This window comes from Sinorhizobium sp. P24N7, assembly GCF_042436655.1.
GTDB classification, from domain to species: domain Bacteria; phylum Pseudomonadota; class Alphaproteobacteria; order Rhizobiales; family Rhizobiaceae; genus Sinorhizobium; species Sinorhizobium meliloti_A.
Genome location: NZ_JBHMIW010000003.1, coordinates 168,796 through 225,237 on the forward strand (window position 1 = coordinate 168,796; position 56,442 = coordinate 225,237).

Genomic DNA, 56,442 nt, shown 5'->3' on the forward strand with positions numbered 1-56,442 from the left:
CCTCGAGAGACAGGAGGAGCTGGCTCTGATCGAGAGCCTCGAGGTCGGCAAGCCGATCGCGCAGGCGCGCGGCGAAATCGGTTTCTGCGCAGATCTCTGGTCCTATGCCGCCGGCCAGGCCCGAGCGCTGGAAGGACAGACCCACAACAATATCGGCGACGATCGTTTGGGCCTTGTCCTGCGCGAGCCGGTCGGGGTCGTCGGCATCATCACGCCTTGGAACTTCCCCTTCATCATCGCGTCGGAACGCGTGCCATGGGCGATCGGCAGCGGCTGCACGGTCGTGCTGAAGCCCTCCGAGTTCACTTCGGGCACGTCGATCCGTATGGCGGAGCTGGCGCGCGAAGCCGGCATTCCCGATGGAGTGTTCAACGTCGTCACCGGTTATGGCGACCCCGCCGGCCAGGTGCTGGCCGAAGACCCGAGCGTCGACATGGTCGCCTTTACCGGCTCTGTCCGCGTCGGCACGAAGCTCGGCGAGATCGCGGCGCGCAGCGTCAAACGCGTGGGGCTGGAGCTTGGCGGCAAGGGGCCGCAGATCGTCTTCGCCGATGCGGATCTCGACGCGGCGGCAGACGGCGTCGCCTATGGCGTCTACCACAATGCCGGCCAGTGCTGCATTTCCGGCAGCCGGCTTCTGGTGCAGGAGGGCATCCGCGACGCGCTGGTGGAGCGCCTGCTCGACATCTCGCGCAAGGTGACTTTCGGCGATCCGCTGAACGAACGCACCAGGATCGGCGCAATGATCTCGGAGACGCATGCCGAAAAGGTGCATTCCTATGTGACGGCCGGCATCGCATCGGGCGCGGAACTGCTGCTCGGCGGCGAAAGGACCGGCAGGGAGGCCGGCCTTTACTACGCACCGACGGTCTTCGCCGACGTCACGCCCGACATGTCGATCGCACGCGAGGAGATCTTTGGTCCCGTGCTTTCAACGCTGACCTTCAAGACCGCGGACGAAGCCGTAGCGCTGGCGAACGCCACCGAGTTCGGTCTTTCGGCCAGCGTCTGGTCGACCAATCTCGAAACCGCGCTGCAGAGCATCCGCCGCATCCGCGCCGGTCGATGCTGGATCAACAGCGTGATCGACGGCACGCCGGAGCTGCCGATCGGCGGCTACAAGAAGAGCGGCCTGGGCCGCGAACTCGGCCGATACGGCTTTGACGAATATTCCCAGTTCAAGGGCGTCCACGTGACGCTCGGGCGCCCCGCGCCCTGGTTCACATAATCGGCCGCAGTCGGGGTCGGGAGGAGGAATATCTCGGCTGGCGTGATCTTTGGTCGGAGCCCGCCAGCCGAGACTTGGGTCTTGCGACCCGCATGCACATCCAAAGGGAGGACACGCAATGAAACTGACCAGGCTCAGAACCGCGGCGCTGGCTGCGGGCCTTGCCACCTTGTTGACGTCGAGCGCGCTCGCCGCAGACGTCAAGGCAACGATGATCATCTATCTCGATCCGAGTGTGCAGTTCTTTAATCCGGTGGTGAAGGGAGCGCAAGACGCCGCCGCCCAATTCGGCGTCGACCTCGACGTGCAGTATGCCAACAACGATCCGGTGCGCCAGAACGACCTGATCGAAAGCGCGACGGCCAGCGGCGTCGATGGCATCGCCGTCGCGATCTCCAGTTCGGATGCTTTCGACGAGAGCATCTGCGCGGCAGTCAAGGCCGGTATCATCGTCATCGGCTTCAACAACGATGATCTCGACGGCGCCAAGGGCAACTGTCGCCAGGCCTATGTCGGCATGAACGAGCTTGCCTCCGGCTATGAGCTCGGCAACCGCATGATCAAGGAATTCGGCCTCAAGTCCGGCGACGTCGTCTTCAACCCGCGCGAAATTCCGGAAGCGAGCTTTGCAGTCGCCCGTGGCGGCGGCATCGAGAAGGCGATGACCGAAAACGGCATCAAGGTGGAGACGGTTCGAGCCGGTCTCGACCCCGCCGAAGCGCAGAACATCATTGCGCAATTCCTCATTGCCAACCCGAACGTGAAGGCGCTGTTCGGCACCGGCTCGGTCACCTCGACCGTCGGCGCGGGCGCCATCAAGGACGCCGGCGTAGACATTCCCTTCGGCGGTTTCGATCTTGCGGTCGAGATCGTAAATGCGGTGGAATCCGGCGCGATGTACGCGACCATGGACCAGCAGCCCTATCTGCAGGGCTACTACCCGATCGCCCAGATCGCGCTTGCCAAAAAATACGGGCTGACACCGACCGATATCGACACGGGCCAGGGCGCCTTCCTCGACAAGTCGCGCATCGGTTCGGTCAAGCCGCTGATCGGCAGCTACCGCTAACCGCGTTCCGAGGGAGCCCGCCGGCGCGGCCGGCCGGTTCCCCCTTCCCCAACGATCGGGTGCCAGACTGTGACTCCTGTCCTAGCCGAAAGTGCCGCGCGACGCTCGCGGACCCAGAGACAATCCATCCTCAAGCAGATCATGGGCATGCCGGCGGGAGCGATCTTTCTCGTCTTCATGACCCTGCAGATCGTCTGCATCGCCGGCGCGCTCCTCTATCCGGACGAGTTCCGCTACCTCTCACCGCAGAACCTGACGATCCTGATGAAGGCAATCCCCGTGCTTGGATGCCTCGCGCTTGGAGCCGGCGTACTGATGATCGCCGGTGACTTCGACCTTTCCATCGGCTCAGTCTACACGTTCACGGCCGTGCTGATGGCCTCGCTCGTCAATGCGGGGCTGAGCGCCTTCGTCGCAGCACCTATCGGTATTCTGACTGGCCTGCTGATCGGTTCCCTCAACGGCCATATCACCCTGCGCTTTGGTCTGCCGTCCTTCATCGTCACACTCGGCGGGCTCCTCTTCTGGCGCGGCGCGGTGCTGCTCTACAACGGTGCCGTCCAGGTGCGTTTCGATCCGGAGCCGGTCTTCACCAGCCTCTTTTCCGGCACCCTGTTCGGCGTCAACGCCGCCTTCATCTGGATCGTCCTCTTCGTCATAGGCTTTCACCTGCTGCTACACCGCCACCGCTTCGGCAACCACGTTTTCGCGACCGGTGGCAATCGCGCTGCGGCCGAGGCGATCGGCATCAACACCAGCCGCGTCAAACTGATTGCCTTTGCGATTGCGGGCGGCATGGCTGCGGTGGCGGGCATTCTTGCCACGGCCCGCGTCGGCAGCGTGCAGCCTGGGCAGGGTGCGGGTCTGGAACTTCAGGCCATCGCCGCCTGCGTCATCGGCGGCCTGTCGCTGCGCGGAGGGCGCGGATCGATCATCGGCATCTTTCTCGGCGTGCTGCTCATCCACACGATTACCGACGTCCTGCTTCTCCTGCGGGCACCGGGCTTCTACCTCGACATGTTCATCGCCACGCTGATCGTGCTGGCTGCAATCTTCAACCATCTCATCGAGCGGCGAGGTCTTGCGTGATGTCGACCCCCAATCTTCTCGAACTGCACAACATTTCGAAGAGCTTCGGTGCGCTGACCGCGCTTCGCAATCTGAGCTTCCATATCGGCGAGGGGGAAGTCGTCGGCCTTTTGGGTGACAACGGCGCCGGCAAGTCGACGACCGTCAATCTCATCTCCGGCATCCACAAGCCGACGGACGGCTATCTCAGCGTCGACGGCAAGAAGACGACCTTTTCCTGCCGCTCGGATTCCGCCGATGCCGGCATCGAAACGATCTATCAGCACACCGCGCTGGTCGATTCGCTCTCGATTACCCGCAATATCTTCATGGGTCGTGAGCTGACGGATCGCTTCGGCTTCCTCCGGCAGCGCGAGATGCGCGACATCGCCATGGAAGTCTTGCAAAACGCCGTGCACATCTCCGGCATCGATTCCCCGGATACGCTCGTCGGCAACCTCTCCGGCGGGCAGAAACAGGCGGTCGCAATCGCCCGCGCCGTCTATTTCAAGAAGCGCGTGCTGCTCCTCGACGAGCCGACCTCGGCGCTCTCCGTACGCGAGACGGAAGCGTTGCTAAACCAGGTGCTGAAGCTCAAGGCGGAGAATGTCTCGAGCGTGCTGGTGACCCACAATCTCTACCACGCCTATCAGGTCTGCGACAGGTTCGTGATCATGAGCCATGGCACGAAGGTCTTCGACGTGCAGAAAGCCGATACGACGATCAGCCAGCTGACCGAATATGTCGTGCTCACCTGATGCCGATTGCTCGAAAGCAAGAGGCAGATGCCGTGAAAGTCCAACCAGGGTCAAATGCCATTCCCCTTTCCGTCCTGTCGGTTTGGGCGTAGGACCTTTGGCGCTTTGGTCTCGGACCAATGTCCCATCGTCGTAAACGGACGACATGCTAGATTCCGCACTCGGTTTGGTGCCTGCTAGACTGAGGTCCTGTGATTTCCACGGCGGACCCTGCCTCGCGAGGCTGTGCAACCACCCGCTGCCTGGGAAATTGGGACATGGACGACCGCGATATGAAAAACAAAGACGAGGAAAATTCTGCTTCCGACCTCTTGGAAATCGCGGCACAGCTCGCCGCGCTGGCCGAGGACATCAGGACCTTGGCTGCAATGCCGATCGAGCAGAATTCAACATTGATCCAACCCGGCGATGGGCCTGAAGCAACCTCGGAATGACCGTCATTGCCGCCGAGGTAATGCGGCTCTGGTTGCTCTGCCTGCAATGATCGAGAAACCACCGCTTCGATGCACTGATGGAACCATTTTTCAGCAGCAGCCATTGCGCATTAACCTCGTCGATGGATACAGGGCGCAACAATGGACGTACAGAAGGCTGGAATGGCTCGACTGCTGTTGGCGGTACCTGATGTGCGCGACAGTGCTTGGATGATTCACGACCTCACTTTTTTGAAGCTGTGCGAAGTTTACGAGCACGCCTGCCTGCGCCGCGACGTTCTGCGATGTGCGGCATCAAAAGACGACGCCGCCCTGCTCAAATCCGAAGAGGAATGCACGAGCCTCGAGGCGGCCGCCATCGCTTACATTCGCGAGCGCCAAAAGTTCTCCGGCCTCGGGCCCCACTGAGGCAGCATCACAATCATCTAGAAAGCCGCGCTGCGAAAGATCGCCGTCACGAGCCCGCTTTCGCTCCCTCCAGGGTCGGCGGGCTCTGAACTGTGATTTTCCTCCAGGGAGACAAAATCACGGTATGATGACGGATCCCGATCTCAACTGCTGGGATCGTCGAAGCTTCCGCATTGCCTGTCGAGTCTATTTTCCGTCCAACCACTCCTGCAGTTCCGCTTCCGCCCGCTCCAGCGCGCTGTAGTTCAGGAGTTTGCGCAGGAAGGCGATCGTGATGGCGCGGGCACGCAGATTGAAGCGGCCGTCGTCATTGTCGTCGCTCGCGGCCTGGTAGACGTCGAGCTTGTCGTAAAGCTGCTGCAGGCGATTCTGTACGCTGCGCAGCGACAGGCCGCGGCGCCTGGCAATGGCCCTGTCGGTAAGGCCGAGTGCGATATCGACGAGGATCTCGTATTCGGAATCGGTGAAGCCGTTCGTCTGGCCAAGGCTTTTCTGCTGAAGACCCCGCACCTCCCGGTCGATGACGCATTGGCTCTCGACGAAGATCGAGCGCAGTGCAAGCTTCAGCCGTTCGTCGGACGCGGATTTCAGGACGTAGCCATAGGCAGCTCCATCCGGAACGATGCGCGAGACACCGCGTACATACGCCTCGTCCGAATAGTTCGACCAGAAAAGGATGCGGGTCTCCGGCCGCTCCTTCCAGATCGTGCGCGCCGCCTCGATGCCGTTGCGGCTCGCCATCTGCAGATCCATGACGATATGCGCCGACTTGTGATCGCGAGCGAGCTTCTCGCCGACAGTTCCATTTTCCGCCTCGATCACAGTGTCGCATTCCGGCAGGGCTGCATTGACCGCCTCATGCAGGTAGGAGCGATGCAGCGGGTCGTCCTCGACGATCAGAACCTTCATTCCGCCCTCTCCTCGATTGAGCCCGCGTCGTGCGGCGTTAGCGGCAGCACCACGCGGACCACGGTGCCGCGATTATTGTGGCCCGGACCGATCGTGAAACGCGCGGAAATCAGTCGCGCCCGGGTCTTCATGTTGTCGATTCCCTCGCCGATCCGTCCCCGCGTTTTGGCAAGTCCGGTTCCATCGTCCGAAATCTCGATCGACAACCGGTCGTCGCCCGCGTCGAGCCGCACCTTGACGGCAAGCGGAGCAGCGTGGCGCACCGCATTGTTGATCGCCTCCTGAGCGATGCGGAACAACGCGACGACGACGGTCGGCTCCAGCCGTTCCAGCGCACCATTCGTCTCGTCGGCAAGGCCCCATTCGATGATGGAGCCCGCGTCCCGAGTCGAGCGGTCCAGGTGGTGCTCGATCGCCTGGCTAAGTCCGAAGAGCTGCAGAACGGAGGGCTTTGCCTGCTCGATGATCTGCCGCAGGTCCTGCATGCAATGCTGCAGGGAGCGGGAGACGGGCTCCAGTGCCTCCGGCGCCACCTCGCCGTTGCGCGACAGCCGATCGATCCTGCGGGCGAGACGCGTCAGGTCGGCGAGCGTCTGGTCGTGCAGGTCCATGCCGATGCGCTGACGCTCCTGCTCCAATGCTTCGGTGAGTTTCAGCGCACCCAGCCGCAGGCCCTCCTCGCGAGCACGGGCTTCCGCTTCCACGATCGCCGACCGTTGCGCTTGCTCGGCCGCCCGCAGCGCGAAGAAATAGGGCGTAAGCAGGTCTGCGATAATGCGGGCCCGCTCGACGTCCTCTATCGTGTAGACACCCGCTTCCTGCGAGGAACATGAAAGCGCCGCGATAATCGCGCCCTGCACCTTCATCGGTACATGCAGGCGGCTCCTCAGCGACTGTTCGACGATCGGCCGCTTGAACGCGCCTTCGAAATGGAAGCGCGGGTCGATCATTGCGTCGTCGGCCAGCAGGAAGTCCACGTCGCCCCATAGAAGGGAGCGGATCGGACTGTTGACGACAGGTGCGCCGGCAAGGTCGCCCCAGGCGGTCTCGATGCCCGTCTCATAGGCGGTGTGATAGTTGCCGTCCTCGAGGAGCACGCAGACGTCGAGATGGTCGTGCGGGATGATGTGCGCGACCTCCGCCGCGACCGAGCGAATGGCCGAGCGAAAGTCGAGCTGGCCCGCAAGCAACCGGGAAATTCCGAGATAATGATCGAACATGGCTGCGGGTGCAGGATGCAGCATGGTGGTTTCCTCCAGAAGCGGCAGGCTCCTCAACCTGCCGCAGTCGCTTCGTCAGTAAGCGCCCGCGGGAGCGCCGCCGTCTTGCGTAAACCCGCAGCTTGTTTCGCAAAACCCGCAAACATCTTGCCGCCTTGCGCCTGTACAGGCCCGTCGATCTCCCGCATCCTGCCCCTTACTGAGAGGAGGAAGCTCAGTGCAAGAACAATCTCACTCGACCCCGATTGGCCGGGCGGGTGAAGCGATCGCCTGCCAGGCGATCATGAGGGAGAGAGACATGACCATCCGTAAGATGCTTCTGGCATCCGCCGCGATCGCTTGCGCCGCGATGCCCGCTTCCGCATTTGCCGAGACCTCGGCCAAGAAGATCGCCCTTTCGAACAATTATGCCGGCAATTCGTGGCGTCAGGCCATGCTGACGAGCTGGGAAAAGGTGACGGGGGAAGCCGTAAAGGCAGGCGTCGTCGCTTCGGCCGACGCCTTCACCACTGCCGAGAACCAGGCAACGGAACAGGCCGCGCAAATCCAGAACATGATCCTGCAAGGCTACGACGCGATTGTGCTGAACGCCGCCTCACCGACGGCGCTGAACGGGGCGGTCAAGGAGGCCTGCGATGCCGGCATTACCGTCGTCTCCTTCGACGGCATCGTGACGGAACCCTGCGCCTGGCGCATCGCCGTCGATTTCAAGGAAATGGGCCGCAGTCAGGTCGAGTATCTTTCGAACAAACTTCCGGACGGCGGCAATCTGCTCGAGATCCGCGGCCTTGCCGGCGTATTCGTCGACGACGAGATCTCGGCCGGCATCCATGAGGGCGTCAAGCAGTTCCCGCAGTTCAAGATCGCCGGCTCCGTGCACGGAGACTGGGCGCAGGACGTTGCGCAGAAGGCCGTTGCCGGCATCCTGCCGAGCTTGCCTGAAATTGCCGGCGTGGTGACGCAGGGCGGAGATGGTTACGGTGCCGCGCAGGCGATCGCCGCGACCGACCGGAAGATGCCGATCATCGTGATGGGCAATCGCGAGGATGAACTGAAGTGGTGGAAGGAGCAGAAGGATGCGAACGGCTATGAAACCATGTCGGTCTCGATCGCGCCCGGCGTCTCCACCCTTGCCTTCTGGGTCGCCCAGCAAATCCTAGACGGCAAGGAGGTCAAGAAGGACCTAGTCGTTCCCTTCCTGCGCATAGATCAGGACAATCTCGAAGCGAACCTCGCCAATACCCAGGCCGGTGGCGTCGCCAATGTGGAGTACACGCAGGAAGACGCGATCAAGGTCATCGAGTCGGCAAAGTAAATCTCCCGGGGACTGCCGCGCGGCCGTAGATGACCGCGCGGTAGTCTTGTTGAGCAGATGATGGCGAGCAGTATGGACGACGTAGCGAAGGCGATCATTGCGGTCGACGGCGCCAAAGTAAGCTTCGGCGCAGTCAAGGCGCTCGACGGCGTCACGCTTCGTGTCATGCCCGGCGAATGCGTTGGGCTCGTCGGACATAACGGGGCCGGCAAGTCCACGATCGTCAGCGTGATCAATGGCGGCCTTACGCCACACCAGGGAACCGTCACGAGTGACGGCGAGCGGCAGGAACGCTACGGCATCAATGCCGCCCGCGACCGGGGCGTGCGTTGCGTCTTTCAGGAGCTGTCCCTCTGCCCCAACCTCTCCATCGTCGAGAACACCCGTCTTGTACATCGCGCTCTCGGCGGTTTCGGCTGGCGTTCGCGGGCTGCGAAGATCATCGAGAAGAGCCTCGACGCCGTCTTCCCCGGCCATGGCATCGACAGCGGCCGGACCGTGGGAGATCTTTCGATCGCCGAACGGCAGATGGTCGAAATCGCTCTAGCCTTTTCCGATGCCGGCACTCCCCCGCGGCTGGTGATCCTGGACGAACCGACATCGTCGCTCGATGCAAGCCTCGCCCGTCAGATGCTCGACCATGTCCGCCGCTTCATCGCCGGTGGCGGATCCGTCATCTTCATCTCGCATATCCTGCACGAGATCCTCGAAACCGCCGACCGTATCGTCGTCATGAAGGACGGCCGCGTCGTCGCCGAACGTCCGGCGCACCGCTTCGACCATCACGGCCTCGTGGAGGCAATGGGGAGCGTCACGAAGGCGGAAACCCGACAGCGTCCGGTGCGCGACCAATCCGCGGCGCCGGTCGTTCTGTCCCATCCGGCAGCGGGTATTCCCTTCACGGCGCGCACTGGCGAGATCATCGGCCTCGCTGGCCTGGCTGGCCACGGACAGACCGAGCTCCTCCTCGCGCTGCATGCCGCCCGGTCCGGCAACTGGCTGCCGCAGCGCAATCCGCTCGTCACCTTCGTCGCCGGCGACCGCCGCCTCAACGGGGTTTTCGAATTGTGGAGCATCCTGCGAAACTTCTCCATCGCCTCGCTCAGTGACATGTCCCGCCGCGGCCTCGTCCTCGAGGCCGGCGAAAAGACGAGAGGAACGACCTGGAAAGAACGGATCGAAATCCGCACGCCCGATTTGGACAAACCCATCCTGTCGCTTTCCGGCGGCAACCAGCAGAAGGTGCTCTTCGCCCGCGCACTCGCCACGCGCGCATCGATCGTCCTGATGGACGATCCGATGCGCGGCGTGGACGTCGGTACCAAGCAGGAAGTCTACGCGATCATCCGCGAGGAGGCGGCGCGCGGCCGCACCTTCATCTGGTATTCGACGGAAATGGACGAGGTTTGCCTCTGCGACCGGGTCTATGTGTTCCGCGAGGGCCGCATCACGGCCGAACTCGGCGGCGATGCCGTCAACGAGACGAATATTATCTCCGCCTCCTTCGAGGGAGCCGCATGACGTTTCGCCTGTCCTCCGAGGCCATTCGCCTTGTCATTCCCGCTCTATCGCTGTCGCTGCTGCTGGCTGCTGTGTTCTGGCTTCAACCACGCGCCATGAGCTATATCGGCCTAAACCTGCTGTTCAACCTGGCCGTGCCGATCGCGCTCGCGACGATCGCGCAAATGTTCGTGATGGCGGTAAACGATCTCGATCTCTCGATGGGCGCCTTCGTGAGCTTCGTCGCCTGCGTGGCCGCGACGTTCCTGCGGGACGCGCCGGCAATAGGCATCCTGATCCTCGCCGGCGCGGTCGCAGCCTATGCGGCGATCGGCGTCGTCATCCATTTACGAAACCTGCCGTCCATCGTCGTCACCCTCGGCATGAGCTTCGTCTGGGGCGGACTTGCGGTGCTGTTGCTGCCGGCGCCGGGGGGGCAGGCGCCCGACTGGGTGCGGTGGCTGATGACCGTCAAGCCGCCCCTGGCCCCGATGGCGATCGTCGCCAGCATCATCATCGCCGTCATTGCGCATTTCATCGTCAAGCGGTCCTCGCTCGGCGTTCTGATCCGTGGCGTCGGCGGCAACCAGCGCTCGGTGGAGCGCGCCGGCTGGTCTATCGTCGCGGCACGCGCGACCGCCTATGCCCTCGCTGGCCTCTTTGCGGTGCTGGCAGGCATCGCCCTCGTCGGCTTGACCACCTCGGCCGATGCCAACATCGCGCTGCGCTACACGCTGCTGTCGATCGCCGGCGTCATCCTCGGGGGCGGCGAATTCATCGGCGGCCGCGTCTCTCCCGTCGGCGCCGTCATCGGGGCGCTGACGCTGACGCTTGCCGGCTCGTTCCTCTCCTTCCTGCGCATCTCCCCGGACTGGCAGATTGGCGCCCAGGGCGCGATTCTGATCATCGTGCTCGCGCTCCGCCTGATGCTGAACCGCTTCGAGAAGCGGGAGAAACGCCGATGAACGCGCTCGTCCGCCAGTTCGGCAAACCCTGGGTCTGGTCGTGGCTTGCTGCCTTCGTCGTCTGGTTCCTGACGATCATGGTGACGGGCGGCGCCGGCACGCTCGGACTGTCGCAGGCAGCGCTCACCTTTGCGGCCTTCTCGGTGATCGTCGGCATCGGGCAGATGTTCGTCATCACCCTCGGCCCCGGAAACATCGATCTCTCGGTTCCCGCCACCATGACGCTCGCCGGCACGGTGGCACTGAAGTTGATGAATGTCGAAAACGGCATGATCCTGCCCGGCCTTCTCCTTGCCGTTTTCATTGGTCTTGGCGTCGGTCTTTGCAACTACACGCTTATCAAGGCGCTGCGCATCCCGCCGATTATCGCAACGCTCTCCATGAGCTTCATCGTCCAGTCTGGCGCGATCTGGACGAACCGCGGTCTTCGGATCAAGCCCCCGAGCGTGCTTGCGGAATTCACCACCACGAGCACGCTCGGCGTGCCGAACGTGGCAATCGTCGCTTTCCTGATCTCCGTCCTCGCCTGGATCCTGCTTGAGAAGACGATCTACGGCCGTTGGATCTCGGCGATCGGACAGAGCATGCCGGCCGCGCGCATGGCAGGCATACCGGTCGACGGAACGCGCTTCGTCACCTACCTGTTCTGCGCCGTGCTCGCTTCGATCAGCGGCTATCTGCTTGCTTGCTTCTCCGGCGGCGCGGCGCTCAACATGGGCGCGGAATATCTTCTGATGTCGATTGCCGTCGTCGTGATCGGCGGCACAGCGGTCGCCGGCGGCGATTCCAACGTGCCCGGCATATGGGGCGCGTCGCTCTTCATGTTCCTCGTTGTCTCCATGCTCAACACCTATGGGCTCGGCGCAGGCATTCGCCTCATCATGACCGGCCTCATCATCATCAGCGTCATCATGCTCGCCGGCGGTCGCCGGGGCATGCGATAAACGGAAAGACTGTCATGGCCGAGGCCTCCATCTACGAAATCCACGACCCGCGCTTCCGGCAGATGATCGTGACCAGCGCCGGTCTCGACGAGCTCCATTCCGGCTGCCGCTGGGCGGAAGGTCCCGTCTGGTTCAACGATGCGAACCAACTCCTGTGGAGCGACATTCCCAATCAGCGCATTCTGCGATGGACGCCGGAGGGCGGCGTTTCCGTCTATCGTGAGCCGTCCAATTTTACCAACGGCCATACACGCGACAGGCAGGGACGGCTCATCTCCTGCGAGCACGGCACGCGCCGCGTCACGCGCACCGAGGTGGACGGCTCGATTACCGTGCTCGCCGATCGTTTCGAAGGCAGGCGGCTCAATTCACCGAACGATGTCGTGGTCAAGTCGGACGGCACGATCTGGTTCACCGATCCCACCTACGGCATCATGTCCGACTACGAAGGCTATCGCGCAGACCCGGAGCAGCCGACGCGCAACGTCTACCGGCTCGATCCGGAGACCGGCGAGCTTTCGGCGGTCGTGACGGACTTCATCCAGCCGAACGGCCTCGCCTTCTCGCCCGACGAAAAGACCCTCTACGTGGCGGATTCATCGGCAAGTCACGATGACCGCCTCCCTCGGCACATACGCGCCTTCGACTTGACCAACGGCGGACGGCTCGCGAACGGACGCGTCTTCTGCGTCATCGACAAAGGAATTCCGGACGGCATCCGGACGGACGCGAACGGAAACGTATGGTCGAGCGCCGGAGATGGAGTGCACTGTTTCGATCCTGCCGGCAAGCTGATCGGCAAGATCCTGGTTCCGCAGACGGTCGCCAATCTCACATTCGGCGGACCAAGGCGCAACCGCCTGTTCATTGCGGCAAGCCGCTCGCTTTATTCACTTTATGTCGCCGTGGCGGGTTCCCAGGTGCCTTAGAGCGATACCCGGTAACGGTTTTCCTCGAGAATTTCGGCCGACTATCGGTGCCGCCTGCGGCCGCCGCGAAGATGCGAACCTGTGATACTCAACCAATCGGTTGACATTATTCCGTTTCAGCAATACTAAACCATATGGTTGACGAAAAGCTGACTCTGACGTTCGCTGCCCTTGCGGATCCCACACGGAGGGGAATGCTTGCCGCCTTGGCATCTGGCGAGAAGCCTATTAGCGAACTCGCCCGGCCCTACCAGATGACGCTCGCCGGCGCCGCAAAACATGTCGCGATCTTGACGCGGGCCGGCCTCGTCGAACGGCGCAAGGTTGGCCGCCAGAATATGTGCCGGCTAAACGCCGGAAATCTGAAAGAGGCGAACGACTGGCTCGCCCAGTGGGAGCGGTTCTGGAACGTTCGCCTGGACGCGCTTGAACAGGCCCTGAAGGAGGAGCAGAATCAATGACTGCAGACAAGATCTCGCCCGACATGCTTCGCTTTGAGCGAGTCCTGGCGGCACCTGCCGCTACCGTTTGGCAGTACCTCGTTGATCCAGACCTGCGCGCGCGCTGGTTCATGTCGGGTCCAACGGACCTGCAGGTTGGCGGCGCCTTCGGGCTGACGATGGATCACGACCGTCTCTCGGACGAGGTCGTTCCTACGCCGGACCGGTACAAGCCATATGTTGGCCATCGTTGGCAGGAACGCATTATTCGCTATGAACCACCTCGTCTCCTGGCCTTCACATGGGAGGAGGGCAAGGCGGGGGAAGTCACGTTCGAGCTGACCGAGATAGACAGCGGAACAACGCGCCTAGTCCTGACCCACACCGGCCTTCGTGGCTCTAAGGACGCGCTCGACTTCGGTGGCGGCTGGCACGCGCATCTTGCAGTTCTTGAGAAACGGCTCGCTGGAAAAAGCATCCCTGATTTTTGGGCCCTTCACGCCGAAGCTCAGCGTGAAATGGAAAGGGCGCTCGGTTCTGAGGCGTGACGACTTCCGGCTCTCGCTGAATACCACCGAAAGGAACCGGGCCATGAAGGAACGTTTCACATATTCCACCTACATCCGCTGCAGCCCCGACGTTCTTTGGCAAGCCCTTACTGCCAGGGAGGTTACCAGGCAGTATTGGGCGGGCACTTGGCAAGAAAGCGACTGGTCGCGGGGCTCTCCTTGGCGGCTGGTTGCTCCGGATGGGCGGACAGCAGATTCGGGAGAGGTCCTTGAGGCGGATCGGCCGAACAAGCTTGTGATTTCCTGGCGCGACGAACTTCATGAGGAGCTCCGCCAGGAGGGGCATTCCAAGGTTAGCTACGTCCTCGAAGAGATCGGCACGTCGGTAAAGCTGACGGTCATCCAAGAATCCGAAGTGGAAAACTCCGTTGCTATCGCTGCTATGTCAAAGGGATGGCCTCATCTCTTCGCCAGCGTCAAATCCCTTCTTGAGACGGGCTACCCGCTGGAAGAGACAAGGGCGTGGCCCGTAGACCTTTGATCGCGGATCACCATGTCGGCTGGCCCGCAACTGCCTGAGCTATCTCGGTCGACGACCAGAAGGCGATTTGGCGGTCAGAGAAGGAAAATTATGTTTACATGTCTGGCTCAAGCCTGTTTTTCCGCCGCGCTGACGTCGGTCGAATGAGACTGTATCTGTGCAGCGTCGAGCGCGATCCTCACGCCGGTCAGAAATGATTGCTCGTCGGCGAGCTCTGGCGTGTATTGGCGAACCGTATAAAGCCCCAAGAGTGCCAGGTAGATGGCTTTTGCAAGTTGTTCCGCCAGTGGGTGCGGCGCACCAAGAAGTTTGAACTCCTCCGTGAGGTGTTTTGTGCGCATCGCGTCCACCTCCCGCACTGCCGCCCTCGGCAAGGGGTCCCGTGCCGCCCACGCCCGAAGCGCGCACTCTGTTTTCGCGACGTCCAAAGCACCAGACGTCGATACGACGGCGAGTTCTGCCAACGCCTCCAAGCGTTCACGCGGTGTATCGAAGTGACTTGTCTGTTCGATTAGATTGGCGGTGAAGTCACGCTTCCAAAACTCTATGATCGCCTGGAGAAGCTCATCTCTATTCTTGAAGCGCCAGTAGAACGGGCCTTTGCTCACGCCAAGAATCACGGCCAAACGCTCCACCCTGACCGCCTCAATCCCTCCGGCTGTCAGAGCAGATAATCCGGCTCCGACCCAATCGGCCTTTGTTGGACCATCTCGTCTATCTGCCATTCGACCCGCCTCACGCTTCGTCCCGTCTGCCGAAGCTAGGGCACTTCCAGGAAAGAGTGTAACGACTTTCCGTCCGGAAGTGCGTCGTTTCAAAGGCTTGGAGCGCCGGCTCCGCTTTCCGCCGGCCGGGCGGCCGCCCAAAATAGGATGAGGCCTACCGGGCCGAAGATCGCCCATTGAATAAGGCCCCATGGGTTCCCGAACCAGACAAAGGTGAAGAACAGGCAGATACCCGAGACCACCAGGAAATGGCCTCCGATTATCCAGGCTACCGGCCAGCGCCAGTCGCTACGGAATGCCGCCACCAACGTGGCCACGGCACCGCCCGCTATCAGCGCCGCCATCTGGTACCACAAGATGTCGAGCACACCGGCCGAGGCGGGTGGCAGATTGGCCGAGTAGACGGGGTACATCACCTCGGGCGTCCCGCCAATGATGTGGTAAATGGCGGCAACTGCATTGAGGGCGGATGCCATGAGAAGTGCATTACGGCCGGCGCGTCCATCTTGAAGGCGATTGACTCCTGCATCCGTTCTCATGGTGCTGATCCATGTTCAGTATACGGTGGCGTATACTATGCCGCCGCGGCCACGTCAATACGGCAGCGTATAGAAGAGATTTGGCGGCGACCGCAGCGCTGGAATTGCAGGGCGAGATCAGTAACCGCCGACGATCGGAAGAATCTCGCCGGTGATGTAGCTCGACATTTGCGGCGAGGCGAGAAAGACGTAGGCCGGAGCAATTTCCTCTGGCTGCGCCGCACGCTTCATCGGCGTTTGGGAGCCGAACTTCTCCACATCTTCAGCCTCTTTGTCCGATGGATTGAGAGGCGTCCAGACCGGGCCGGGCGCGACGGCGTTCACGCGGATCCCTTTGGGCACGAGATGTCCCGAAAGAGCGCGGGTGAAGGCATGAATTCCCCCCTTGGTCATGGAGTAGTCCAGCAGCTCCTTCGAGCCGGTAAGGCCCGTGACGGACCCGGTGTTGATGATTGCCGAGCCGTTCTTCAAATGCGGAATAGCGGCCTTTGCCATGTAGAAGTAGCCGTAGAGATTCGTCTTCAGCGTTTCGTCGAAGTGCTCGTCGGTCAGGTCCTCGATGTCACGCGTGTGGACCTGGAAGGCGGCGTTGTTGACGAGGATGTCGAGGCGTCCAAGCTGCATAACCGTTTTTTCCACTGCCTTTCGGCAGAAGCTCGCATGCTTGACGTCGCCTTTGATCACAAGGCACTTTTGTCCTTCCCTTTCAACAGCAGCCTTTGTGTCGTCTGCGTCCTGAGATTCGTCGAGATGCACGATGGCGACGTCCGCCCCTTCACGGGCAAAGAGGACCGCCACCGACCGACCGATGCCGGAGTCACCCCCCGTGATCAGCGCCACCTTGTCCTTCAGCTTGTCTGAACCCTTGTAAAACGGGGCATCATACATTGGCGCAACCGGAAGATCAGCCTCTGAGCCCGGCTTGTCCTGATGCACCTTCGGAAATGGCGGCTCCGGATAACGGCGAGCGCCCGCCTGCATGGCTCCTGAGGCCTTCGGTTTTTCCTTCTTGTCGGCCTCTTCAACCTGCTTCTGGATGTCGCGCTGTTTCTGCCCGGTTTCGGATTTCATTGATGCCTCCTTCGATTGAGGAGGTTAAACGCCGCCGAGGCCAAAAGGTTTGGGCGAGACAGCATCCCCGCCCTTCTTAAATCATCGTGACCTAATGAGAGGCCAATGTGCTCTCATCGATCTGTGCGCTGGCATATACCCGCCGGGCGACGATCGCGAGAAGAAGGAGCGTCACCGTTGCGACGACGCAACATATGGAGAAACCAAGTGAGAAGCCGCTTTTCGCCGTCTCCAGCCAGACGGCTGACGTTGAACCCGGCATCGACCGAGCTGTCTCGACTGCGCCGGCAAGGGTAGCAGAAACGGCCTCGGCTTGCACGGGATCGAGGCCGCTCAGGTCGGCGCGGTTCATCGCCATACGATAGACCAGGGTCGCCAAGCTGCCGAGCACCGCGATTCCCAGTGCGCCTCCAAATTCTGCGCTCGTTTCCGATATGGCCGAAGCCGAGCCTGCCCGTTCGGGCGGTGCAGTTCCCACGATCAAGCCGGTCGTGGTGAGGACGACAGGAACGAAGCCGAAACCGATGATCATGCTGGAGCCAAGGATCCCGATCAAGCTCTCGGCGTAGGCGGCGACAGCCATGGCGGCAGCTCCCGCCGCATTGATCAAAAGCCCGCCGAGCACGGTTCTGACGGGTCCGAAGCGGTTGGTGAAACGGTAGGCCTGAAAAGACATGACTGCGAAGACGAAGGCCGATGGCGCGGACCAGAGCGCAGCCTTCAATGGCGACAGACCGAGCACAAGCTGCAGGAAGAGATTCTGAAACAGGAAGACGCCGAAGACGAAGAAGACACCGGCGAGGTTTACCATCAGCGAGGCCGTGAAGGCTGGCACCCGGAAGAGCGCGAGGTCGACCAATGGGTCGCTGAGGCGTCGCTGGCGCCTCACAAACAGGAGGCCGACCAGAAGCCCCAGTCCGATATAGCCGACCTGGGCAAGCTGGAAACCGTCGGCAGCCATATGCTTGAAGCCGTAAATGATCGGCAGAACCGTCGCGAGCGAAAGCACGACACTCAACAGATCCAGTCGGCCGGCATCATTGTTCCTGTATTCCGGCAGCAGAAACGGGGCGACGGCCAGAAGCAAGAGCATGACTGGTATGTTGATCAGAAAAACCGATCCCCAGTGGAAATGCTGTAGCAGAATTCCGCCGATGAGGGGGCCAACGAGGCCGCCCAGCGCAAAGGCCGTGCCCCAGATGCTGATCGCCCTGTTTCGCTCCGCCTCGTTTTTGAAGAGATTGACGATCAGCGACAGAGTGGAGGGCGCGATCGTCGCACCCGCGATGCCAAGCAGAGCCCTTGCCAGAATGAGTTGCTCCGGCGTGTTTGCAAAAGCCGCGAAGGCCGATGCGACGCCGAAAGCAAAAGCGCCCATCAGCAATACCCGTCGCCGCCCGATTCGATCTCCCAGCGTTCCCATGGTCACGAGAAAGCCCGCGACCATGAAGCCATAGATGTCGTTTATCCAGAGCAGTTGCGATGCGGAAGGATCGAGGTCCGCGACGATCGCTGGCACCGCGAGGAACAGCACCGACAGGTCCATCGAATAGATCAGGCATGCGATCGACAGGACGCACAGGCCAACCCACTCACGGCGGCTTGCCTGCTCAGGCGTGTGACTAGTCTCGGCCATGGTCGTCCTCCGGGAAGCCGGCGGAGATTTCCCCGAATCGCAGCCGTTGACAAGTATCAATTTCCAGGACGGGCGGCTTTGATCCAAGGTCGCTGGAATCGAGCGAGATGGCTTGCATTGAGTAACAGGACCTGCCGGCGTTGCGGAGGCACGACTGTGGATCGGCTCCCCGCCGGCATGATTAAGCCAGGCAAGGCATTTGACCTCGAACTGAGTTGGCGGGGTGCCGCGCACCCGCCCTATGGCACCTCTAAAAGCACTTCCTCCTTCCTCGCGAAAGGCGGAGCGAAATCCGGCTTGAGCCTGAAACCCGGCTGCGAGATCTCGTTTAAATGATCCACGACTTTCTCGACCGCCGGCAAAACGGTTTCCAGGCGCGCCGCCGAGACGATGCGCACTCTTGGCAGCAGGAGCCTGCTATCGGCGCGAAGGGCGTCGCTCAGTTCGTCCTTCTTGGGTCGAATCTGCTGCTCGTAGCTGTCTTCAACTCTATCCAATGCTTCGTTCAGCCCCTTCATATATGCCTGCTTGTGCTTTTCGTATTCTTTGTCACTGATCTTGGTACTGGTCAGAACGCTCGCCCAGCTCTCCCAAATGGCGAAGCACTCCGTGTTCCAGAACCGGAGCACATGCCTGTTGTACCACTCACGCTCCAGCTCTGAGAGCCGTAAGTAGCGAACGTCGAACTGGTACTGCGGAGCGTTGCTCGCACCAACCAGACGCGTGAACAGTTGTGACGGTACAACCTTCTTTTGATACGAGTTCCAGATGGTGTGCGTCGTAACAGGCTCTCCAGCCTCAAGGATCGGAATCGAGCTGATCGGCATATCGAGATCGCTGCTGAAACCATTTGCCGTGAGATCCTCGTGGAACTTGAGCGTAGCATCGTTGGGATCCGAGGGGTCGCTCTCGTGAGGCTGCCGCTCCCACGCAGTCCTGATGCTGCTCAATTCATCGTTGTCGGTCACCGAGGCGTACTCGTTATGTTGTACGACCACCCCGAAATTGCCGGTTTGAATCAGCATTCCGACGTGAAGCGGCAGACGCACCCAACGCGCACGAATCGGACCGGCAAGCTCCGCATGTACCCCGTTGATCCGATTCAAGACTGACAACAAAATGTAAGCTGATCTCACAGCATGAACACCGCAGTCCTGAAGCAATCGGCCGATGAGGTTCCGCGGGAACGTATGTGTCAGATAGTTCGGCGGACCTTCAGTCAGATTTAGTCTGGAGTGAGTCGTTACTTGCCCGAAATACACGCTGGCCATGTCGACGGTCGCACGCCAAGCATTGACGCCTGCCTTGCTCTTGTCCACTGCCGTCGGGGCTTGGCGCGTGAACTCAGCGAGTGTCTCTGCGAAGAAGCTATACAAGAACGCGATCAACTCGTCGTTTTCCACGAGCCTGAGCCTCCCGCCATGTCGACCTTTGATCAGCGCGCGGCGAAACAAGTGCGCCTGCGTCAGACGCTGGTTCGGATCCCATGTGTGTCCGTAAGTAACCAGGAAGTAAGCAAGTTGACGATCCCTCGACACCTGGATGCTGCCGATCCTTTCGCCTCGGACGTACGGCTCCTCCCTATCTTCACGGTCCAGTGAATTGAAGATCACGCTGCGAGAGTCGTGCGGTGGAAACGCGTCCAGGAAGCGGTGGGGCCTTGCGCCGCTACGTCCATAGCGGAATTCGGCCACGCGTATCATCTTGTTGAGAATCATGGTGCGGCGGTTGTTCTGAACCTTCTGCTCATCAAGCACTGTCTTGATTTTCACGTCGTTCTGAATGTCCTTTGGACTGAGAAGAATCCACAGCGACAGTTGAAGATCTTGCAACTTGCGCAGCCCGGCCGCGTCATTGCTGTCTCTCTCCAGTTTCACCACTGCGAGTTCGAGCATCTGCTGGAAAAGTATCTGCAAGATGCGATAGAACTGCTCTATCGTCTCCAGCAGTTGCTCAGGGAGAATCCTCTCGTAGAGGGTGGGGCCTTCTGGCGGCGCACCCATCCTGGCCGCCGGGGGCAAGTCTACCTTGGCGAAGTGTCGCATCGCACCGTCGAGGCCGTTCAAACTTCGCTGCCACTCCTTCTCGCGATTCTGTTCAGTCAAGAGCCCCACTGATCGAGGCTGCTCCTTCACGATCGTGACGATGCCGTTCCAGTTATCCGCGACTCGCTCGTTCTTAGTGCCAAACCGGGTTTGGGGCCAATTGATGAGGAGATCGAACTCTTCGAACCATCCACTCAGGAGGATGCGGGCCATTACCGCGTGAAAAAGCTCGTAAGAGATCGCATGTAGAGGATCCTCGACACCGGACAGATTGACGAGCTCCCGCGTTAATCGCGCGACAGCCGACTTGTCGTCGGCCTCGACGGCTTCGCACAGCTTTTTAAGGACGACGAGATCGCCCACGTTCGGAGGATTTCTCGCAATCGCGTCGTCCACCTCCCTGTAGAAAGTGATGGCGCTCGAGCCCTTCACCATAATCGCGCCTTCCGCACACTGCAGTCGTTGCCTTGAACTCTAGACCTTGGGCTTCCAGTTCCACTCAGTCGGCGAAACGCGTTCCCATTCGGGCAGTGTGTGACCCTTGCGCACCAGGACGGCAGTCGTCGGCAGCCGCGTTTCCCATGGATCGCCGACCGGCACTTCGCCGAGGTTGCCTCCCGTGCGCTCTTTGATTTCATCGACAATCGGCTTGTAGAGAGGATGATCGATCGTCGGCTCGCCCTCATCGTCCCACACGTCGCCCTTTTGCATGAAATAGGAAACAGCCGCTTCGAACCCGACTCGCACCGGCACGACGACGCGCGCATAGCCTGCCTTCAGGAACTCCTCGAGCTCGGGATCCATGTTCCGTGCGCGGAATCGGTCGGCCCATCCCCCCGGTCGTGCCCAGAAATAGGGGTAGAACACGTATTGGATCTGATCCCACTCGAAGGCGTGTTCAAAGAAGCGAACCATCGCTCCGTCGGCTTTGGCATCCTCGATGTGGAAGAGTGGAGGGTATACCGAGCCGCCAGTGGTGTGCGCGGTGCTCAACAAGCCGGCGTGTTCGTTGCGGATAAACGCGAGGCAATGCTTCTTCAACTCCGTCCGGATAATTCGTTCGTTGACGGACGGGGGATTCCCGAACTCGAATGCGAGGCCCTTTTCCGCTTCATTCTTCTGTTTCAGTGTCTCGACTTCTTGCTGATACCCAAGCAAGACATTGGAGTACGCCTCGGCGATCATGTCGTAGGTCGACGTGGCCCATTCGCGCAGCGCCTCAGACTTGCGCTGGAAGGTGACTTTGGTGTGCACGCTGTAGTTCGCGGTCTCGTGCGCGAAAATGTGGATGTATAGCTTGTCGTCGTCGGCGTAAATTCCGCCGTCGCTCGGGAACAGCGTTACCCGGTTGGCGTTGGGCCGATAGAAGCGAAGGTCGCCTTCTTCAACATCGATCCGCTCGCCTTGTGCAGCCGGACGCCAGTAATCGTGCTCGTTGCCGACACTGAGCGAGAAGTGAGGGTCCTCGTCCGTGACCCCCATTACCGTCGTCAACGCCCAGACGGGCCGGTAGCCCTTTGGAATCTGGACCTCGATTTGATTGCGGCTGCGAGGCTGATCCTCCTCTGAGTCGTTGCCCATGCCTTGGGTGACGCTCGCACTCCTCACGAGAAAAATCGGCGGTGGCGCCTTGAGTCCCCTTGTGCCGTAACGGGCGCCAAGGCGCAGATAGTTGCCCTCATCGATGTGGCTCGCGTCCGGTGCTTCGACCTCCAATCTGATCGGCGGAATCGGCAACTCCGGATCTGGCTGCGGCATCTGCTCGAGGTGCCACAGGTACGACGCAGGCTCTGGAATCATGAAGTCGAACATCTGGCGCAGGCCATAGTTGAACACCTGCGACTCATAGATCTTGTCGACGAACTGATAGATGCCGGCACTATGCTCGCCGCTCTCATTGGTGAGGCGATGCTCGTTGACTTCTTCGACCTCGCGCAGGATGGTGAGTCGCCGTTCTTCGCGAACGCGCTCGACAATGCGTTCCTTGGAGCGCTCGACGACGTCTTTGGCATAGGTGACGGAATTCTTAAGGCCATTTTCCTCGCTGGTCTGATTACTGACATCGAGCTTGCTTTCGAACTCGACCGTCGGGCCGTACTTGCCGGAGAGTGAGAGCCCGAAGCCGACCTTCTGATCGGCCTTCTGTGTCCGCGTGGTTTCACGATTGAGCTCGAAGCGCTCGGTGGTCTGCAGCTCCGTCTCTTTTTCGTGCTCCTGTTCCTTGAGGGCGCTGATCACCTCTTCGGTTCGGTTGAGCTGGCGGTGCGTACGGAGCTTGGATTCCCCGTTGAGAACGTTTTCGATGTGCGCGATTTCGCCGGCTTCGTAGCGTTTGATTTGCTGCTTCACCACCAGCAGATCGGCTACACCGACCGCGCGCAGTTCGGCAGGACCGGGACTCGGGGCAGGCGGATGCCCGGGCAGATCCGTCGGTTGAGGCGGCGTCAGAGCGCCATCGATCGCGGCGACAAGCTCGCCGATGTGGGTGCCCGCCGAAGAAAGACCGAGCTTTTCCAGCGTCGACTTCGTCCTCGGAGACAGACGATCGATGGCACTGGCCTGCAACGTGAACAGACCGCGGTCAACCGACAGGTTGAGATCGCGGAGCGGATCGAGCTTTTCGAATTCGCGCTTGGCGCTCACCAGATCTCTGGACTCGCGTACCGGATCGAACGTCGGCAAGCCGATGGGTGGCTTTGGCCGTACGGAGGTCGGCGCAGGCGTGTGGATGGTCGGCGCCGATGTTGTCGGCGACTCGCCGGACTGAGGGCGTCGGAGTCGAGTTTTCGCGGCACGAAGATGCGTGAAGCGAAACAAACTGTTGTCAGCGCTGCTGGCCATCGCACGAACACTCCTTTTTCAAGCGAGTTCTGCACCTGAGCTGATTGCCTACTTCGAGTAGCCGACAAGACCCGGACTGCACCCGCAATCGCCTTGTGTCCCGCAAGCTATAGTTCGTGGCTACTATGACAGGATGTCAAAGGCCGATCGCCAACGCATACTGGCGTTTGCCCGGGCGCCTGGTCGGTGACATTCCCTTTTCTTAGCATCGCTTCTCGTATCGGCGCTGTTTCCGACGGAACAACGCGCAGCCAGCCGTGCGAGCCTTGCGCACCGCTCCGGCCCTTGAGCGGCAAAGTAACGGTAACGCGCAACTTCGCCGACGCTCGGAGGGCCATCACGTCTACCTCCGCGGGATTTTTCTCCATTTCGTGATGTAGTCACATGTGAAAACGATCAGAACGGCTGCTGACGTTGATCGGAAAGCATTCGCGCTGTAGGTTCGGCACGCGAGCCAAAAGTGCGCGAGCAAGGAGGGACTATCATGCCTACAGGTACTGTTAAATTTTTCAACGACGACAAGGGATTTGGCTTCATCACGCCTGAGGATGGCGGAACGGACGTCTTCGTTCACGTGTCTGCCTTGCAGCACGGCGGTTCGCTGAAAGAGGGTGACAAGGTCAGCTACGAGGTCGGTCAAGATCGCAAGACCGGAAAGTCGAAGGCGGAAAACGTCTCCGTGCTTTGACGGCAGACTTCCGGCAGGTTCAGAGCGCCTCCGTGTTTCATTGAAACGCGGAGGCGCTCTGTCGATGACGCTTCGCCGTGTCCGGGAAACCGCTGCACACTTTTCCTGGAAGTGCTCTAAAGCCGGATCACTCCTTTGACCACGACGATCCCGGCGCCGGAGAGTTCCGGCACGGGAGCAAGCCGGACACGCAGAATGCTCCGGCGGCCCATTTTGGTGCCCTGCTCGATGACCAGTTCGTCGTTCGTAAGGTTTCCCGTGGCGGCAAGATAGGCCGCCAGGGGGCCAGCCGCGGTTCCCGTCGCAGCATCCTCCCAGAGACCAACGGAGGGGTTGAAAAACCGAGCGTAAGCCGTATCCGGCGCATCGGCGTCGAGTGCATAGATATAGCAGCCCTCCGCAGGCGTCTTCTCGAGAACGGCGAGCAATTTGTCGGCCATCGGCCGCGCTCTGTCTACGGTATCCGCATTCAGGACGCGCACCATAAGGTGCGTGGCTCCGGTATCGGCCGGACGTGCAGGCGGGTCGGGCAAAATGTCTCTGGGATCCAGGCCGAGAGCGTCAGCCAGAGGTGCGACGTCATCGAGCGGGTCCGACAGGCTCAAAGGCATCTGGCGCATGCGGCCATGGATGCGACCGCCGACCGACTCGAGCTCGATCGGCAGAACATCTCTGCCGATCTCCTGCTGAAAGGTTCGGGCCGCGGTCAGCGAACCGAGATCGCCATTCTCCCCGAGCCAGAGCCAGGCCCCAAGAGCATTGTGACCCGCACCGAACACCTCTGCACCGCTCGCAGTGAACGATCGCAACTTCCAGTCCGCCCGTGTGCTCCGCATGAGGAATGTGGTCTCGGCTTGATTGAATTCGCGTGCGATCCGTCGCATCTGGTCGTCGGTCAGGTCGTCGGCGTCCTGTACCACGGCCAGCGGATTGCCCGACAGCGGCACATCCGCAAATACATCGATGAGACCTGCGACCAATTCAACCATTTTGTACCCCGACTTGAATGAGCTAAATTTAGTGTAGCGTAGCTTTCATCACTGTAGCTTTTTCTTATTGAAGAATAAAAATCGAAATCCTCAGCTCTAAGATGAACTGGATTCAGCATGCAACGTTTGCGCCTGCCTCCCTTGTCCGCACTTCGCGCCTTTGAAGCCGCCGCGCGCCGCGCCAGCTTCAAGGCCGCAGCCGAAGAGCTTTTGGTCACGCCTACGGCAATCAGCCATCAGGTCAAACAGCTCGAAGCTTATATGGGCCTGCGCGTACTGGACCGGACGCCCAGAGCCGTGACGCTGACGCCGCCGGGTAGGGCGCTTTACGAGGCGACGGCCTCCGGTTTTGGCGAAATCGAACGGGCCGTCGCACGACTGCTGGCAGAATCGGCGCCGACAACAGTCACCCTGACGTCGACGACAGCATTTCTGAGTCACTGGCTGGTGCCGCGAATGGATGCGCTGCGCCAAGCCCTTCCGACGATCGACCTGCGGTTGCACACGTCGAACACGATTGAGGACTTGCGCGCCGGGGGCATCGAGACCGCGATACGTTACGGGCGTGGTCCATTCGCCGGCGCAGCCAGCACGCAACTTTGCAGCGATGCGATGACGCCGGTTTGCAGCCCAGGACTCGGTCTGTCGCAACTTGAGGACCTGCGGCGCGTCACGCTGATCCACATCGACGGGCGAAGTCGCCCGACGTCGAAACCCGACTGGAATCGCTGGTGTGAACAGACCGGCATCGCCGACCTCGATACTAGTGCCGGCCCCCGATTTCCCGATAGCATGCTGGCCGTCCAGGCGGCCATTGCCGGCCAGGGCGTGGTCATCGCCAGTCGAGTCCTTGTCGCCGATGCACTTGCTGCTGGTTTGCTGGAAGCCCCATTCTCGCAAACACTTGCCGGCGACGCCTATCATTTTGCATCCGCCCTGGGGCTGGAACAGCGCAATGACATCGCAGCACTTCGGACGTGGTTTCAGAACTGCTTTTCCGCAGCTCATCCTGAGCCCAGACCGGTTACCGTGAGCCTCGCGGCTCGTCCTTGACCGCTGCCGCGGATCGAGATGAACAAGCTCGAATCAAGTTCCTAGCGACCGCTGACGCCAAGCTGTGCATCGATCGCGCTGCCGTTGCTTTTCGCTGAAAGTGTCACAAGGCCGCCCGAATAACTGTCCTCCGTGCCGACTCGCCATTGCCTCGTCAGGCCCGGCAGCACATATCCGACAAACCCGTCACGTCGGGCGATGACTTCCCCGCCCTGCATCAGCTTCACATCAGACAGCCTCAGCCTCCTGGCCCCATTATTTTCAACCACGAGCATGAGCCAGCCGCGGGAGCGTGCCAGACTCCAATCAACCTCCGACGCCGAAGCTTCCGGAGTGCGGAAAAGGACTGGCAGAACGTGTTGCACGGCCACGCTTTCGGCACCCGACCTACTCCCCTTTGGATCGGGCAACTCGTCGATCAACACCCGGTAGCTCTCCTCCAAGCGTAGCGGCTCCTTGCTGACGCGTACCACACTGACGATGCGGTTGCCGTGCGGCGGCAGCCGTGCTGATGGCGGGCTTGCAACGACATCGTTGGTCGGCTTCAGTTGCTCTACTCCGCCTTCCTTACTCCAACGAAGTACCCGCACCTCGATGTCGACCGGGCGGCTCACCTGGTTTCTAAGATGCAAAACCGCCGCTCGATCCGGTGCAACACGCTCGACCGAGGTCGGAGAAATGACGAGCGAAGCAGCGTTGGCAGTCAGTGTGTACAACAAAAGCAAAACAGCTAGGCCGATGCTTTTCAGCATGGAGCACATGGCGATCTCCTGTCAGGCACTTCCGTGCATCAACGCCGTGGAACTGGCGGCACTTCAACGAGAACTTGGACGGCGAACGGAGAAGTCACGAAGCGCCACTCACCTTCAATATGGGTGGGAAGAGTGCACCACGCCTAGGCTCCAGGGGGACGATACCCAATCGACTTTGCCTTTCCAAGGGCTTCCATCGTATCCTCGACGCTGAGGAGGAGAGTGGTTTCGATAGAGCTGAGCGCGCCTCCTGCGCCGATGGCAAGGGCGACGGCCGCCATCGATACGTTATCGGGCGCCTCCCACAGATTCCAACCGTCATGCTCGCCAAAGGCGTACCAGAACCCATGGAGCTTTCCGCCGACGGATTCGATATACGAACGTGCCGCCTCACGGCGATCTTCCGGGTTTTCGATCATTCGCGCCCACGTCTCGGGCGTGTAGCTGAAGCGCGTGAGATACATGGCCATGTCAGCCTCCTCTGTCACGATAACTCAGTTAACGCCCGGTCCCCGGAGAACGCGAGTCATTTCCAACGTTCGGGATCGGCCTGCGAATAGCTCCAACCTTGCCGCCTTGGATGGCAGCTTGCGTGTCATTGCGGACTGCAGCCATCGACTCGGCCAGTGTGCTGAACATGGATGGTGCCCACTTCGGCGTTTAACGATGATATAATGGGTTGCTCGCTGCCTTAGACTGTGTGGACGGGGATGGCGACACCGGGGTGAACCCATGGAACGACGCGACAAGGAACAGGAGAACCTTTCCCGGCTCGAACGGGTCGCGCAACAGACCGCTGATCCAAAAACCATGCAACAGAAGGCGAAAAGGCCCGAGGAAAAATTTCGCTTCAGCCTTCGCAAAGAAGACGTCTGGTGGACGGTTGGCTTCGCGGCCGCTGCCTTGCTGCTTTTTGGCGTCCAAGTCCTGATCAATTGGCGCCTGGATTGGTTTGACGCGCCCTTACGCCTCCGCGTGATGAATTACGTCAAGGGCGGCCTTCTCATTTTTATTATGCTGACCGTTTCGAACCTCATTGAAGTCTTTCTCATTGGCCGAATTCCCAACCGTGTCTCGCGTTTCAACCTGAAACGTATTTTTCGATTGGTCGTCGTGGTCGCCATCGTCTTCGTGGCGATTTCGGTCTTATTCGTAAACTGGTACGCCGCGGTCGTTTCGCTCGGCCTGATTTCACTCATTCTCGGCTTTGCGCTGCAAATGCCGATCTCCAGTTTCATCGCGTGGATTTATATCCTGGCCAGGGCGCCATATCGCGTTGGCGACCGAATTCGCATCGGCGATGCCCATGGCGATGTCATTGATGTCAGCTATCTCGATACGACGCTGTGGGAATTCGGCGGCGAGTACCTCTGGACCGATCATCCGAGCGGACGCATCATCAAGTTTCCGAACTCCACCGTGTTCGAGACGCCGGTCTTCAACTATTCCTGGCCGCTGTTTCCCTACGTCTGGAACGAAATCAAGTTCCAGCTCGCCTATGAAAGCGATCTGGAGTTCGTGGCGCTGACCATGAGAGAGGTCGTGGAAGAGCAGGTCGGCGACATCATGAGCCAGAAGGTGAAGATCTATAAGCACATCCTCTCGAATACGCCGGTGGACGAACTCGAGGTGAAGGAGCATCCCGTGGTTCATTTTCGCGTCAGCGAAAACACCTGGCTCGAGGCCATCGTGCGTTATCTCGTGCCGCCGAAGGAAGCGGGGCGCACCAAAACACGCCTGATCAAGGAAATGCTGGCGCGAATGAACGCAGAACCCGATCGCGTACTGTTTCCGAAGAGCAATTTGCGGTGAATTTCCCCACGCCGGGTTTGCGACCATCCCCGCCGTGACGACTCGCCGGATGTTTTCGCGCCTTTGTATCCGAGATGTCAGTATTTCGCGGGAACATAAAGCTCCGGAGGCAGGACCTTCCGCTCGTAGTTGGGATTGAAAATGCGCTCCGGCAAGGTGATATCCTCGTGCGGCACATCCTCATAAGGGATTTGCTTCAAGAGATGGTCGATGCAGTTGAGCCGCGCCCGCTTCTTGTCGTTGGCCTCGACGATGTGCCATGGCGCTTCGGGAATGTTGGTACGGGCGAAGGTCTCTTCCTTGGCCTTGGTATAGGCTTCCCAACGCACGCGCGATTGCAGGTCCATCGGCGAGAGCTTCCACTGTTTCAGCGGGTCGTGGATGCGCGTCAGAAAGCGCAGTTGCTGTTCCTCGTCGGTAATCGAGAACCAATATTTGACCAGCCGAACGCCGGAGCGCACCAGCATGCGTTCGAATTCCGGCACGTCGTCGAAGAACTGCTCGACCTCCTCCTCGGTCGCAAAGCCCATGACGCGTTCGACGCCGCAGCGGTTGTACCAGGAGCGGTCGAAGAGGACGATTTCGCCGCCGGCCGGGAGATGTGGCACATAACGCTGGAAATACCATTGAGTCTTCTCGCGATCGGACGGCGCCGGCAGTGCCACCGTTCTCACGATGCGCGGATTGAGTCGCTGGGTGATGCGCTTGATGACGCCGCCCTTTCCAGCCGCGTCGCGTCCCTCGAAGATTACGACGACCTTCTCCTTGTGGTAGACGACCCAGTCCTGCAGCCTGATTAGCTCCGCCTGCAACGCCAGGAGCGCGCGGAAATAGTCCATGCGGGGAAGCGTCGGAGGGTGCGCCTTACGGTAAATCTTGCGTATTTCCTCGGATAAGGCCGGCTCTGAAAGCTCGAGCTCGTAATCCTCGTCGATTGTGTCAGCAAGTTCCGCTTCGAGCCAATCGATGCGTTCTACCTCGTCTTTCGACTTACTCATGTCACGCCTCCGCAGTTCACGCCAACAGCTGATCGCAAGAATGGCTTATTCCATGTCGGAGTGAAGGAAATTTTACATTCCCCAGGACGCATGCCGCCGGCGTAAGCAGGGTCGAGACTCACCGGCGACACAAGAACGTTGTGATGGCAGGTCCCATTTGGGCATACTAACCCGACGATCTCAATGGAGCGGACGAGCAGCGGGCATGAACTGTGAATGCCACTAAACTCCTGCTGATCTTGCCGCTATTGGCGGCTTTCGCATACATCTCGCTTGTCGGCGTGACGTATCTGTCCCAGCGCGCGCTCCTTTACCCCGGTGCAAGCGCAACTTCGGCGCCCGAGCGGGCGAGCTGGGGGCAGAACGTGTACATCCAAACGAGCGATGGAGAAACGCTTCATGGCCTCTATAGCCAGAGCAAGCCCGGCCAGCCGTCGGTGTTGTTCTTCCTCGGAAATGCCGACCGGGTCAGCAATTATGGCTTCTTCGCCCAGGCTCTTGCCGCACGCGGCATCGGCCTGCTCGCGCTTTCCTATCGCGGCTATCCGGGATCATCTGGGACGCCGAACGAGCATGGCTTATTGATTGATGGCATTGCCGCCTTCGACTGGCTTGCGGTACGTTCGGGAAACGAGATCGTCGTGCTCGGTCAGTCGCTGGGAAGCGGTGTGGCCGTCAATACGGCTGGGCAACGGCCGGCAGTCGCGGTCATCCTCGTGTCTGCCTACCTGTCGGTCCTCTCGCTCGCTCAGACCTACTATCCATACTTTCCGGTTGCCCTCCTCACCAAGGATCCCTTCCGCTCAGACCTGAAAATCGCAAAGGTGATGCAACCGAAGCTGTTTATCCACGGCCGGCATGACACCATCATCCCATTGTCTTCGGGCGAAGCTCTGTATCAAATCACTCCCGAGCCCAAACAGATGCTCATCTACGACGCCGGCCATAACGACCTGTGGGACGCCCGCATGGTCGACGACATCATTCTCTTTGTGCAGTTGCAAAAAGGAGGCACCGCAACTCCGCCGCCTCGAAGGGACCGGAACTGACGAGCCGCTAATCCGCGCACGCGATCATGCGCATGTAGAAGGTCAAATCCGAAAACCGATACGTCAACTACTCCACGAAGGACTTCACTCCCACATACAAAGGCGAGCGCGGCAACTGTGGCGCTTCGCTGCCACATATGCTGAACGAATGAATCGGCAGTGCTTGGAAACCCACATCCTGACCGCCAACGTAAAAGGGGCAGGGCCGCACGCAGTTGCCACCACGGCTGAAGGATACATCCCCTTCTGGGCCGCTTGAGATCGCCGCATTCACGCGCTCACGTCCGCGGTGCAAGGTTCGTGCCAATACATCATGCGACTTTTTTGAGCACAGAACGGGAACTTTTCTGCGATCGGTCGCACTCCTCGATCGAGGGGAGCAAGCCGCAGGCAATGCTCCCGCTGGACGTCGAGTCAATTGCACCTGCTGGGGTTACGCCTTGCGTCCTGCGGCGGTGCGGAAAAATCGTTCCTTGGCCTTTTCCCGGACGGTCTGAACCAGCACATAGAGCACGGGGATCAAAAGAAGCCCGACAAAGGTGCCGACGAGTAGTCCGCCGAACACGGTCATGCCAATGGCGCGGCGGCTGGCGGCGCCTGCCCCGGTTGCGATCACGAGGGGGATGACGCCGAGGATGGATGCCATTGCGGTCATCAGTACCGGGCGAAAACGTTGGGCTGTCCCCGCCGCTGCGGCCTGAGGTGTCGCCATCCCTTCATCGCGCCGTTCCTTGGCGAACTCTACGATGAGGATCGCGTTCTTCGCGGCGAGTCCGATAAGTAGAACCAGTCCGATTTGGGCGTATATGTTGATGTCGATCGAGGCGAGCATCAGACCCACGAGAGCGCCGAGCACGGCGACAGCGACGGACAGCATCACCGCAACAGGAACACTCCAGCTTTCGTATTGCCCGACGAGAAAGAGATAGGTGAAGATAATACCCATGAGGAGAATGACGGCCGTCTGGTTTCCAGCCTGCTGCTCCTGCAAAGCAAGTCCCGTCCACTCGAACCCGAATCCTTCCGGCAGGTTCTGCTCCGCAAGCGACTCCATAATAGAGAGGGCTTCGCCGGTGCTTGTCCCTGTTGCGGCCTGACCGTTGATCGACGCCGAGGGGAACAGATTATAGCGGCTGATCGCGTTCGGACCGTATGTGGTTGAGATGGACAGGAGAGCCTGCAGCGGCACCAGTTCTCCGTTTCGGCTGCGCACCCTGAGCCGCTGAATATCCTCAACCCGGCTGCGGAACTGCGGCTCGTCCTGGATCCGCACCTGGTACACCCGCGAGAAGATGTTGAAATCATCGACATAGGACGATCCGAGATGGGACTGCATGGCGCCGAAGATGGTCGCCGTCGAAACGCCGAGCAGTTCCGCTCGGCGACGGTCCACGTCTAGGAAGACCTGCGGCACGTCGGCCGTGAAGGTGCTGAAGACGCTGGCAAGGCCGGGGTCCTGGTTAGCCTTGACGATCAGGCCGCGCATGACCTCTGCAAGCTCCTGCTGGCTCTGGCCAGCGCGCGCCTGCAGCCTCAGATCGAATCCGCCGGTTGCGCCAAGACCCGGAATGGCCGGAGGATTGAACGGTACGACCGAGGCGGTGGGAATCCGGCCGAATTCGGCGCGCAAATGGTCCATGATCCCGTCGATGCTTTCGCCTGCGCTCCGGCGTTGTTCCCAGGGAATGAGCGCGGCGATCACCATTCCAGCGTTCGAGCCGCCGCCGCCCACCATGCTGTTGCCGGCGATGCCGACAGAATTCGCAACGCCGGGTGTCCGTCGCAAAATACCGGCAACGGTGTCCAGCGTCTGCTGGGTCCGTTCAAGCGAAGCGGCATTTGGCAGTTGCACGTTGATGAAGAGGTATCCTTGGTCCTCCGCCGGCACGAACCCGGTCGGAAGCGCTCGGTACAAGCCATATACTCCGCCGCAGATCGCCAGAAGAATAACCGAAGCGATCACCAGCCGGCGTGACATGCGGTCAAGCATGTCGAGATACCATTTCCGGGAGACGTCGAGGCCCCGGTTGAACGTGCCGAATATCCCGCTCCGCCTCTCGCGGGGCCGCTGGAGCATGAGAACGCACAGGGCCGGACTGAGCGTCAGCGCGTTGACGGTCGAGAAGGTGATCGTGACGAGGATCGTCACCGCGAACTGGCGGTAGAGCTGACCAGTGATCCCCGGCACGAAGGCGATCGGAACGAACAGCGCAGCAAGGACCAGGGTGGTCGCCACGATCGGACCCGTCACCTGAGCCATCGTGCGTCGGGCCGCGTCGCGTACACCGAGCCTCTCATCGCTCATCAAACGCAGCACGTTCTCCACGACAATGATCGCGTCGTCGACAACGAGGCTGATCGCGAGGATGATGGCGAAGAGGGTGATGGTGTTCGCCGAATAGCCGAGCAGGTAAAGCACCGCAAACCCGCCAATCAGCGACACCGGGATCGTCAGTGTCGGTATAACGGTCGCCCGCCAGTCCTGCAAAAAGAAGTAGGTGACCGCGACCACCAGGGCAAAGGTGATCGCAAGCGTGATAGCGATCTCCTTGATCGTTTCGGTGATGAAAGCAGTTGTGTCGAAGACGATCGCATAGGCCATGTCCTCGGGAAACTGCCTCGAAAGCCGATCGAGTTCGGAGAGCACTGCCCGCGACACGGCAAGCGCATTGGCGTCGGCGCTCTGGTACACGACGACCGTCGCGCTCGCTTGACCGTTGAAAGTTGACGCCGTGTCGTAGGATTGCGCGCCGAGTTCCACGCGCGCGACATCGCGGAGGCGGACTAAGGCACCGTCCGTATTGGTGCGAACGATGATATTCGAAAAGTCCTCCTCCGTGGCGAGACGCCCCTGGGCCATGATTGTGAGCTGCAACTGTTGGCCCGATGTTGCGGGCGGAGACCCCAATTGGCCGGCAGAGGCCTGCGCATTCTGGGCCTGGATGGCGCTCGTCAGATCCGCGGCGGTGAGGCCTAGGGCCTGCATCCGGTCCGGGTTCATCCAGATACGCATGCTGTAGGACGGACCAAAGATACCGGCCTCCCCGACGCCGGCCACGCGGGCGATCGCATCACGGATATTGTTGGCGGCATAGTTGCTGATGAATATCTCGTCGCGCGTTCCCTCGGGGGAATAGATCGCAACGCCCATCAACATGCTGGACGAGCGCGCTCTCACGGAGACCCCCGTCTGGGTCACGGAAGCGGGAAGCCGGGGCGTCGCGAGCGCGACACGGTTCTGCACGTTCACTTGCGCCAGTGCCGGATCGGTACCGACGGCGAAGGTCACAGTCAGCGAGTAGGTCCCGTTGTTGGTGCTTGAGGACGACATGTAAAGCATGTCCTCGACCCCGTTAACCTGGTCCTCGATCGGGGCTCCGACGCTCTCCTCCAAGACGCTCGCATTGGCCCCTGGATAACTGGCGGTGACCTGCACCTCGGGCGGCGTGATCTGCGGGAACTGCGCAATCGGAATCTGGAAGAGTGCGAGCGCACCCGCGATCGCCATCACGACGGCGATAACCATGGCAAGACGCGGGCGGCCGATAAAGTGCGTCGACAGGTTCATTGGCTCGATGATCCTGGCGCCGGCGCGGCAGTATCCGTTGCCGCGTCGCCGGCCGCTACGCTCTGCGCCTCGACGACTGCTCCCGGGGAGACGCGCTGGAGGCCCTCGACGATCAGTTTCTCACCGCCCTGCAGGCCCTCCTCGACCACCCAATTCTGCCCGACCTGCACGGAGGCGCGAATGCGTCGCACGGCGGCACGGCTCTCGCCGTCGACGACCATCACGAAGCGGCCCTCGCGGTCCTGCTCCACGGACCCGACCGGCACCACCGGACGTTCTTCTCGCTCCGCCGGCTCGACAATCACCGTGACGAATTGCCCCGGCATGAGGAGCGATTGCGCATTGGCGAACAGAGCTCGGATCGGAAGCGTGCCGGTCTGCACGTCGATCTCGTTTTCGAAGAATTCGAGCTTCCCTGATTGCTGGTAAGGCTCACCATTCGACAGGCGCAGCTTGAGGGCATAGCCTTTTGCCAGTTCGTCCTTGCCTGCCCCTTCGGCGGTCGTGCGAAGGTCGAGGATGGTGCGATCGCTGACCGAGAAGACCACGCGGATGGGATCCGTCTGAACCACTCGGGCCAACGGCTCCGACGAAGGGCTGACAAGACTCCCCACAGAGTAGGCGGCGCGGCCGATCCGACCGCCGATCGGAGCCTTGATGTGGGTGTAGCCGAGATTGAGCTCGGCCTGACTGACCCTTGTCTGTGCCGACAGAACGTTTGCCCGGGCCGTGTTGCGCGCCGCCTGGCTCTCCTCAAGCACGGCTTGCGAGACTGTGCGCTGGCTTAGCGTCTGGTTTCGCTGGAACTGGCGTTCGGCATTGTCGAAATTGCTCCGGGCGCTGACCAGGGCCGCTCGTGCATCCTCGAGCGCAAGCTCGTAAGCCGTTCGCTCAAGGGTGAAGAGATCTTGACCTTTCTCGACGTTCTGGCCCTCGGCGAAAAGCCGCCTCTCCAGGAAACCTTCGACCCTGGCTCGGATATCCACGGCATTGAGGGCTTCGACCCGGCCAACGAATTCATGGGCGGGAGATACATCCTCGACTCGAACGGTCATCACGCCGACGACGGGCCCGGTCTGGGCGACAACGTCTCCGGTCGAGCAGAGCAGGAGACCGCTCACGCCTAGAACGAAATCCACAGATAGAAATACCGTTTTGAACATCGAAGACCCCGCTTCGAGTTTCCGATCCAGGCCTCCTTTGGAGAGGCGAGCTATCAGGCCGCCTGTCGTGGCCTTGAGATAATAGAAGAGCCCTGGGGGCGCCTGTCGAGACCTGTGGCACGCCGGAGCACGGTGACTTCATCTGGTAATGGTCTCGATCGGTAACCCGGCAGCACCTTACGAGAGGTAGGCACGTTCACGGATGCACGGCGGACACTGCAACGCCAGAAGTGTATTACGTTACGCGAAGCAAGTTATACGCGCAAAACCAATGCGCTTCAAGAAGAATGAGCCGCGTGCCAGCTGGCACGAACGCGTTTTCGGGGGGCGTTGCTTCTATTTCGGACCCAAATCGTGCGTCGAACTGGCAACCAGCTTCATCGCCGCCGCCAGGAGAAGTGCCGCGCCGGGCAGCACGAGACCGTTCCAGTCCAGCATCCCCTCAGTCTCCGCCACCACGGTGGCAAAATGAACGACGAGATAAAGGATGATCACCTCGATGAAAAGGATCTTCATTTCCGCGACGGTGTTGAGGATCATCCATCGCGGCACCCTCTTACGGACGTCGTCCGAGACGTCGATGACGAAACCGAACGTGATCGCATAGCCGAAAATGGTGAGTACGATGCCGAAAAGAAACTTGTCCGTCGCACGCAGTACGGCAGCGGTCACCGAAAGCTCCGGCTCTGTTCTGACGAAGGTGAAGGCGTTGCGCAAAAGAAGCGCCCCTTCAAAAAACATCAGTAGCGCACCGCCCAGGACGCCGATGGACGCGAGGATCATGACGTAGCGGATGGCTAAGACAAACGAGATCATTGGCCTTGCTGCCTTTCTGCAGCGGGTCCGGGGCACTTCTCATTAGGAGGGGGAGCTTTCCGTTCGAACTCCCCCTGACAGCGGCCGCTCGACGGCTATCCAAGGGTGGAATACCGTCATCCACAGTTCTCGGGAGCGCTGGCGACACGCAAATTAACACAACTAGCTCTGGTCTGGTCCCCTGGGATTTTACAGCTTGAAGTTTTGAAGCAAAAGGTACAACGTTTTCGGCCCTACCACCTTGGGGCGTTTCATCAGTAAGTGTTTTTCGTTCAATCAGGCAACCGTGCGCAATCGGAGGCCGCGTGACCAGCACTGCTCAGAAACTTTCGCTCGCGTCGCTGTCCGCGCTCGTCGTCGGCTCTATGGTCGGAGCAGGCATATTTTCGCTGCCGCGCACCTTCGGCGATGCGACTGGTCCGTTCGGAGCGATCGTGGCCTGGTGCATCGCAGGGGCGGGCATCTTCTCTCTGGCTCACGTGTTTCGGATGCTGGCGGAACGCAAGCCGGATCTCGATGCAGGCGTCTACGCGTATGCGAGCGCCGGCTTCGGCGACTATGCCGGCTTCCTTTCGGTTCTCGGCTATTGGCTGGTCGGCTGCATTGCCGATGTGTCGTACTGGGTGTTGATCAAGGCCACCCTAGGCGCCTTCTTCCCGATCTTCGGAGACGGCAACACGATCGCCGCCGTGCTTGTCTCCTCGGTCGCCCTATGGGGCTTCCACTTCATGATCCTGCGAGGGATCAAAGAGGCAGCGGCCATCAACACTGTCGTCACCGTGGCGAAGATCGTGCCCATCCTAATCTTCATAGTCATCCTGCTCGGCGCGTTCGAGACCGACCACTTTCGCAGCAATTTTTGGGGCGGCGCGGAAATGCCCGAGGCGAGCCTTTTCGAGCAGATACGTGCGACCATGCTGGTCACCGTTTTTGTGTTCATCGGCGTAGAGGGCGCCAGCGTCTATTCGCGCTACGCGCGCAAACGTTCCGATGTGGGCGTGGCCACCACACTGGGCTTCGTAGTCGTACTGGGACTGATGGTGTTGGTAACGCTTCTGCCCTACGGGGCCCTGGAACGACCCGAAATCGCGGGCATGCGGCAACCCTCGATGGCTTCCGTTCTGGAATCTATCGTCGGGCCGTGGGGCTCCGTCTTTGTCAGTGCCGGTTTGATCGTTTCCGTGCTCGGAGCGTATCTGGCATGGTCGCTGATGTGCGTCGAAGTGCTCTTTTGCGCCGCCAAAAAGGGGGACATGCCGAGCGTACTCGCCAGGGAGAACAGCAACGGCGTTCCGGTTGCGGCTCTTTGGCTGAGCAATGGAGTGATCCAGCTCTTCCTCATTAGCACCCTGTTCTCGGAAGATGCGTTTCGCTTGATGGTGAACCTGACGAGTGCAATGGTGCTGATTCCATACCTGCTAGTGGCAGCCTATGGCTTTCTTGTCGCCAAGCGCGGGGAGACCTACAACATCAGACCGAAGGAACGGTTTCGCGATCTGATCCTGGCGGGCGCCGCCACGGTCTACACGGCCTTTATGATTTATGCCGCCGGCCTGAAGTTTCTCCTGCTTTCCGCCATTCTCTACGCGCTTGGAACGGCCCTGTTCTTCTACGCAAGACGCGAACAGAAGAAGCCGCTCTTCACCCCTCGGGAATGGCTCGTCTTCATAGCTGCAGTGGCCGGATGCCTTCTCGGCATCTACGGTCTCGTGACCAGCTCCATCACGATATAGATTCACAGATCGAGGCCATCCAGGCTTCGCCGATCTTCAGCTCGGGGACACTCGCTGGCCCTCCTGCATGTTTCCCTGAGTCGGAGTCGATTTGAGAAAAAATAATCTCAAACAAGACGTTAAGTGTCCTTATCCGCATGAGGGCCACGCGCGGCGCTGTAGATGGCACATCCTTGCGTCAGGCTTTTCATCAGCAAATCGGTTCTCTCTTGCAATTTTGAGTATTACACGCTAGCATTGTGATTAATCCAAGACTGCTACAGAAGTGGCGCCAGAAGCCGGCAGCAGCTTCAAAATCTTACGCCGGCTTGCGATATCCGTAATTTCATTGGCTAAACAAACGATCTGCAGAGTTGTTCACGCGTCCGCACCTCCGCAGACGCCTCTTTCATTGGCGAATCCGGGAGTGAAGCGATGACGCAGAAGCTTTCCCTGTTTGCCCTGACTGGTATGGTCGTAGGTTCCATGGTCGGCGCAGGCATCTTCTCGCTCCCGCGGACTTTCGGCGTCGCCACAGGGCCGTTCGGCGCAATCATCGCCTGGTGCATTGCAGGGGGCGGCATGTACATGCTGGCGCGCGTCTTCCAGTCTCTGGCGGAGCGCAAACCCGATCTTGACGCCGGCGTTTTCGCCTATGCCAAGGAAGGGTTCGGCGATTATCCAGGCTTCCTATCCGCCTTCGGGTACTGGATCGGCAGTTGCATCGGCAACGTGTCCTACTGGGTGCTGATCAAGTCCACGCTTGGCAATTTTTTCCCAATCTTCGGGGACGGCAACACGATCGTCGCAATTCTCTTCGCTTCGATCGGCATCTGGCTCTTCCACTTCATGATCTTGAGAGGCATTCAGCAGGCGGCCTTCGTCAACACCGTCGTGACCGTCGCGAAGGTCATTCCGATTATTGCCTTCATCATCATCCTGTTCTTCTTCTTCAAGCTCGACCTGTTCCGGCTCAACTTCTGGGGTGGCGAGGGGATGCCGGAGGCAAGCCTCCTCCAGCAAATCCAGGCGACAATGCTGGCGACGGTCTTCGTCTTCATCGGCATCGAAGGCGCGAGCAACTATTCGCGCTATGCTCGGGCGCGCTCCGATATCGGAACGGCCACGATCATGGGCTTCATCGGCGTCAGCGCGCTGATGGTGCTGGTCACGCTGCTGCCCTATGCGGCCCTGACGCGCCCCGAGATCGCCGCCATGAGCCAGCCTTCGATGGCCGGAGTGCTTGCTGCTGTCGTCGGCCCGTGGGGTGCGGTTTTTATAAGCATCGGAGTGATCGTCTCGGTGCTTGGCGCCTATCTCGCCTGGTCGTTGGTGTGCGCGGAAGTGCTCTACGTGGCCGCGCGCACGGACGACATGCCCCGGCTTTTCGGCACCGAGAATCAGAACAAGGTGCCCGCAGCCGCGCTTTGGCTTACCAACATCGTCGTCCAGCTGTTCGTCATCAGCACCTACTGGTCGCAGGACGCGTTCGCGCTGATGCTGAACTTGACGAGCGCAATGTCGCTGATCCCCTACATGTTCGTGGCTGCCTTCGGGCTCATGCTGGCTCGACGCGCCGAGACTTACGAGGTCCGGCCGCATGAACGCACCCGCGACCTGATCATCGCCAGCATCGCCGCCGCCTATACATTTTTCATGATAGTCGCCGGCGGCATCAAGTTCGTCCTGCTGTCGGCTCTTCTATATGCCCCTGGCACGATCCTCTATTTCTGGGCCAGGCGCGAGCGGGGCAAGCGAGTTTTCAACACATACATCGACTGGCTGATTTTCGCGACTGCAGTCATCGGCTGCATCGCCGCGATCATCGGATTGTCCACAGGCTACCTGACGATCTGAAAAAGGAGATGTGCCATGTCTTCCGAAAGCTCGATCTCGAACACTTTCGGCGTGCATTCCGAGGTTGGCCAGTTACGCAAGGTCATGGTCTGCGCGCCGGGGCGTGCTCATCAACGGCTTACGCCGAGCAATTGTGACGCCCTCCTGTTTGACGACGTCCTCTGGGTCGACAATGCTCGGCGCGATCATTTCGACTTCATGACCAAGATGAGAGACCGCGGCGTCGAGGTTGTCGAGATGCACAACCTGCTGGCCCAGACCGTGGCAATTCCCGAAGCCAGGAAGTGGATTCTCGATAACCAGGTCGTGCCTAACCAGGTCGGGCTTGAGCTCGTAGATGAGATCCGCAGCTACCTCGAAGGGTTGCCCGACCGCGAGCTTGCGGAGACTCTGATAGGCGGACTGTCGACCCACGAATTTCCCGAGACTCGCGGCGGCGAAATGTTGGACCTGATCCGGGACGCTGCTGGCGTCGCAGAGTATCTCCTGCCACCGCTGCCCAACACGCTCTACACGCGTGATACCACCTGCTGGATTTACGGCGGGGTGACGCTCAACCCGCTTTATTGGCCGGCGCGCCACGAGGAGACCATCCTCGCCACCGCCATCTACAGGTTCCACCCGGATTTCGCCGGCAAGGTCAATGTCTGGTGGGGCGACCCGACAATGGATTGGGGCCTCGCCACGCTTGAGGGTGGCGACGTCATGCCGATCGGCAAAGGCAACGTGTTGATCGGCATGAGCGAGCGAACGTCGCGGCAGGCAATCAGCCAACTCGCCGCAACCCTGTTCGAAAAAGGCGCTGCGCAGCGCGTGATCGTCGCCGCCATGCCAAAATTACGTGCGGCCATGCACCTGGACACGGTGTTCACCTTCGCCGACCGCGATTGCGTGCTTATCTACCCCGACATTGTCAACGAAATCGAGGCATTCTCCTACAGACCCGGTGAGAAGCCGGGCTCTCTTGAGCTCCACAAGGATCGTGGTTCGTTTGTCGAAACGGTGCGCGACGCCCTGGGTCTCAAGGAAATGCGCGTCGTCGAGACAGGCGGGAACGCCTATGTTCGCGAACGCACGCAATGGGATAGCGGCGCAAATCTCGTCTGCCTCTCGCCCGGCGTGGTGCTTGCCTACGACCGGAACACGTACACCAATACGCTTCTACGCAAAGCGGGCGTTGAAGTGATCACTATCACGGGCGCCGAACTCGGTCGCGGACGCGGCGGCGGCCATTGCATGACCTGCCCAATTATTCGTGATGCGGTGGATTATTGACCAGGATCGGCGATTGCTGGCCCGGAGCGACTGTAGCCCTGTCCTGGATCGCCTGATCTCTAAGCCCGATCTTGCAGAGACTGGCCGCTCTCACAAAGGAGAAATGCCATGGCCCGAAGGACAATACTCCCTCTCACGCTTGCGGCATTGGCCGCGATCGCCGGTGGGTGCGCCACCGAACAGAACCAACGCGGCCTGGGCGGAGCTCTGGTAGGCGCCGGAACAGGCGCGGTGGCGGGCCAGTTGATTGGAGGGAACACAACGAGCACCGTCGCCGGTGCGGCTGGTGGAGCTCTGGTCGGGGCCGCCGTCGGGACTGCAACGACCCCGTCTTACAACCGGGGCAACTGCAGATACAGACAGCCGGACGGCACAATCATCATCGCAAGGTGCCGATAAGCGACCGCCGGCGCAACCTCATGCCCGAAAGGCGGTGAGTGCCTGCGCGGACCGTCACAGTTGGGCTTTCAGGGTGCGCCAAGTTGCCGCCAAGCCGAAACTCGTCACCACGGTGACGCATCGCGAACTTCGCAACTCAAGTAAATAGGAGTTAGTCATGTCCAGCTTGATTGCCATTATTTATCCCAGTGAAGACAAAGCCGAAGAAGTCCGAAAGCGCCTGATTGAGCTGCAGAAAGAATACTTGCTCACGTTGGGCGACGCCGTGATTGCGACAAAGACTGAAGCCGGCAAGGTCAAGTTGAATCAACTGATGAACCTAACTGCCGCTGGTGCGGCTTCAGGAAGCTTCTGGGGCTTGCTCGTAGGTGTGCTGTTCCTCAACCCGCTGATCGGGGTGGCCGTAGGTGCGGCGTCCGGAGCGATCGGCGGTGCGCTGAGCGATGTGGGCATCAACGACGACTTCATGAAGGAACTTGCCAGGGGTCTTCAGCCCGGCAATGCGGCGCTGTTCGTGCTGGTGAAGGAGATGACCGAGGACAAAGTTCTGAAGGATATATCGCCGTTTGGCGGCACCATCCTGAGAACCTCTCTGGACGAAAGCAAGGAGCAACTACTGCGGGACGCCTTGCAGAAAGCGAGCGCCGCTTAGACGCCGTTCGCAGTGGTGACAACCGAACCGGACCGCACTAATTGGATGCTCACATGGCAGGATACGGCGAAAACTTCAACCTGATGAAAATGAAGCTAATCGGCTTCGGGAGTATCATTATCGGTTTCCTCGTCGCGGCGTCCGGCTACCGATATGGCTCGTTCGGAATCGGATTGGCAGGAGCAGTCCTTCTGCTCATCGGCATGGCTTTCATCGTGGGCCACGTCCTTCGCCGAAATGAACGGCGGTAGTGCGATTCGCGCCATGTGCTGGCTGCGGGCGCGCCTGCCCGGTTGAAGATCCTGCCGAGGATCCGCCGCTTCTCGGAGCATAGTGTCGGCAACGGGCAGCCGGAGTGACGAGGACCCATGGCATCTTACGGCACCAAGCCGGTCAATGCAGGTGGCGACCCGAGCGGACCCCCGCCTTCGGTTCGGGTGGTGCTTGGCGGCGTCATGCTTCTGGCGGGACTGGTCGTCCTGACCGATGTGGCGTTTGCATCAGTCGTTACCCCGGCCTTCGTCGGAACTGCTGCCATCTTGGTTGGCGTATTCGAAATCGTATATGCCTTCTGGGCGAGACGATGGGGTGGCCTGTCATGGCAAACGCTGCTGGGATTGTTATATATTGCCCTGGGCTTGATGCTCACCGGCGTCGCCGGCTCGGGCGTGATGGAGGCCCTCACGAACATGGTGGCCCGCTCCGGGCGCACACAAGACCTTTTGCAAACCTACACGGTCGGCCTGCTCTTCATCCTCTCGGGCGTCGTCAGAATCTTGCTCAGTATTATCCACTGGCGTGAGGCAGGATGGCCGATGATGCTGTCGGGAGCCTTCGGCGCCGCAGCGGGACTTGTCGTCCTGGCCGGGTTCCCGGGGACGGGTCTTTGGCTCCTTGCGCTCTTGCTGGGGATCGATTTCCTGGCGCATGGCGTGGCTTGGCTGAGATTTGCATTTTTCCCCGGACCGACCGAGGTGGAAACAATCCGGCATCGCCCCCCGCCTGACCGCCGCGACTGAATCGGCGCTGTCGTGATCGCCTTATCCACATAGCCGCGAGGGCCGGGCGATGACCACCGCATTATCCGCTGGGCGTCGAAGCGACCCGATCGGCTGCCATCTCGAGACCGAACAATTCCGCAAGCCACTTGCTGGACGGATGCTCGTTGCAGAAAGTCAGCAACGCGATCGTTATCGGCACGCCGATGAAGGCGCCGAAGATCCCCCATAGGTAACCCCATAGGAAAACGGAAAACAGGACCATAACAGGGGACATTGACAGCGCGCTGCCTGAAGCTCGTGGCTCGATATAACTGCCCACAACGAACTGAATGAGGTTCAAGCCCGTAAAGACAATCAAGACGGTCTCCACAGTCCCGAACTGGATAAGAGCAAAGAGCGTCGGGAACAGGGTGGACACCAGCGGCCCAAGAAAGGGGATGTAGTTGAGAGCGAACGCGATAAAGCCCCATTCCTCGGCGAGAGACAGCCCGACAGCGCGGGTGAAAATCCAAACCAGAAGCCCCGTGACGACACTCATCACGGTCCTGATCATCATGTAACGCCGAATTTTCATAGCGGTTTGTTGGCTGCCACGAAAAAACCATGTACTGCCCGTCCGGTTTCGCATGGCCTCGAGCCTGCGCCCGAAGGCCTCCACCTCCATCAGCCCGAGCAGGACATAGACGAGCGCGATGAGCCAAAAACTCAAGGTGCTGTTAAGCCGGCCGCTTACGGCCTGTACAGTACGCACGACCCAGCCAACGCTGAAGTTTTCTGACCAGAGCATGCCAACCGCTACGCCGTGTTCCTCGAGCCACAGGCGAACCTGATCGTAGAGCTGCTGAAAACGCGCTGCATCCGCGATGAACCACCGGCCGACATGCCCGAATGCCCAGGCTATGAGCCAGCCGAACGCGACGATGGCGAGCACGACCAAGAGGAAGCTGATGATGAGCGCCAAGTGGCGAGGGAGCATAGCCTGCAAGCGGCACTGCGTCGGCCACACAAGCGCAATGATAAACAGCGCAAAAGCTACTGGAGCAAATATCGAACTTGCCATCGAGAGCATCGTGAGGAGGAGCAGAGTCGCGATCAAAATTTGGGTAATGTGGATTATCTTGACGCTTGCGGCGGGCATGCACCTACCTCTCAGACGATCTCAACGGTTCATCAGTGGCATGCAATGACAGCAATCTTCGGTGGGGGCGATCGGGCAGTCGTTGCTCACGGGGTGAGTGTGTTTTTGTAGATCACGCCGTCTTTCATGATGATTTTGAAGCTGTTGGAAGGATCGGCCACCAGGTCGATATTCTCCAGCGGATTGCCTTCGACGAGCAGGAGGTCCGCGAGCGCGCCTTTCTCGATCACGCCCAGCTTTCCCGGATAGGGGTTGCGCCGGCCCGACAGCGCCAGCAGTTCGGCATTGGTCCCGGTCGCCATGACGAGCGCTTCGGCAGGCGTGTACCAACGCACGAGCGATGCCAGAATCGCGCCTTGTTGCTTGGCCAGTGCACGGGAAAACAGGACATCCGTGCCCCAAGCGGTCTTGATCTTGTACTTCTTTGCCAGGTCGTAGGTCCTGCCGATGCCCGGCCACACTTCATCTGCCTTGGCGCGCTCGACTGAGCCCTCGCGAAGGCCTGTCCTCATCAATTCGGGAAGCGGCTGCAGGCTCAGCCAAATGTCCTTTTCGGCGATCAGCCTGGCCGTGGCCTCATCCATGAGGAAGCCATGTTCAATGCACTTCACACCGGCAGCGATAGCCTGCCGGACCGCATCCGGGGTGAAGGCGTGCGCGGCGACGTAGGTACCCCAATTCTCGGCAATTTCCACGGCGGCCCGCAATTCTGGTCCGGTGAAGGTGGTGACGTCGAGCGGGCTGAAGGGTGAAGACACCCCGCCGCCCGCCGTTAGCTTGATCAGAACGGCCCCTTGCATGAACTGCTCGCGGACCCGCAAACGCACCTCGTCGGGGCTGTCCACGACCATGGCGCCCCCGATCGTCTCCATCGGGGTGAGCAGGCCGCCGGTCCTCCTTGGCAGGTCGGTGAGCTGGCGGAAATCGCCATGCCCGCTGGTCACTGTAATCATGGCACCGGACGGGTAGATGCGCGGTCCGGGAATGATGCCCTGGTCTATCGCGCGCTTGAGGCCGAACGCCGGCCCGCCCACGTCGCGGACGGTGGTGAAGCCGCGCATCAGCGTATCCGTCGCCTCATCGCCGGCCAGGATGCTGGCGAAGCTGACGTCGCCCATCGCCTCTGCCGGGGTGGAAGCAGCCAACATCGCATGCCAGTGCGCATCGATCAGGCCCGGCATCAGCGTTCGCCCGTTGCCGGCAATGCGCTCAACGCCTTCGGCTTCGATGGGGCTCGTCGAAATCTCCGCGATCAGATTGCCCTGGACCAGAACATTCGACGGGGCCGAAAGAGCAGCACCTTTTCCGTCGAAGATGTGGACGTTTTCGAAAAGCACGTCATCGGCGCTGGCGGTGGCGCAAAGTCCAAGCACGAGAGCCGCTGCAAGTATTTCTCTGCCGGAGCGCAGCAATGTGAAGACGGAATGCCCAAGAAGGAACAACGCTGCGGGACAGGACACCGCATGCACGGCAGCCTTGCAATGCGCCATCTGCTGCGATCCAAAGGATTTTTGACACATGACGATCATCCCGCTTCAGGAGGAGAGGTGGTCACGCCGCAAGGACAAGTTGTAGCTCATACAGCGCAGACGTCAAGAAGCGTTCCATACTGAACCCTTCGAAGTGCAGGGGACGAGATCTTGGCACGCCAGATCGCCGAAGGATCGGGCAACCGCGCTTCGCCGTCTCGCTCAGTCCCGACATCAGATGCCGACATCGTGTCCAATTTCGCCCTTGGCGGACCACTTGGCTCATCGGCGACTTTCGCGGCGTAGTCAGCCTCCTCCGCCTGCCCGTCGAGCAGTCACGATCCATGCGCGAGAGTCGAAAAATACGCCCTTCGGGGTCTTATGCCTTTCCAGCAAGTCGCGCAGCCGCTGCAGTGGTTTGTCAGGCGGTTCATTCGCGCTCGCGAGAGCGTCCTGCACAAGATAAAGGCTGGTGAGCGCATCGAACGCCGCATCGACATCCGATCCATAGAAGACCGGCTCTCGCACGTCCGCAAAGTCGATCGAAGTAAAGCCTGCCGTTCTCAGAAGGTCCGTGGCAACCAGAGGATCGCCAAGTGAAAACGGGTTGGCAGCACCTGCGGAAACCGCAATTGCCGGTGCCAGGGCTTGCCGGATGGCACGTGACCACTCGTTACGCTCCCGGCTCTGCCACACCATCCACACAAGGCGCGCGCCGGGGCGCATCGCCCGGCCGATATTGGCAAATGCCGCCGCCGGATCGGCAAAGAACATCACGCCAAACCGGCTGATGCAAAGGTCGAATCTGCCGGTCGGCAACCCGTGGAATTGCGCGTCGCCCTGCTCGAACATCACGTTCCGCAGACCCTCGGCGGCACTCCGTCGTCTTGCCTCCTCAAGCATCTCTGCGGAAATATCCAAACCGAGCGCTTCGCCTTGCGGCGCGCAGCGGGCGGCCTCGCGCGTCGTTTGTCCTGCACCGCAGCCGATATCGAGCACCCGATCATCCGCGCCAAAGTCGGCAGCAACCCGTAGGTGGCGATTGTGTCGCGCCAATTCTGCGTCGTAAAAGTCGGCACGATCGAACGCCATAACCCTCGCTCTCTTTGTTCGCGCTGATACGGGAGTTCGATTTTCCCTCCCCTGCACCCGTTACTCTCGGCTTCCCGTATAAACCGACGTGGTCATATTTCTGGTGACAACGCCTGCGAACTCGGTTTCGGCCACTTTCTCTAGTGCGCTGAGCAACCTTTCCCGTTCGTCCGCCGGCAGTGCCGTGACATTCGAGTATGTCGCATAGAGGCGTCGAACAGCGGGTGGATCCAGTGTCAGAGTCCAGTCTATGAGCTCTGGCTCGTCGGTCGTGAACCCGGCCTGCGCCAACTCGCCCAGTCGCGCACCGACATCGAGGCCGTATGGCGCCTTGGTCGTTCCGCCACCGGACGGGCTCCTGCGATGGCCTGAAAACAGGTGTGCCGTTGCCCGATGAAATGGATCGGGCCTGATACCGTCCCCGAAGACATTCCAAATGAGAGCGACGGTACCGCCGGCCCGCAGCAGTCGATGAATGCGCCGCAGAGCAGGAACGGCATCGACCCAGTGAAACGCCGTCGCACTGGCGACGAGATCGAAACTCGTTTCCGGAACTCTCAATTTTTCGAAGGGAGTTTCCACCACTTCGAGCTCTTCCTTGTCCAATCGATCGCGAAGAAACCTGGCTAGCCGCCTATCTGGCTCTACAGCCAGAAGCCGGTGAGGCCGCTCTTCAAGAAGGCGTTCGGTGGCCAGCCCGGTTCCGGCTCCAATCTCGAGGATGGAAATACCGCGCCGGAGTCCTGCGCGCTTTCGCAGCGCATCCCAGACGAGCTCCGGATAGGGCGGCCGGGCCGTGTGGTAGTTCTGCGGGTCGAGCCCGAATGCTTGTTTGCCGAAGGAACGGGCAAGGACGTCACTGGCCATGGCCATCACCGAGTTGCTGACCTTCGAAGCTACCCGCGAAGACGAAGCCGATCAACATCTCCCGACGGCGGGAACCCGACGCCACCCCTCAACTGCGATCCAACAAGGCAAGATTGGCCTCGATCGTCTCGTCCCCCGGTAATGCCGCACGAGCTTCGAGCAGCAATTTGCGGGCTTTTGCCTTCTCGCCTCGCAGATATTGCGAGTATCCCATGTTGTTGACGATCCGTGGCTGGCGCCCGGCCACTTTGAGCAGTTGATTATAGGCGCGGTCCGCCAGATCGAACCGGCCGAGGCGGTCATAGCAGGCCGCCAATCCCATCAGCGCCTCGGCGTTGTCCTGCCGCAGCTCTACCGCCTCTCGAAAGTGCTTCTCGGCCAGGCCGTAATTGCCGTTCATGAATTGAAGCTTGCCCTGGTCGAGATCCGACTTGCTCACGTCTCCGGATGACATGAGAGCGGATGTCGGGTCGAATTCAGCACCCGACAACACCTCCGACGTCTGACAGCTCGAAAGAAGCACAGCGGCGACGATCGCCATGGCCAGTTCCGTGGTCCGGCGTTCTCCTCCCGGACGACCCAGCGCACTGCGGCCGGACTCGCCTATTGTCATCACCATTCGCTGATCGCCGCCCTCTTGCTACTGTGTCGTGGTGTCGTTCGGATAAGGCTCACCATTTCCCCCGTTCATCCCGTTTTGCTCCGCGTCCTGCGGCTTATATTGTTCCAGGTCGGCCGGCGTGGCCAAGCTGGTCTGCTTGACCCTTGGCGGCCATGGATCGACCATCTGCATCGCGCTATTGGCTGCGATTGCATCGCCTGCGGACAGGGCTATCGTTTCGCTGCGGACGAATTCGTAGCTCTGGCACCCGGAAAGCAGGATCGACGCAAGAAAAAGAAAGCTGTGAAAGCCTTTGGGCCTGCTGCTTCTGCGGATCATTGGAGCTCCAGAAAATGGCCGGAACTCGGTGCGCGAACGACACGCGCCTGCCTCGACGCAGACCGGCCCCTGCCGTTGACCTCCACTTCATCGATATTGCCGAGAAAGAATTCGGCTTCGGTCGGACGTTTCGTTCGATCCGACGGGCTGGCGACCTTCTTGAGGGGATCGATCGGTTTGACGAGATGAGGCGTGACGATGATCACCAGATCGGTCTCGCGGCGCTGATAGGCCTTGGACGAAAACAACGCGCCGAGAATGGGAAGTTGCCCGAGGCCCGGCACGCGCTGGGTGATGAGATTGTTCTCGCTCTGCAGGAGGCCGGCGATCATGAAGCTCTGGCCGCTCTTGAGATCGACGGACGTCCGGGCACGGCGGACGGAGAAGCCCGGGATCGCGATATTTCCCACCCGGTAGGAGGCGGTGTTGTCGATCGCCGATACCTCCGGCTCGATGTCGAGGGAGATAAGGCCATCGCTGAGCACGGTCGGCGTGAAATCCAGACCGACACCGAACTTCTTATAGCTGACGGTGATGGTTCCGTCCTGCTCCGAGATGGGGATAGGGAATTCGCCGCCGGCCAGAAAGCTTGAGGTCTCACCGGAACGCGCTATCAGGTTCGGCTCGGCGAGGCGCCGGGCCATACCCCTGTCTTCGAGCGCATCGATCGCCACATCGACCGAGTAGCCCTCTCCGATGAGGCTGCCGATAAGCGAGCCGGCCGGCGTATTGGATGTCGCGCGCGGGGAGGAGTTGAACTCGACACTCCCGTTCGACCAGGCATAGGCGGCACTGATCTGGGTTCCAAGCTCCTTGCCGACGTCGCGGTTGATCTCCACGAATCTGACATTCAGCTGTACCTGTTGGGACGACGTGATCTTAATGGAATTGATGACCTCCTCGTCGCCGGCAAAGCGCGATGCGATCTGCTCAGCCTGGGTAGCCGCAACCGCGTCCGTCGCAGAGCCGGAAAGAACGATCCTTCCGTTCGCCGAGGTTACCTTTACGCTCGAGCCCGGCACCGACTGTCGGATCGTCGAGGACAGCAATTTCGTATCGAGCGTCACCTCTATGTCGATAATGCCGACCGGATTCTTTTCCGCATCGAAAATGGTGAGGCTTGTCGAGCCCAGTTCATTGCCGAGAATATAGAAGGAACGATCGGTCAGAGGGGTTACGGTCGCAATCTCCGGATCCCCGATGACGATCTCATCGAATCGCTGCACGGCCCTGATCGTGACCGTCTTACCCTTCGCAACCTTGATCGACCGCGAAAAATTCGACGAGATTTCGACCGAATCGCCGTTTGCCGAGGCCGGGGGACTGGCGCCAATGCCCGTACACAGAGCCACAACGAAGCAGAAGAACGCAAAAAGGGAGCCTCTTGACCTTGTCATGGTTCCTGTGTTCCTCCACGACACTCGGCACAATGTCGCACTTTCGTGACGCTACGTGTTGGCCGTAACCGCCGGGAGTGTTTCGAGAACCTGCCCCAAGGTCAACCAAGAATCCCCCCAACCCACAATAAACACCCAGGAATTTTAAATAAAACCAGCAATTTTTAGTGGCCCGCACAGGCTGTATTCTCAGGTACTGTATTGGGACCGGAATGCCTCATCGTCCGGTTCCTATCCGAGCCGACCGCTCCGCCGGTCACGGTTCGAGAGGTTTGCGACAAGGTCGCCGAAGCGGTCGCCTTGGACCGCTACATGGCTGCGCAATCCCTCCCGCGCGCCATCCGCATTGCCGGAAAGAATGGCATCGACGATCTCTCCATGTTCTTTGAACGAGACCTTCATGCGGTTGCGAACTCTGAGCTGCAAGCGGCGATAGGGGCGAAGGCGGCGATGGAGGGTCGTGCATTGCTCCTCCAGAAAGCCGCTATGGCTCGCCGTGTATATCGCGCGATGAAAAATCTCGTTCTCGTAATAGTAGCGATCGGTCTCCTCGCTGAGGACCGCTTCCCGGCATTTCTCGTGGGCGGCCAACAGAGCCGCGCTGTCTTCCTCCGTATGCCGGCGCGCGGCAAGAGCACCGGCCATGCCTTCCAGTTCAGCCATGACCTCAAACATTTCGTAGACGCGCTGCGGGGCCGGATCCACGACGACGGCGCCGCGCCGCGGTCTGATCTCGACGAGCCCGATCGCGCTCAGTTGCATCAAGGCTTCGCGGATCGGGGTGCGGGATACGCCGAAGCGCATGGCGAGTTGCGTCTCGTCCAGGCGTTCACCCGGCTCGAACTCGCCCGTTACGATGCCGTTCTCGATATCGTCCCGCAGCTTGTAGAAAATGTTCTCGCTCATTCCTTATCGGCTCCGTATGCAACATCCGTTTCTCTTGTATACAAAAAACTTGACACGGTACGCAAGATGGATCCACTCTTACTACCAAGCCGGCGGGAGGCCGGCATGTCAGGGAGGAAGAAATGAGCAGTTTTCGACGGAAGTTGACGACTTCCGCTGTCGCGGCCATCTGCAGCTTGATCGCTTCCACAGCGGGTGCCCAGACCGTGTTGAAGGCGTCACACCAGTTCCCGGGGGGAAAGGGCGACATTCGCGACGAGATGGTGCAACTGATCGCCCGCGAGGTCGCCGCCGCCAATGTCGGCCTCGAAATCCAGGTGTTCCCGGGGTCGTCGCTCTACAAGCCGAACGATCAGTGGAATGCGGTCACACGGGGCCTGCTCGATATGACTTCGTTCCCCTTGGATTATGCTTCGGGCCGCCACCCGGAATTCTCCGCGACGCTGATGCCCGGCCTCGTGGGAAATTTCGATCGCGCCATGCGGCTTAACGATTCCGAGTTCATGGGGGACATCAAGAAGGTCATCGAGGATGCCGGCGCCTTGGTGATCGCCGATGCGTGGCTCTCCGGCGCCTTCGCCTCCAAGAAGAATTGCATCACCTCCCCCGACACGATCAAGGGACAGGTGATCCGCGCCGCCGGGCCGGCCTTCGAGGAGATGCTCGTGGAAGCCGGTGCTTCGATCTCATCCATGCCTTCTTCGGAAATCTACACCGGCATGCAGACCGGCGTCCTGGATGCGGCTAACACCTCGTCGGCGAGTTTCGTGTCCTATCGCCTGTTCGAACAGGCCAAGTGCCTCACGGCGCCGGGAGAAAACGCCCTCTGGTTCATGTACGAACCGGTGCTGGTGTCGAAGCGCGTCTTCGATGGCCTGACGGAAGAGCAGCAGAAGGCGATTCTCGCTGCCGGCGAGAAAGCGGAAGTCTATTTCAACGAAGAGGTCCGCAAGGGCGATCAGGTCATGATCGACACCTACAAGAAGGCAGGCGTCGAAGTCGTCGAGATGTCGAAGGAGGATTACGATGCCTGGCTCGAACTCGCCAAGGCATCGTCCTACAAGAACTTCGCCGCCAACGTTCCCGGCGGCGACAAGCTGATCGAAAAGGCGCTCGCCGTGAAGTAAGGCGGACCGACAGAACGGCGTGCTCCGGCGCGCCGTTCCTTCCAGCGCAACTCGGGGATGATCTGATGCTCAAAGCCTATACACAGGCTGTCGGCAATGCTTCGCGTGGCCTTGCGGCCATTGCGACGGCCCTGCTCATTGCGGCGATGCTCGTCGTCTGCCAGATGATCATGCAGCGCTATGTATTTCGTCAGGCGACGATCTGGCAGACGGACTTCGTCGTGTTTTCCGCGACCGCAGCCATGTTTCTCGGCGCGCCATACGTCTTGCTCAAGGGCGGCCATGTGGGCATCGACGTCGTCGAGATGCTAGTCGGCGAGCGCACGCGCTACGTCCTGCGAATCCTCGCCGGCCTGCTCGGCCTGTTGTTCTGCGTCGTCATGCTGATTGCGACGTGGATTCAGTTCCATGACGCGTGGGCGGGAAACTGGAAACACTCCAGCGTCTGGGCGCCGCCGCTTTGGGTGCCGCTCGCTGCCCTACCCGTCAGCTTTGCCATGCTGTGCCTGCAATATGTCGCGCAGATTCTGACGCTCCTCACCGCCCCGGCAGTCCCGGAAGCCATAGACCCCGGCGCGGCCGAACCGGGTTCGGCCCCGGGCGCCGACCGCCATCCACAGGAGATCATTCAGTGAGCCCGACTGTCTCTGGACTGATGATCGTTGCATGTCTTTTCGTGCTGCTGGCAACGGGAATGCCCATCGCCTTCGCCTTAGGTCTTGCCGCCTTCGCAGCGCTCTACATGCAAAGCGGCGCCGGCATTTTCTACGTGCTCGGCGATACGATGTTTTCAGGCATCGCCAATCTGGCCTATGTGTCGATCCCGATGTTCGTCCTCATGGGCGCGGCGGTTGCCTCGTCTCCGGCGGGATCTGACCTCTACACCTCGCTCGACCGGTGGCTGAACCGCATCCCGGGGGGCCTCATTCTGTCCAACATCGGAGCTTGCGCCATCTTTTCCGGGATGACGGGCTCGTCGCCCGCGACTTGCGCGGCGATCGGCAAGATGGGCATTCCGGAGATGATGCGGCGCGGCTATCCCGCTTCGGTCGCGAGCGGCTCCATCGCCGCCGGCGGCACGCTGGGTATTCTCATTCCCCCTTCGGTCACGCTGATCGTCTACGGAATAGCGACCGAGACCTCCATCGGGCGGCTGTTCATGGCGGGCATCGTCCCCGGCATTCTGCTGACGATCATGTTCATGATCTGGGCCGTCATCGATTGCAAACGCAAGGGCTATGAATTCGATGCGCGCCTTGTTCGCTACTCGATGAAGGAACGGTTGGCCGCCCTTCCGCGCATTCTGCCGTTCCTGCTGATCATTGCCGGCACGCTCTACGTACTCTATGGCGGTATCGCGACGCCTTCTGAAGCAGCCGGTGCGGGCGCATTCCTGACATTGGCAGTCGTGATCGTCGCCTATCGCCTCTTCCGGTTTCGGCCGGTCGCCGGCATCTTCGGGTCGGCGATGAAGGAAAGCGTCATGATCATGATGATCATGGCTGCTGCCGAGCTCTTCGCCTTCGCGCTGTCGTCGCTGTTCATCACGCAGACTGTCGCGGCTGCGATTGCGGACATGGAGGTCAACCGCTGGGTGCTGATGCTGATCATCAACGTCTTTCTGTTGATTTGCGGCATGTTCCTGCCCCCCGTCGCCGTCATCGTGATGACCTCACCGATGCTCTTCCCGATCGTCACCCAGGCGGGTTTCGACCCCTACTGGTTCGCGATCGTGCTGACGATCAACATGGAGGTCGGCCTGATCACGCCTCCGATCGGGCTCAACCTTTTCGTCATCAATGCCATTGCGCCGCAGATTCCGACGAAGGACATTCTCTGGGGGTCCCTGCCTTACGTGCTCGTCATGTTCCTGGCGATCATTCTCCTCTGCGTCTTTCCGGACATCGCGACGTGGCTGCCGAACCAGATGCTGGGAACCGTCCAATGAGCACGACGTCATTTTTCAGCGACATGCTGCAGAGCATTGCCGAGCGCGGCCGGCGATTCTTGTCGCTCGGTCCGGCGCGGAACGGCGATGTCAATCCGGTCGGCACCATGGAAGCGCTCTGCGACACGCTGCTGTCGAGCCGAGGCGAGGCGTCGGGCATGGCGCTGGCCAAGAACATTCTGGATCGGTGGCAAGGCTTCGATCAGGACAAGCGGCGCGATTTCATGTTGGCGCTGCTCTCTCGTTTCGGCCCTGATATCGAACGGCTGGAGCGGGCGATCGACGCCTATCGCGCCGATCCGACGCCGAAGGCGCTGCTTGAGATGAGCATGGCGGCAGAACCGCGCCGCCAGGAATTGATCCGCAGGCTCAATCTTGCGCCGAACGGCATCGCGACCCTCGTCCGCATGCGGGCGGACCTCCTCGAACTCAAAGCCCAGAACCCCGATCTGGAGGCGGTCGATACGGACTTCGCGCATCTCTTCGGTTCCTGGTTCAATCGGGGCTTCCTGGTGTTGCGGCCGATCAGCTGGTCGACGCCGGCCGACATTCTGGAGAAGATCATTCGTTACGAGGCCGTCCATCATATCGGCGGCTGGGACGAGTTGCGCCGGCGGCTTGCGCCGGAGGACCGGCGCTGCTTCGCCTTCTTCCATCCGCAGCTGGTCGACGATCCGCTGATCTTCGTCGAAGTGGCGCTGACACGCGAAATGCCTTCCAACATCGCGGAGCTGCTGAAGGAGGACCGTGCGCCGATCCGCGCTGCCGACGCGACGACAGCCGTCTTCTATTCCATTTCGAACTGCCAGGAAGGCCTCAGGGGCATCTCTTTCGGCAACTTCCTGATCAAACAGGTGGTGGAGGATCTGCGGCGCGACCTCCCTCGCCTCGACACCTTCGTGACGCTGTCGCCGGTGCCGGGCTTTGCCGATTGGTTGTCGCGCGAACGCCGGGCCGAAACGTCCAACGCCCTATCCGCCGCCGACCGCAGCAGGCTCGCGGTGCTCGACGAGCCTGATTGGGCCGATCAGCCGGAGACCGCAGCGGCCATCCAGCCAAGCCTGACGGCTGCGGCCGCCTGGTATTTCCTCAGGGCTCGCAATCGCAACGGCAAGACCGTCGATCCCGTCGCCCGGTTCCATCTCGGCAACGGCGCACGGCTCGAACGCATCAATTTCCTGGGCGACCGGTCCGAACGGGCGATGCGCCAGGCCCACGGGATGATGGTCAACTATCTCTACAAGCTCGACGACATCGAGACCAACCACGAGGTCTTTGCGACCCGCGGCGAGGTCGTCGCCGCACCCGCCATCCGCCGGCTGGTGCCGGCCGACAGGGGTTCACGCAGCCTCGTTCCAGGTCCGGACGCCTTTCCCCCGGACGTCCGATTAGCCGACGCACCAGGAAGGAAAGGTAACAAGGAGTTCACCTCATGAGCAACCATCTGTTCGACGCCATACGCCGGGCAGCGCGCCCCGACTCCGCCTTCATCCTGACGGCCGACGGCGGCCGCTGGACCTATGGCGACATGCTGGAGCATTCGGGCCGCATCGCTTCCGCGCTCGACAGCCTCGGTGTGCGGCCTGGCGATCGGGTGGCGGTGCAGGTGGAGAAGAGCCCCGAGGCGCTGATGCTTTATCTCGCCTGCCTGCGCGCGGGCGCGGTCTATCTTCCCCTCAACACGGCCTATACGCTTGCCGAACTCGACTATTTCTTCGCAGATTCCGAGCCTCGGCTCATCGTCTGCGGGCCGGCTGCAAAGGAGGGGATCTCGAAGCTTGCCGCCGATCACGGCGCCAAGGTCGAGACGCTGGACGAGAAAGGTGGCGGCTCGCTGATCGACCTTGCCCGGGGCAATGCACCGGATTTCCGCAACGCCGATCGCGGTCCGGATGACCTCGCCGCCATCCTCTACACGTCGGGCACGACCGGGCGGTCCAAGGGCGCGATGCTGACGCATGACAACCTCCTCTCGAACGCCGCCACGCTTCGCGACCATTGGCGCTTCACGGCCGACGACAGGCTGATTCACGCCCTGCCGATCTTCCACACGCATGGCCTCTTCGTTGCATCGAATGTCGTTCTTCTGGCCGGCGCCTCGATGTTTTTCCTGCCGAAATTCGACGCCAGCGAAGTCCTGCGTCTGATGCCGCAATCAACCGCGATGATGGGCGTTCCGACCTTCTATGTGCGTCTCGTTCAGAATCCGGGGCTGACGCGCGAGGCAACCGCCGGGATGCGGCTTTTCGTGTCTGGCTCGGCTCCGCTGCTTGCCGAGACCCACAGGACTTTCGCCCAGATGACGGGACATGCCATTCTAGAGCGCTACGGCATGACCGAAACCAATATGAACACCTCCAACCCTTATGACGGCGAGCGCATCGCCGGAACCGTCGGCTTCCCATTGCCAGGGGTTTCGCTTCGTATCGCCGATCCGGAGAGCGGCAGGCCACTCCCGAAAGGCGAGACGGGAATGATCGAGGTGAAGGGCCCGAACGTCTTCAAGGGCTATTGGCGCATGCCCGAAAAGACGCAGGCGGAGTTCCGCGCCGACGGCTTCTTCATAACCGGCGACCTCGGCAAGATCGACGAGCGGGGCTATGTCCATATCGTCGGGCGAGGCAAGGATCTCGTGATTTCCGGCGGATACAACATCTATCCCAAGGAAGTCGAAACCGAG

General features: G+C 60.6%; 53 protein-coding genes (2 of these 53 cut by a window edge). 30 read left to right on the forward strand and 23 right to left on the reverse strand.

Going from position 1 to position 56,442, the window contains the following annotated elements; translation table 11 throughout:
- The 6 genes from ACFHWW_RS05940 to ACFHWW_RS05965 form a co-directional block, all read left to right on the forward strand.
- Positions 1-1,228: the 3' portion of an aldehyde dehydrogenase family protein gene (locus ACFHWW_RS05940; RefSeq protein ID WP_379937636.1), read on the forward strand. 287 nt of this gene lie to the left of the window's left edge; only the last 1,228 of its 1,515 coding nucleotides appear in the window; the start codon falls outside the window, past its left edge; the stop codon is at positions 1,226-1,228.
- Positions 1,229-1,346: 118 nt separating this feature from the next.
- Positions 1,347-2,297 (forward strand): substrate-binding domain-containing protein, encoded by a 951-nt coding sequence (locus ACFHWW_RS05945; protein ID WP_102762095.1) that lies wholly within the window; start codon positions 1,347-1,349, stop codon positions 2,295-2,297.
- A gap of 69 nt (positions 2,298-2,366) precedes the next feature.
- The gene (locus ACFHWW_RS05950; RefSeq protein WP_379937637.1) at positions 2,367-3,386 is read left to right on the forward strand and encodes an ABC transporter permease; all 1,020 of its coding nucleotides are present in this window, start codon (positions 2,367-2,369) and stop codon (positions 3,384-3,386) included.
- Positions 3,386-4,123 carry an ATP-binding cassette domain-containing protein gene (locus ACFHWW_RS05955; protein ID WP_003525223.1) on the forward strand — a complete coding sequence of 246 codons (738 nt, stop codon included), beginning with the start codon at positions 3,386-3,388 and terminating at the stop codon, positions 4,121-4,123. The genes ACFHWW_RS05950 and ACFHWW_RS05955 overlap by 1 nt, the downstream gene beginning before the upstream one ends.
- A gap of 257 nt (positions 4,124-4,380) precedes the next feature.
- Positions 4,381-4,557, forward strand: coding sequence for a hypothetical protein (locus ACFHWW_RS05960; protein WP_379937638.1), 177 nt, complete (start codon positions 4,381-4,383; stop codon positions 4,555-4,557).
- Between the two features lie 141 nt (positions 4,558-4,698).
- The gene (locus ACFHWW_RS05965; RefSeq protein ID WP_379937639.1) at positions 4,699-4,965 is read left to right on the forward strand and encodes a hypothetical protein; all 267 of its coding nucleotides are present in this window, start codon (positions 4,699-4,701) and stop codon (positions 4,963-4,965) included.
- 186 nt (positions 4,966-5,151) lie between these two features.
- Here ACFHWW_RS05965 and ACFHWW_RS05970 read toward each other — a convergent pair whose 3' ends face one another.
- Together ACFHWW_RS05970 and ACFHWW_RS05975 are read right to left on the reverse strand one after the other, a co-directional pair.
- Positions 5,152-5,874 (reverse strand): response regulator transcription factor, encoded by a 723-nt coding sequence (locus ACFHWW_RS05970; protein WP_018096445.1) that lies wholly within the window; start codon positions 5,872-5,874, stop codon positions 5,152-5,154.
- Positions 5,871-7,118, reverse strand: coding sequence for a sensor histidine kinase (locus ACFHWW_RS05975; RefSeq protein WP_379937640.1), 1,248 nt, complete (start codon positions 7,116-7,118; stop codon positions 5,871-5,873). Before ACFHWW_RS05975 ends, ACFHWW_RS05970 begins: the two co-directional genes overlap by 4 nt.
- Before the next feature lie 274 nt (positions 7,119-7,392).
- Here ACFHWW_RS05975 and ACFHWW_RS05980 point away from each other — a divergent pair, with 274 nt between their 5' ends.
- The 8 genes from ACFHWW_RS05980 to ACFHWW_RS06015 all read left to right on the forward strand — a co-directional run bounded on the left by ACFHWW_RS05980 (position 7,393) and on the right by ACFHWW_RS06015 (position 14,237).
- Positions 7,393-8,409 carry an ABC transporter substrate-binding protein gene (locus tag ACFHWW_RS05980; protein ID WP_026168754.1) on the forward strand — a complete coding sequence of 339 codons (1,017 nt, stop codon included), beginning with the start codon at positions 7,393-7,395 and terminating at the stop codon, positions 8,407-8,409.
- Positions 8,410-8,481: 72 nt separating this feature from the next.
- Positions 8,482-9,930 (forward strand): sugar ABC transporter ATP-binding protein, encoded by a 1,449-nt coding sequence (locus ACFHWW_RS05985; protein WP_275600235.1) that lies wholly within the window; start codon positions 8,482-8,484, stop codon positions 9,928-9,930.
- Complete coding sequence (locus ACFHWW_RS05990; RefSeq protein ID WP_100673529.1) at positions 9,927-10,874, forward strand: ABC transporter permease; 948 nt, start codon at positions 9,927-9,929, stop codon at positions 10,872-10,874. The genes ACFHWW_RS05985 and ACFHWW_RS05990 overlap by 4 nt, the downstream gene beginning before the upstream one ends.
- Entirely contained in the window at positions 10,871-11,818 is a 948-nt protein-coding gene (locus ACFHWW_RS05995) for an ABC transporter permease (RefSeq protein WP_018096450.1), read from the forward strand. The genes ACFHWW_RS05990 and ACFHWW_RS05995 overlap by 4 nt, the downstream gene beginning before the upstream one ends.
- Before the next feature lie 14 nt (positions 11,819-11,832).
- The gene (locus ACFHWW_RS06000; RefSeq protein WP_379937641.1) at positions 11,833-12,747 is read left to right on the forward strand and encodes an SMP-30/gluconolactonase/LRE family protein; all 915 of its coding nucleotides are present in this window, start codon (positions 11,833-11,835) and stop codon (positions 12,745-12,747) included.
- A 134-nt stretch (positions 12,748-12,881) separates the two neighbouring features.
- Positions 12,882-13,208: an ArsR/SmtB family transcription factor gene (locus ACFHWW_RS06005; protein WP_379937642.1), complete on the forward strand. Its 327-nt coding sequence runs from the start codon at positions 12,882-12,884 to the stop codon at positions 13,206-13,208.
- Entirely contained in the window at positions 13,205-13,735 is a 531-nt protein-coding gene (locus ACFHWW_RS06010; RefSeq protein ID WP_379937643.1) for an SRPBCC family protein, read from the forward strand. The genes ACFHWW_RS06005 and ACFHWW_RS06010 overlap by 4 nt, the downstream gene beginning before the upstream one ends.
- A gap of 43 nt (positions 13,736-13,778) precedes the next feature.
- Positions 13,779-14,237, forward strand: coding sequence for an SRPBCC family protein (locus ACFHWW_RS06015; protein ID WP_338279856.1), 459 nt, complete (start codon positions 13,779-13,781; stop codon positions 14,235-14,237).
- Between the two features lie 107 nt (positions 14,238-14,344).
- Here the strand turns inward: ACFHWW_RS06015 and ACFHWW_RS06020 are convergent, their stop codons facing one another.
- The 6 genes from ACFHWW_RS06020 to ACFHWW_RS06045 form a co-directional block, all read right to left on the reverse strand.
- Positions 14,345-14,962: a TetR/AcrR family transcriptional regulator gene (locus ACFHWW_RS06020; RefSeq protein WP_379937644.1), complete on the reverse strand. Its 618-nt coding sequence runs from the start codon at positions 14,960-14,962 to the stop codon at positions 14,345-14,347.
- An 89-nt stretch (positions 14,963-15,051) separates the two neighbouring features.
- On the reverse strand, positions 15,052-15,501 hold the full coding sequence (locus ACFHWW_RS06025; RefSeq protein WP_324764730.1) for a hypothetical protein: 450 nt from the start codon (positions 15,499-15,501) through the stop codon (positions 15,052-15,054).
- A 117-nt stretch (positions 15,502-15,618) separates the two neighbouring features.
- The gene (locus ACFHWW_RS06030) at positions 15,619-16,572 is read right to left on the reverse strand and encodes an SDR family oxidoreductase (RefSeq protein WP_379937645.1); all 954 of its coding nucleotides are present in this window, start codon (positions 16,570-16,572) and stop codon (positions 15,619-15,621) included.
- Positions 16,573-16,663: 91 nt separating this feature from the next.
- Positions 16,664-18,208, reverse strand: coding sequence for an MFS transporter (locus tag ACFHWW_RS06035; protein WP_379937646.1), 1,545 nt, complete (start codon positions 18,206-18,208; stop codon positions 16,664-16,666).
- Positions 18,209-18,447: 239 nt separating this feature from the next.
- Positions 18,448-20,688, reverse strand: coding sequence for a hypothetical protein (locus tag ACFHWW_RS06040; RefSeq protein ID WP_379937647.1), 2,241 nt, complete (start codon positions 20,686-20,688; stop codon positions 18,448-18,450).
- A 39-nt stretch (positions 20,689-20,727) separates the two neighbouring features.
- Positions 20,728-23,094, reverse strand: coding sequence for a hypothetical protein (locus ACFHWW_RS06045; RefSeq protein ID WP_379937648.1), 2,367 nt, complete (start codon positions 23,092-23,094; stop codon positions 20,728-20,730).
- 484 nt (positions 23,095-23,578) lie between these two features.
- Between ACFHWW_RS06045 and ACFHWW_RS06050 the strand changes: the two genes are divergently transcribed.
- Complete coding sequence (locus ACFHWW_RS06050; protein ID WP_018096455.1) at positions 23,579-23,782, forward strand: cold-shock protein; 204 nt, start codon at positions 23,579-23,581, stop codon at positions 23,780-23,782.
- Positions 23,783-23,898: 116 nt separating this feature from the next.
- Here ACFHWW_RS06050 and ACFHWW_RS06055 read toward each other — a convergent pair whose 3' ends face one another.
- Positions 23,899-24,771, reverse strand: a complete 873-nt coding sequence (locus ACFHWW_RS06055; protein WP_379937649.1) for a PhzF family phenazine biosynthesis protein — start codon at positions 24,769-24,771, stop codon at positions 23,899-23,901.
- A 117-nt stretch (positions 24,772-24,888) separates the two neighbouring features.
- Here ACFHWW_RS06055 and ACFHWW_RS06060 point away from each other — a divergent pair, with 117 nt between their 5' ends.
- On the forward strand, positions 24,889-25,824 hold the full coding sequence (locus tag ACFHWW_RS06060) for a LysR substrate-binding domain-containing protein (protein WP_379937650.1): 936 nt from the start codon (positions 24,889-24,891) through the stop codon (positions 25,822-25,824).
- 41 nt (positions 25,825-25,865) lie between these two features.
- On the opposite strand, the gene ACFHWW_RS06065 is transcribed toward ACFHWW_RS06060, so the two are convergent.
- Both ACFHWW_RS06065 and ACFHWW_RS06070 read right to left on the reverse strand, forming a co-directional pair.
- On the reverse strand, positions 25,866-26,585 hold the full coding sequence (locus ACFHWW_RS06065) for a molecular chaperone (RefSeq protein ID WP_102762079.1): 720 nt from the start codon (positions 26,583-26,585) through the stop codon (positions 25,866-25,868).
- Between the two features lie 134 nt (positions 26,586-26,719).
- Positions 26,720-27,046 carry a GYD domain-containing protein gene (locus tag ACFHWW_RS06070; protein WP_275598178.1) on the reverse strand — a complete coding sequence of 109 codons (327 nt, stop codon included), beginning with the start codon at positions 27,044-27,046 and terminating at the stop codon, positions 26,720-26,722.
- Between the two features lie 262 nt (positions 27,047-27,308).
- Here ACFHWW_RS06070 and ACFHWW_RS06075 point away from each other — a divergent pair, with 262 nt between their 5' ends.
- Positions 27,309-28,388: a mechanosensitive ion channel family protein gene (locus ACFHWW_RS06075; protein WP_275600238.1), complete on the forward strand. Its 1,080-nt coding sequence runs from the start codon at positions 27,309-27,311 to the stop codon at positions 28,386-28,388.
- Between the two features lie 77 nt (positions 28,389-28,465).
- Here the strand turns inward: ACFHWW_RS06075 and ppk2 are convergent, their stop codons facing one another.
- Complete coding sequence (ppk2, locus tag ACFHWW_RS06080) at positions 28,466-29,386, reverse strand: polyphosphate kinase 2 (protein WP_100673543.1); 921 nt, start codon at positions 29,384-29,386, stop codon at positions 28,466-28,468.
- 212 nt (positions 29,387-29,598) lie between these two features.
- Between ppk2 and ACFHWW_RS06085 the strand changes: the two genes are divergently transcribed.
- Complete coding sequence (locus ACFHWW_RS06085) at positions 29,599-30,435, forward strand: alpha/beta hydrolase (protein ID WP_379937651.1); 837 nt, start codon at positions 29,599-29,601, stop codon at positions 30,433-30,435.
- Positions 30,436-30,868: 433 nt separating this feature from the next.
- Here the strand turns inward: ACFHWW_RS06085 and ACFHWW_RS06090 are convergent, their stop codons facing one another.
- The 3 genes from ACFHWW_RS06090 to ACFHWW_RS06100 form a co-directional block, all read right to left on the reverse strand.
- Positions 30,869-34,003 (reverse strand): efflux RND transporter permease subunit, encoded by a 3,135-nt coding sequence (locus ACFHWW_RS06090; RefSeq protein ID WP_379937652.1) that lies wholly within the window; start codon positions 34,001-34,003, stop codon positions 30,869-30,871.
- Positions 34,000-35,166 (reverse strand): efflux RND transporter periplasmic adaptor subunit, encoded by a 1,167-nt coding sequence (locus ACFHWW_RS06095; protein ID WP_379937653.1) that lies wholly within the window; start codon positions 35,164-35,166, stop codon positions 34,000-34,002. The genes ACFHWW_RS06090 and ACFHWW_RS06095 overlap by 4 nt, the downstream gene beginning before the upstream one ends.
- Positions 35,167-35,502: 336 nt before the next feature.
- Complete coding sequence (locus tag ACFHWW_RS06100; protein ID WP_379937654.1) at positions 35,503-35,982, reverse strand: YqhA family protein; 480 nt, start codon at positions 35,980-35,982, stop codon at positions 35,503-35,505.
- Between the two features lie 305 nt (positions 35,983-36,287).
- On the opposite strand from ACFHWW_RS06100, the gene ACFHWW_RS06105 reads away from it, so the two are divergent.
- The 7 genes from ACFHWW_RS06105 (at position 36,288) to ACFHWW_RS06135 (ending at position 42,896) form a co-directional block, all read left to right on the forward strand.
- The gene (locus tag ACFHWW_RS06105) at positions 36,288-37,715 is read left to right on the forward strand and encodes a basic amino acid/polyamine antiporter (protein WP_379937655.1); all 1,428 of its coding nucleotides are present in this window, start codon (positions 36,288-36,290) and stop codon (positions 37,713-37,715) included.
- A gap of 414 nt (positions 37,716-38,129) precedes the next feature.
- Positions 38,130-39,551 (forward strand): basic amino acid/polyamine antiporter, encoded by a 1,422-nt coding sequence (locus ACFHWW_RS06110; protein ID WP_379937656.1) that lies wholly within the window; start codon positions 38,130-38,132, stop codon positions 39,549-39,551.
- A 15-nt stretch (positions 39,552-39,566) separates the two neighbouring features.
- Positions 39,567-40,826 carry an arginine deiminase gene (gene arcA, locus ACFHWW_RS06115; protein ID WP_379937657.1) on the forward strand — a complete coding sequence of 420 codons (1,260 nt, stop codon included), beginning with the start codon at positions 39,567-39,569 and terminating at the stop codon, positions 40,824-40,826.
- Positions 40,827-40,934: 108 nt separating this feature from the next.
- Complete coding sequence (locus tag ACFHWW_RS06120; protein WP_379937658.1) at positions 40,935-41,225, forward strand: glycine zipper 2TM domain-containing protein; 291 nt, start codon at positions 40,935-40,937, stop codon at positions 41,223-41,225.
- A gap of 157 nt (positions 41,226-41,382) precedes the next feature.
- Positions 41,383-41,877 (forward strand): DUF1269 domain-containing protein, encoded by a 495-nt coding sequence (locus ACFHWW_RS06125; RefSeq protein WP_379937659.1) that lies wholly within the window; start codon positions 41,383-41,385, stop codon positions 41,875-41,877.
- Positions 41,878-41,930: 53 nt separating this feature from the next.
- Positions 41,931-42,128, forward strand: a complete 198-nt coding sequence (locus ACFHWW_RS06130; protein ID WP_248446880.1) for a hypothetical protein — start codon at positions 41,931-41,933, stop codon at positions 42,126-42,128.
- Between the two features lie 204 nt (positions 42,129-42,332).
- Positions 42,333-42,896, forward strand: a complete 564-nt coding sequence (locus ACFHWW_RS06135) for an HdeD family acid-resistance protein (RefSeq protein WP_379937661.1) — start codon at positions 42,333-42,335, stop codon at positions 42,894-42,896.
- A 61-nt stretch (positions 42,897-42,957) separates the two neighbouring features.
- On the opposite strand, the gene ACFHWW_RS06140 is transcribed toward ACFHWW_RS06135, so the two are convergent.
- The 8 genes from ACFHWW_RS06140 to ACFHWW_RS06175 all read right to left on the reverse strand — a co-directional run bounded on the left by ACFHWW_RS06140 (position 42,958) and on the right by ACFHWW_RS06175 (position 50,687).
- Entirely contained in the window at positions 42,958-44,016 is a 1,059-nt protein-coding gene (locus ACFHWW_RS06140) for an AI-2E family transporter (protein WP_379937663.1), read from the reverse strand.
- An 86-nt stretch (positions 44,017-44,102) separates the two neighbouring features.
- A complete protein-coding gene (locus tag ACFHWW_RS06145; RefSeq protein WP_379937883.1) occupies positions 44,103-45,407 on the reverse strand; it encodes an amidohydrolase family protein in 1,305 nt (434 codons plus the stop codon).
- Positions 45,408-45,791: 384 nt separating this feature from the next.
- Complete coding sequence (locus ACFHWW_RS06150) at positions 45,792-46,577, reverse strand: class I SAM-dependent methyltransferase (protein WP_379937664.1); 786 nt, start codon at positions 46,575-46,577, stop codon at positions 45,792-45,794.
- A gap of 60 nt (positions 46,578-46,637) precedes the next feature.
- On the reverse strand, positions 46,638-47,450 hold the full coding sequence (locus ACFHWW_RS06155; RefSeq protein WP_379937665.1) for a class I SAM-dependent methyltransferase: 813 nt from the start codon (positions 47,448-47,450) through the stop codon (positions 46,638-46,640).
- Positions 47,451-47,532: 82 nt separating this feature from the next.
- Complete coding sequence (locus tag ACFHWW_RS06160; RefSeq protein WP_379937666.1) at positions 47,533-48,063, reverse strand: tetratricopeptide repeat protein; 531 nt, start codon at positions 48,061-48,063, stop codon at positions 47,533-47,535.
- 21 nt (positions 48,064-48,084) lie between these two features.
- Positions 48,085-48,384, reverse strand: a complete 300-nt coding sequence (locus ACFHWW_RS06165) for a hypothetical protein (RefSeq protein ID WP_379937667.1) — start codon at positions 48,382-48,384, stop codon at positions 48,085-48,087.
- Entirely contained in the window at positions 48,381-49,781 is a 1,401-nt protein-coding gene (locus ACFHWW_RS06170) for a type II and III secretion system protein family protein (protein ID WP_338279898.1), read from the reverse strand. Before ACFHWW_RS06170 ends, ACFHWW_RS06165 begins: the two co-directional genes overlap by 4 nt.
- A 231-nt stretch (positions 49,782-50,012) precedes the next feature.
- Positions 50,013-50,687 (reverse strand): GntR family transcriptional regulator, encoded by a 675-nt coding sequence (locus ACFHWW_RS06175; RefSeq protein WP_379937669.1) that lies wholly within the window; start codon positions 50,685-50,687, stop codon positions 50,013-50,015.
- A 122-nt stretch (positions 50,688-50,809) separates the two neighbouring features.
- Here ACFHWW_RS06175 and dctP point away from each other — a divergent pair, with 122 nt between their 5' ends.
- The 5 genes from dctP to ACFHWW_RS06200 form a co-directional block, all read left to right on the forward strand.
- Positions 50,810-51,814 (forward strand): TRAP transporter substrate-binding protein DctP, encoded by a 1,005-nt coding sequence (dctP, locus tag ACFHWW_RS06180; RefSeq protein WP_338279902.1) that lies wholly within the window; start codon positions 50,810-50,812, stop codon positions 51,812-51,814.
- Between the two features lie 65 nt (positions 51,815-51,879).
- A complete protein-coding gene (locus ACFHWW_RS06185) occupies positions 51,880-52,449 on the forward strand; it encodes a TRAP transporter small permease subunit (protein WP_100673557.1) in 570 nt (189 codons plus the stop codon).
- On the forward strand, positions 52,446-53,762 hold the full coding sequence (locus ACFHWW_RS06190; protein ID WP_100673558.1) for a TRAP transporter large permease: 1,317 nt from the start codon (positions 52,446-52,448) through the stop codon (positions 53,760-53,762). The genes ACFHWW_RS06185 and ACFHWW_RS06190 overlap by 4 nt, the downstream gene beginning before the upstream one ends.
- Positions 53,759-55,198, forward strand: coding sequence for a malonyl-CoA decarboxylase (locus ACFHWW_RS06195; RefSeq protein ID WP_379937670.1), 1,440 nt, complete (start codon positions 53,759-53,761; stop codon positions 55,196-55,198). The genes ACFHWW_RS06190 and ACFHWW_RS06195 overlap by 4 nt, the downstream gene beginning before the upstream one ends.
- Positions 55,195-56,442, forward strand: partial view of a malonyl-CoA synthase gene (locus tag ACFHWW_RS06200; protein WP_379937671.1) — the 5' portion only. The gene runs 279 nt beyond the window's last position; only the first 1,248 of its 1,527 coding nucleotides appear in the window; the start codon lies at positions 55,195-55,197; its stop codon lies beyond the right edge, outside the window. The genes ACFHWW_RS06195 and ACFHWW_RS06200 overlap by 4 nt, the downstream gene beginning before the upstream one ends.

Excerpts from the sequence above, each read along its gene's own strand:
- ACFHWW_RS06045 (WP_379937648.1), bottom strand. The coding sequence starts at position 23,094 with ATGGCCAGCAGCGCTGACAACAGTTTGTTTCGCTTCACGCATCTTCGT.
- ACFHWW_RS05975 (WP_379937640.1), bottom strand. The coding sequence starts at position 7,118 with ATGCTGCATCCTGCACCCGCAGCCATGTTCGATCATTATCTCGGAATT.
- ACFHWW_RS06030 (WP_379937645.1), bottom strand. The coding sequence starts at position 16,572 with ATGAAATCCGAAACCGGGCAGAAACAGCGCGACATCCAGAAGCAGGTT.
- ACFHWW_RS06060 (WP_379937650.1), top strand. The coding sequence starts at position 24,889 with ATGCAACGTTTGCGCCTGCCTCCCTTGTCCGCACTTCGCGCCTTTGAA.
- ACFHWW_RS05960 (WP_379937638.1), top strand. The coding sequence starts at position 4,381 with ATGGACGACCGCGATATGAAAAACAAAGACGAGGAAAATTCTGCTTCC.
- ACFHWW_RS06195 (WP_379937670.1), top strand. The coding sequence starts at position 53,759 with ATGAGCACGACGTCATTTTTCAGCGACATGCTGCAGAGCATTGCCGAG.
- ACFHWW_RS06155 (WP_379937665.1), bottom strand. The coding sequence starts at position 47,450 with ATGGCCATGGCCAGTGACGTCCTTGCCCGTTCCTTCGGCAAACAAGCA.
- ACFHWW_RS06175 (WP_379937669.1), bottom strand. The coding sequence starts at position 50,687 with ATGAGCGAGAACATTTTCTACAAGCTGCGGGACGATATCGAGAACGGC.
- ACFHWW_RS06070 (WP_275598178.1), bottom strand. The coding sequence starts at position 27,046 with ATGGCCATGTATCTCACGCGCTTCAGCTACACGCCCGAGACGTGGGCG.
- ppk2 (WP_100673543.1), bottom strand. The coding sequence starts at position 29,386 with ATGAGTAAGTCGAAAGACGAGGTAGAACGCATCGATTGGCTCGAAGCG.
- ACFHWW_RS06025 (WP_324764730.1), bottom strand. The coding sequence starts at position 15,501 with ATGAGAACGGATGCAGGAGTCAATCGCCTTCAAGATGGACGCGCCGGC.
- ACFHWW_RS06135 (WP_379937661.1), top strand. The coding sequence starts at position 42,333 with ATGCTTCTGGCGGGACTGGTCGTCCTGACCGATGTGGCGTTTGCATCA.
- ACFHWW_RS06100 (WP_379937654.1), bottom strand. The coding sequence starts at position 35,982 with ATGATCTCGTTTGTCTTAGCCATCCGCTACGTCATGATCCTCGCGTCC.
- ACFHWW_RS05990 (WP_100673529.1), top strand. The coding sequence starts at position 9,927 with ATGACGTTTCGCCTGTCCTCCGAGGCCATTCGCCTTGTCATTCCCGCT.
- ACFHWW_RS06140 (WP_379937663.1), bottom strand. The coding sequence starts at position 44,016 with ATGCCCGCCGCAAGCGTCAAGATAATCCACATTACCCAAATTTTGATC.
- ACFHWW_RS06075 (WP_275600238.1), top strand. The coding sequence starts at position 27,309 with ATGGAACGACGCGACAAGGAACAGGAGAACCTTTCCCGGCTCGAACGG.
- ACFHWW_RS05970 (WP_018096445.1), bottom strand. The coding sequence starts at position 5,874 with ATGAAGGTTCTGATCGTCGAGGACGACCCGCTGCATCGCTCCTACCTG.
- ACFHWW_RS06125 (WP_379937659.1), top strand. The coding sequence starts at position 41,383 with ATGTCCAGCTTGATTGCCATTATTTATCCCAGTGAAGACAAAGCCGAA.
- ACFHWW_RS06160 (WP_379937666.1), bottom strand. The coding sequence starts at position 48,063 with ATGGTGATGACAATAGGCGAGTCCGGCCGCAGTGCGCTGGGTCGTCCG.
- ACFHWW_RS05985 (WP_275600235.1), top strand. The coding sequence starts at position 8,482 with ATGGACGACGTAGCGAAGGCGATCATTGCGGTCGACGGCGCCAAAGTA.
- ACFHWW_RS06170 (WP_338279898.1), bottom strand. The coding sequence starts at position 49,781 with ATGACAAGGTCAAGAGGCTCCCTTTTTGCGTTCTTCTGCTTCGTTGTG.
- ACFHWW_RS06035 (WP_379937646.1), bottom strand. The coding sequence starts at position 18,208 with ATGGCCGAGACTAGTCACACGCCTGAGCAGGCAAGCCGCCGTGAGTGG.
- ACFHWW_RS06165 (WP_379937667.1), bottom strand. The coding sequence starts at position 48,384 with ATGATCCGCAGAAGCAGCAGGCCCAAAGGCTTTCACAGCTTTCTTTTT.
- ACFHWW_RS05995 (WP_018096450.1), top strand. The coding sequence starts at position 10,871 with ATGAACGCGCTCGTCCGCCAGTTCGGCAAACCCTGGGTCTGGTCGTGG.
- ACFHWW_RS06050 (WP_018096455.1), top strand. The coding sequence starts at position 23,579 with ATGCCTACAGGTACTGTTAAATTTTTCAACGACGACAAGGGATTTGGC.
- ACFHWW_RS06055 (WP_379937649.1), bottom strand. The coding sequence starts at position 24,771 with ATGGTTGAATTGGTCGCAGGTCTCATCGATGTATTTGCGGATGTGCCG.
- ACFHWW_RS05980 (WP_026168754.1), top strand. The coding sequence starts at position 7,393 with ATGACCATCCGTAAGATGCTTCTGGCATCCGCCGCGATCGCTTGCGCC.
- ACFHWW_RS06120 (WP_379937658.1), top strand. The coding sequence starts at position 40,935 with ATGGCCCGAAGGACAATACTCCCTCTCACGCTTGCGGCATTGGCCGCG.
- ACFHWW_RS05965 (WP_379937639.1), top strand. The coding sequence starts at position 4,699 with ATGGACGTACAGAAGGCTGGAATGGCTCGACTGCTGTTGGCGGTACCT.
- ACFHWW_RS05945 (WP_102762095.1), top strand. The coding sequence starts at position 1,347 with ATGAAACTGACCAGGCTCAGAACCGCGGCGCTGGCTGCGGGCCTTGCC.
- ACFHWW_RS06000 (WP_379937641.1), top strand. The coding sequence starts at position 11,833 with ATGGCCGAGGCCTCCATCTACGAAATCCACGACCCGCGCTTCCGGCAG.
- ACFHWW_RS06005 (WP_379937642.1), top strand. The coding sequence starts at position 12,882 with ATGGTTGACGAAAAGCTGACTCTGACGTTCGCTGCCCTTGCGGATCCC.
- ACFHWW_RS06150 (WP_379937664.1), bottom strand. The coding sequence starts at position 46,577 with ATGGCGTTCGATCGTGCCGACTTTTACGACGCAGAATTGGCGCGACAC.
- dctP (WP_338279902.1), top strand. The coding sequence starts at position 50,810 with ATGAGCAGTTTTCGACGGAAGTTGACGACTTCCGCTGTCGCGGCCATC.
- ACFHWW_RS06090 (WP_379937652.1), bottom strand. The coding sequence starts at position 34,003 with ATGAACCTGTCGACGCACTTTATCGGCCGCCCGCGTCTTGCCATGGTT.
- ACFHWW_RS06185 (WP_100673557.1), top strand. The coding sequence starts at position 51,880 with ATGCTCAAAGCCTATACACAGGCTGTCGGCAATGCTTCGCGTGGCCTT.
- ACFHWW_RS06095 (WP_379937653.1), bottom strand. The coding sequence starts at position 35,166 with ATGTTCAAAACGGTATTTCTATCTGTGGATTTCGTTCTAGGCGTGAGC.
- ACFHWW_RS06040 (WP_379937647.1), bottom strand. The coding sequence starts at position 20,688 with ATGGTGAAGGGCTCGAGCGCCATCACTTTCTACAGGGAGGTGGACGAC.
- ACFHWW_RS06010 (WP_379937643.1), top strand. The coding sequence starts at position 13,205 with ATGACTGCAGACAAGATCTCGCCCGACATGCTTCGCTTTGAGCGAGTC.
- ACFHWW_RS06020 (WP_379937644.1), bottom strand. The coding sequence starts at position 14,962 with ATGGCAGATAGACGAGATGGTCCAACAAAGGCCGATTGGGTCGGAGCC.
- ACFHWW_RS06015 (WP_338279856.1), top strand. The coding sequence starts at position 13,779 with ATGAAGGAACGTTTCACATATTCCACCTACATCCGCTGCAGCCCCGAC.
- ACFHWW_RS05955 (WP_003525223.1), top strand. The coding sequence starts at position 3,386 with ATGTCGACCCCCAATCTTCTCGAACTGCACAACATTTCGAAGAGCTTC.
- ACFHWW_RS06130 (WP_248446880.1), top strand. The coding sequence starts at position 41,931 with ATGGCAGGATACGGCGAAAACTTCAACCTGATGAAAATGAAGCTAATC.
- ACFHWW_RS06110 (WP_379937656.1), top strand. The coding sequence starts at position 38,130 with ATGACGCAGAAGCTTTCCCTGTTTGCCCTGACTGGTATGGTCGTAGGT.
- arcA (WP_379937657.1), top strand. The coding sequence starts at position 39,567 with ATGTCTTCCGAAAGCTCGATCTCGAACACTTTCGGCGTGCATTCCGAG.
- ACFHWW_RS06065 (WP_102762079.1), bottom strand. The coding sequence starts at position 26,585 with ATGTGCTCCATGCTGAAAAGCATCGGCCTAGCTGTTTTGCTTTTGTTG.